This is a genomic window from Ferrovibrio sp. (assembly GCF_002796975.1).
GTDB lineage: Bacteria > Pseudomonadota > Alphaproteobacteria > Ferrovibrionales > Ferrovibrionaceae > Ferrovibrio.
On sequence record NZ_PEKV01000012.1, the window covers coordinates 238,510 to 295,679 of the forward strand.

The 57,170-nt window shown below is 63.1% G+C and carries 52 protein-coding genes and 3 pseudogenes (1 of these 55 running past the window's edge); 33 read left to right on the forward strand and 22 right to left on the reverse strand.

What is annotated here, in order from left to right; translation table 11 throughout:
* Positions 1–186 precede the first annotated feature (186 nt).
* Together CTR53_RS14530 and CTR53_RS14535 are read left to right on the forward strand one after the other, a co-directional pair.
* On the forward strand, positions 187–378 hold the full coding sequence (locus CTR53_RS14530) for a hypothetical protein (RefSeq protein ID WP_290814773.1): 192 nt from the start codon (positions 187–189) through the stop codon (positions 376–378).
* Between the two features lie 2 nt (positions 379–380).
* Positions 381–773 carry an HPF/RaiA family ribosome-associated protein gene (locus tag CTR53_RS14535; protein ID WP_290814776.1) on the forward strand — a complete coding sequence of 131 codons (393 nt, stop codon included), beginning with the start codon at positions 381–383 and terminating at the stop codon, positions 771–773.
* A gap of 12 nt (positions 774–785) precedes the next feature.
* Here CTR53_RS14535 and CTR53_RS14540 read toward each other — a convergent pair whose 3' ends face one another.
* Positions 786–2,225: an MFS transporter gene (locus CTR53_RS14540; protein ID WP_290814779.1), complete on the reverse strand. Its 1,440-nt coding sequence runs from the start codon at positions 2,223–2,225 to the stop codon at positions 786–788.
* Positions 2,226–2,338: 113 nt separating this feature from the next.
* Here CTR53_RS14540 and CTR53_RS14545 point away from each other — a divergent pair, with 113 nt between their 5' ends.
* From CTR53_RS14545 to CTR53_RS14555, 3 genes and pseudogenes are all read left to right on the forward strand, one after another.
* Complete coding sequence (locus CTR53_RS14545; RefSeq protein WP_290814780.1) at positions 2,339–3,151, forward strand: crotonase/enoyl-CoA hydratase family protein; 813 nt, start codon at positions 2,339–2,341, stop codon at positions 3,149–3,151.
* An 80-nt stretch (positions 3,152–3,231) separates the two neighbouring features.
* Positions 3,232–5,100: a feruloyl-CoA synthase gene (locus tag CTR53_RS14550; RefSeq protein WP_290814783.1), complete on the forward strand. Its 1,869-nt coding sequence runs from the start codon at positions 3,232–3,234 to the stop codon at positions 5,098–5,100.
* Positions 5,090–6,287 (forward strand): annotated as a pseudogene (locus CTR53_RS14555) (acetyl-CoA C-acyltransferase). The gene CTR53_RS14550 and the pseudogene CTR53_RS14555 overlap by 11 nt, the downstream one beginning before the upstream one ends.
* 9 nt (positions 6,288–6,296) lie before the next feature.
* Here the strand turns inward: CTR53_RS14555 and CTR53_RS14560 are convergent.
* Positions 6,297–6,788 (reverse strand): MarR family transcriptional regulator, encoded by a 492-nt coding sequence (locus CTR53_RS14560; RefSeq protein WP_290814786.1) that lies wholly within the window; start codon positions 6,786–6,788, stop codon positions 6,297–6,299.
* A gap of 162 nt (positions 6,789–6,950) precedes the next feature.
* Here CTR53_RS14560 and CTR53_RS14565 point away from each other — a divergent pair, with 162 nt between their 5' ends.
* Complete coding sequence (locus CTR53_RS14565) at positions 6,951–7,364, forward strand: thioesterase family protein (RefSeq protein WP_290814789.1); 414 nt, start codon at positions 6,951–6,953, stop codon at positions 7,362–7,364.
* Between the two features lie 3 nt (positions 7,365–7,367).
* Here the strand turns inward: CTR53_RS14565 and CTR53_RS14570 are convergent.
* A pseudogene (locus CTR53_RS14570) lies at positions 7,368–7,965 on the reverse strand (IclR family transcriptional regulator C-terminal domain-containing protein).
* A gap of 246 nt (positions 7,966–8,211) precedes the next feature.
* Here CTR53_RS14570 and pcaH point away from each other — a divergent pair.
* Genes pcaH through pcaC form a run of 5 tightly spaced genes read left to right on the forward strand, consistent with a single transcriptional unit; the run spans position 8,212 to position 12,116 of the window.
* Positions 8,212–8,922, forward strand: coding sequence for a protocatechuate 3,4-dioxygenase subunit beta (gene pcaH, locus CTR53_RS14575; RefSeq protein ID WP_290814792.1), 711 nt, complete (start codon positions 8,212–8,214; stop codon positions 8,920–8,922).
* A 21-nt stretch (positions 8,923–8,943) separates the two neighbouring features.
* Positions 8,944–9,516, forward strand: coding sequence for a protocatechuate 3,4-dioxygenase subunit alpha (gene pcaG / locus CTR53_RS14580; protein WP_290814795.1), 573 nt, complete (start codon positions 8,944–8,946; stop codon positions 9,514–9,516).
* A 28-nt stretch (positions 9,517–9,544) separates the two neighbouring features.
* Positions 9,545–10,903 (forward strand): 3-carboxy-cis,cis-muconate cycloisomerase, encoded by a 1,359-nt coding sequence (locus CTR53_RS14585; RefSeq protein ID WP_290814798.1) that lies wholly within the window; start codon positions 9,545–9,547, stop codon positions 10,901–10,903.
* 23 nt (positions 10,904–10,926) lie between these two features.
* Positions 10,927–11,709 (forward strand): 3-oxoadipate enol-lactonase, encoded by a 783-nt coding sequence (gene pcaD, locus CTR53_RS14590; protein WP_290814801.1) that lies wholly within the window; start codon positions 10,927–10,929, stop codon positions 11,707–11,709.
* 11 nt (positions 11,710–11,720) lie between these two features.
* The gene (gene pcaC / locus CTR53_RS14595; RefSeq protein WP_290814804.1) at positions 11,721–12,116 is read left to right on the forward strand and encodes a 4-carboxymuconolactone decarboxylase; all 396 of its coding nucleotides are present in this window, start codon (positions 11,721–11,723) and stop codon (positions 12,114–12,116) included.
* A 76-nt stretch (positions 12,117–12,192) separates the two neighbouring features.
* Here the strand turns inward: pcaC and CTR53_RS14600 are convergent, their stop codons facing one another.
* The 6 genes from CTR53_RS14600 to CTR53_RS14625 all read right to left on the reverse strand — a co-directional run bounded on the left by CTR53_RS14600 (position 12,193) and on the right by CTR53_RS14625 (position 18,368).
* The gene (locus CTR53_RS14600) at positions 12,193–13,635 is read right to left on the reverse strand and encodes a DEAD/DEAH box helicase (protein ID WP_290814807.1); all 1,443 of its coding nucleotides are present in this window, start codon (positions 13,633–13,635) and stop codon (positions 12,193–12,195) included.
* A gap of 263 nt (positions 13,636–13,898) precedes the next feature.
* Positions 13,899–14,750: an amidohydrolase gene (locus CTR53_RS14605; protein ID WP_290814810.1), complete on the reverse strand. Its 852-nt coding sequence runs from the start codon at positions 14,748–14,750 to the stop codon at positions 13,899–13,901.
* 12 nt (positions 14,751–14,762) lie between these two features.
* Entirely contained in the window at positions 14,763–15,848 is a 1,086-nt protein-coding gene (locus tag CTR53_RS14610; protein WP_290814812.1) for a mandelate racemase/muconate lactonizing enzyme family protein, read from the reverse strand.
* A gap of 3 nt (positions 15,849–15,851) precedes the next feature.
* Positions 15,852–16,673: an NAD(P)-dependent oxidoreductase gene (locus tag CTR53_RS14615; protein WP_290814815.1), complete on the reverse strand. Its 822-nt coding sequence runs from the start codon at positions 16,671–16,673 to the stop codon at positions 15,852–15,854.
* Positions 16,674–16,695: 22 nt separating this feature from the next.
* Complete coding sequence (kdgD, locus tag CTR53_RS14620) at positions 16,696–17,607, reverse strand: 5-dehydro-4-deoxyglucarate dehydratase (RefSeq protein WP_290814818.1); 912 nt, start codon at positions 17,605–17,607, stop codon at positions 16,696–16,698.
* A 38-nt stretch (positions 17,608–17,645) separates the two neighbouring features.
* Entirely contained in the window at positions 17,646–18,368 is a 723-nt protein-coding gene (locus CTR53_RS14625) for a FadR/GntR family transcriptional regulator (protein WP_290814821.1), read from the reverse strand.
* 286 nt (positions 18,369–18,654) lie between these two features.
* Between CTR53_RS14625 and CTR53_RS14630 the strand changes: the two genes are divergently transcribed.
* The 9 genes from CTR53_RS14630 to CTR53_RS14670 all read left to right on the forward strand — a co-directional run bounded on the left by CTR53_RS14630 (position 18,655) and on the right by CTR53_RS14670 (position 29,232).
* Entirely contained in the window at positions 18,655–19,635 is a 981-nt protein-coding gene (locus tag CTR53_RS14630) for a TRAP transporter substrate-binding protein (protein ID WP_290814823.1), read from the forward strand.
* Between the two features lie 37 nt (positions 19,636–19,672).
* Entirely contained in the window at positions 19,673–20,173 is a 501-nt protein-coding gene (locus tag CTR53_RS14635) for a TRAP transporter small permease (RefSeq protein WP_290814826.1), read from the forward strand.
* Positions 20,164–21,456 (forward strand): TRAP transporter large permease, encoded by a 1,293-nt coding sequence (locus tag CTR53_RS14640; protein WP_290814829.1) that lies wholly within the window; start codon positions 20,164–20,166, stop codon positions 21,454–21,456. The genes CTR53_RS14635 and CTR53_RS14640 overlap by 10 nt, the downstream gene beginning before the upstream one ends.
* A gap of 88 nt (positions 21,457–21,544) precedes the next feature.
* Entirely contained in the window at positions 21,545–22,633 is a 1,089-nt protein-coding gene (locus CTR53_RS14645) for a PLP-dependent cysteine synthase family protein (RefSeq protein WP_290814832.1), read from the forward strand.
* 47 nt (positions 22,634–22,680) lie between these two features.
* Positions 22,681–23,574: a pirin family protein gene (locus tag CTR53_RS14650; RefSeq protein ID WP_290814835.1), complete on the forward strand. Its 894-nt coding sequence runs from the start codon at positions 22,681–22,683 to the stop codon at positions 23,572–23,574.
* Positions 23,571–24,341 carry a polyphosphate kinase 2 gene (gene ppk2, locus CTR53_RS14655; protein ID WP_290814838.1) on the forward strand — a complete coding sequence of 257 codons (771 nt, stop codon included), beginning with the start codon at positions 23,571–23,573 and terminating at the stop codon, positions 24,339–24,341. The genes CTR53_RS14650 and ppk2 overlap by 4 nt, the downstream gene beginning before the upstream one ends.
* A gap of 78 nt (positions 24,342–24,419) precedes the next feature.
* A complete protein-coding gene (locus CTR53_RS14660; RefSeq protein WP_290814841.1) occupies positions 24,420–25,877 on the forward strand; it encodes an NAD-dependent succinate-semialdehyde dehydrogenase in 1,458 nt (485 codons plus the stop codon).
* A 123-nt stretch (positions 25,878–26,000) separates the two neighbouring features.
* Positions 26,001–27,134, forward strand: a complete 1,134-nt coding sequence (locus CTR53_RS14665) for an FAD-binding oxidoreductase (RefSeq protein ID WP_290814843.1) — start codon at positions 26,001–26,003, stop codon at positions 27,132–27,134.
* A 1-nt stretch (position 27,135) separates the two neighbouring features.
* On the forward strand, positions 27,136–29,232 hold the full coding sequence (locus tag CTR53_RS14670) for a molybdopterin oxidoreductase family protein (RefSeq protein ID WP_290814846.1): 2,097 nt from the start codon (positions 27,136–27,138) through the stop codon (positions 29,230–29,232).
* 232 nt (positions 29,233–29,464) lie between these two features.
* On the opposite strand, the gene CTR53_RS14675 is transcribed toward CTR53_RS14670, so the two are convergent.
* From CTR53_RS14675 to CTR53_RS14705, 7 genes are all read right to left on the reverse strand, one after another.
* Positions 29,465–30,247, reverse strand: coding sequence for a 3'(2'),5'-bisphosphate nucleotidase CysQ (locus tag CTR53_RS14675; RefSeq protein WP_290814849.1), 783 nt, complete (start codon positions 30,245–30,247; stop codon positions 29,465–29,467).
* A gap of 13 nt (positions 30,248–30,260) precedes the next feature.
* A complete protein-coding gene (locus CTR53_RS14680) occupies positions 30,261–31,616 on the reverse strand; it encodes a TldD/PmbA family protein (protein WP_290814852.1) in 1,356 nt (451 codons plus the stop codon).
* Between the two features lie 31 nt (positions 31,617–31,647).
* Entirely contained in the window at positions 31,648–31,950 is a 303-nt protein-coding gene (locus CTR53_RS14685) for a hypothetical protein (protein ID WP_290814854.1), read from the reverse strand.
* A gap of 88 nt (positions 31,951–32,038) precedes the next feature.
* A complete protein-coding gene (locus CTR53_RS14690) occupies positions 32,039–32,422 on the reverse strand; it encodes a VOC family protein (RefSeq protein ID WP_290814857.1) in 384 nt (127 codons plus the stop codon).
* An 88-nt stretch (positions 32,423–32,510) separates the two neighbouring features.
* Positions 32,511–33,959 carry an adenylate/guanylate cyclase domain-containing protein gene (locus tag CTR53_RS14695; RefSeq protein ID WP_290814860.1) on the reverse strand — a complete coding sequence of 483 codons (1,449 nt, stop codon included), beginning with the start codon at positions 33,957–33,959 and terminating at the stop codon, positions 32,511–32,513.
* A 105-nt stretch (positions 33,960–34,064) separates the two neighbouring features.
* A complete protein-coding gene (locus CTR53_RS14700; RefSeq protein WP_290814863.1) occupies positions 34,065–35,582 on the reverse strand; it encodes a UbiD family decarboxylase in 1,518 nt (505 codons plus the stop codon).
* Positions 35,582–36,496, reverse strand: coding sequence for a DMT family transporter (locus CTR53_RS14705; protein ID WP_290814866.1), 915 nt, complete (start codon positions 36,494–36,496; stop codon positions 35,582–35,584). Before CTR53_RS14705 ends, CTR53_RS14700 begins: the two co-directional genes overlap by 1 nt.
* A gap of 76 nt (positions 36,497–36,572) precedes the next feature.
* Between CTR53_RS14705 and CTR53_RS14710 the strand changes: the two genes are divergently transcribed.
* A complete protein-coding gene (locus tag CTR53_RS14710; RefSeq protein ID WP_290814869.1) occupies positions 36,573–37,319 on the forward strand; it encodes a hypothetical protein in 747 nt (248 codons plus the stop codon).
* Here the strand turns inward: CTR53_RS14710 and CTR53_RS14715 are convergent.
* Both CTR53_RS14715 and ubiA read right to left on the reverse strand, forming a co-directional pair.
* Positions 37,304–38,056, reverse strand: a complete 753-nt coding sequence (locus CTR53_RS14715; RefSeq protein ID WP_290814872.1) for a hypothetical protein — start codon at positions 38,054–38,056, stop codon at positions 37,304–37,306. The two genes, CTR53_RS14710 and CTR53_RS14715, sit on opposite strands and share 16 nt — an antisense overlap.
* Before the next feature lie 44 nt (positions 38,057–38,100).
* A complete protein-coding gene (gene ubiA, locus CTR53_RS14720; protein WP_290814875.1) occupies positions 38,101–39,027 on the reverse strand; it encodes a 4-hydroxybenzoate octaprenyltransferase in 927 nt (308 codons plus the stop codon).
* A 41-nt stretch (positions 39,028–39,068) separates the two neighbouring features.
* Here ubiA and CTR53_RS14725 point away from each other — a divergent pair, with 41 nt between their 5' ends.
* A complete protein-coding gene (locus tag CTR53_RS14725; RefSeq protein WP_290814878.1) occupies positions 39,069–39,794 on the forward strand; it encodes a 16S rRNA (uracil(1498)-N(3))-methyltransferase in 726 nt (241 codons plus the stop codon).
* 124 nt (positions 39,795–39,918) lie between these two features.
* Positions 39,919–41,283 carry a glutamate--cysteine ligase gene (locus CTR53_RS14730; RefSeq protein WP_290814881.1) on the forward strand — a complete coding sequence of 455 codons (1,365 nt, stop codon included), beginning with the start codon at positions 39,919–39,921 and terminating at the stop codon, positions 41,281–41,283.
* Here CTR53_RS14730 and CTR53_RS14735 read toward each other — a convergent pair.
* The 4 genes from CTR53_RS14735 to CTR53_RS14750 form a co-directional block, all read right to left on the reverse strand.
* Positions 41,264–42,202 carry a hypothetical protein gene (locus CTR53_RS14735; RefSeq protein WP_290814884.1) on the reverse strand — a complete coding sequence of 313 codons (939 nt, stop codon included), beginning with the start codon at positions 42,200–42,202 and terminating at the stop codon, positions 41,264–41,266. The two genes, CTR53_RS14730 and CTR53_RS14735, sit on opposite strands and share 20 nt — an antisense overlap.
* A gap of 11 nt (positions 42,203–42,213) precedes the next feature.
* On the reverse strand, positions 42,214–43,047 hold the full coding sequence (gene cysE / locus CTR53_RS14740; protein ID WP_290814887.1) for a serine O-acetyltransferase: 834 nt from the start codon (positions 43,045–43,047) through the stop codon (positions 42,214–42,216).
* 36 nt (positions 43,048–43,083) lie between these two features.
* Entirely contained in the window at positions 43,084–44,523 is a 1,440-nt protein-coding gene (tldD, locus tag CTR53_RS14745) for a metalloprotease TldD (RefSeq protein WP_290814890.1), read from the reverse strand.
* 115 nt (positions 44,524–44,638) lie between these two features.
* Positions 44,639–47,962 (reverse strand): EAL domain-containing protein, encoded by a 3,324-nt coding sequence (locus CTR53_RS14750; protein ID WP_290814893.1) that lies wholly within the window; start codon positions 47,960–47,962, stop codon positions 44,639–44,641.
* A gap of 415 nt (positions 47,963–48,377) precedes the next feature.
* Here CTR53_RS14750 and coxB point away from each other — a divergent pair.
* From coxB to thrC, 10 genes and pseudogenes are all read left to right on the forward strand, one after another.
* Positions 48,378–49,021: pseudogene (gene coxB, locus CTR53_RS14755) on the forward strand (cytochrome c oxidase subunit II).
* Positions 49,022–49,047: 26 nt separating this feature from the next.
* Positions 49,048–50,679: a cytochrome c oxidase subunit I gene (ctaD, locus tag CTR53_RS14760; RefSeq protein ID WP_290814896.1), complete on the forward strand. Its 1,632-nt coding sequence runs from the start codon at positions 49,048–49,050 to the stop codon at positions 50,677–50,679.
* Positions 50,680–50,783: 104 nt separating this feature from the next.
* Entirely contained in the window at positions 50,784–51,665 is an 882-nt protein-coding gene (locus CTR53_RS14765; protein WP_290815216.1) for a heme o synthase, read from the forward strand.
* The gene (locus tag CTR53_RS14770) at positions 51,662–51,796 is read left to right on the forward strand and encodes a hypothetical protein (protein WP_290814899.1); all 135 of its coding nucleotides are present in this window, start codon (positions 51,662–51,664) and stop codon (positions 51,794–51,796) included. Before CTR53_RS14765 ends, CTR53_RS14770 begins: the two co-directional genes overlap by 4 nt.
* The gene (locus tag CTR53_RS14775) at positions 51,793–52,392 is read left to right on the forward strand and encodes a cytochrome c oxidase assembly protein (RefSeq protein WP_290814902.1); all 600 of its coding nucleotides are present in this window, start codon (positions 51,793–51,795) and stop codon (positions 52,390–52,392) included. Before CTR53_RS14770 ends, CTR53_RS14775 begins: the two co-directional genes overlap by 4 nt.
* A gap of 40 nt (positions 52,393–52,432) precedes the next feature.
* Positions 52,433–53,248 (forward strand): cytochrome c oxidase subunit 3, encoded by an 816-nt coding sequence (locus CTR53_RS14780; protein WP_367158982.1) that lies wholly within the window; start codon positions 52,433–52,435, stop codon positions 53,246–53,248.
* A gap of 10 nt (positions 53,249–53,258) precedes the next feature.
* Positions 53,259–53,639, forward strand: a complete 381-nt coding sequence (locus tag CTR53_RS14785; RefSeq protein WP_290814908.1) for a DUF983 domain-containing protein — start codon at positions 53,259–53,261, stop codon at positions 53,637–53,639.
* A 5-nt stretch (positions 53,640–53,644) separates the two neighbouring features.
* Positions 53,645–54,391, forward strand: coding sequence for an SURF1 family protein (locus CTR53_RS14790; RefSeq protein ID WP_290814910.1), 747 nt, complete (start codon positions 53,645–53,647; stop codon positions 54,389–54,391).
* Between the two features lie 15 nt (positions 54,392–54,406).
* Positions 54,407–55,897: a carboxypeptidase M32 gene (locus CTR53_RS14795; protein ID WP_290814913.1), complete on the forward strand. Its 1,491-nt coding sequence runs from the start codon at positions 54,407–54,409 to the stop codon at positions 55,895–55,897.
* A gap of 8 nt (positions 55,898–55,905) precedes the next feature.
* A protein-coding gene (thrC, locus tag CTR53_RS14800; RefSeq protein WP_290814916.1) for a threonine synthase crosses the window boundary here: on the forward strand, positions 55,906–57,170 show its 5' portion. It continues 148 nt past the right edge of the window; the window shows 1,265 of its 1,413 coding nt (coding positions 1–1,265); its start codon is at positions 55,906–55,908; its stop codon lies off the right edge, out of view.

Here is a 57,170-nt window from a genome sequence, read left to right on the forward strand (position 1 = left end):
GCCTCTTTCACATTGCCTTTGACCTGTTTGGCAGTGCCTTCGATCCGATCTTTGTCCATCCTGCTCTCCTTACGTTGTACCCGGACTCAACACTGCGGAGGCGTGATCGTTCCTCCTGACACGGAGGGAACAAAGCGTTGTCACAAGGTGTTCTGTAACAGCCAAGCGTAAGCAGAGGAGGCAGTTGTGACCGATCGCAAAACCGAACCGGAAAAATACGGAAAATCGCCGCGCCCACAGGATGCGCATCCGGATGAACGCCGCGACGACCAATTGCGGCGCGCCACGGCCGAGCAGGCACAGAGCAGCCGCAATGCCGGCCAGACCGGCAATATCCGGCAGAATACGCATAATCAGGGCTATCAGCAGGATCGGTAAGCATGCAGCGACCCTTGCAACTGGTTTTCCGCGACATGAAAACATCGCTCGCGCTGGAAACTTTCATTCGTGACCGCGTCGAGCGGCTGGAACAGCATCATCCGCGCATTATCGGCTGCCGGGTGGTGGCTGCCATGCCGCATCGCAGTTCCGCCGGCGCGCGCTCGTCGCCGAAGGCGGCACTGGAGTTAGCGGTGGAGGTCGAGATCGCCGGACGACCGCTGGTCGTGGTGAAAGATGCCGAAGCGCGACGCGAAGCCAAGGACGATCAGTTGGCCGTCGTCACCCATGTCTTCGAGGTGGTGGAGCGTCAACTGCGCGAGGCCTGGGGCGACCGCAACAAGGGCGGTACCGCGCGGCAGATCGCCGAGGACGGTACCGTACCGGTCAGCTAGCGCTTTCGGGCACTAATCTCCACTGGCGCTGAGCGGTCTGGCCACATCTTCCAGTGATCGCCGCTCAGCCGCCACGCCCCATCTCGCCTGCACTAGTCCAGCAAATACCATCAACGCGGCGCCGAACAGATAGCCCGCGAAGACACTGCTGCGCGAACCGGTTTCGATCAGGGCCCCGAAGAAGAACGGTGCCGCTACGCCGCCGATGCCGGTGCCGATGGCGTAGAAGGCGGCGATGGCGAGCGCACGGATTTCCAGCGGGAAGGTTTCGCTGACCGTCAGATAGGCGGAACTGGCTGCCGCCGAGGCGAAGAAGAAAATCACCGTCCAGGCCATGGTCTGGGTCCGGCTGGTCAGCAGGCCTTCGCGGAACAGCCAGCCGCTGATCGCCAGCAGCAGGCCGGAAATGATGAAGGTGCCGGCGATCATCGGCCGGCGTCCCACCGTATCGAACAGGCGACCGAGCAGCAGCGGACCGAGCACATTTCCTAAAGCAAACGGCAGGATATACCAGCCGACACTGGCCGCTGGCACGGCGTAGAAATCGGTCAGCACCAAGGCGTAGGTGAAAAAGATCGCGTTGTAGAAAAAGGCCTGCGCCGCCATCAGCGTCAGCCCCACCAGGGAGCGTCGCCGGTGCAGATGAAACAGGGTATGCGTCACGTCGCGCAGATTGACATGCGCGCGGCGACGGATACACAGCGAGGTCGAGGGCATGTCGGGATCGATCCGGCCACGCCGTTCGATATCCTGCACCACGGCTTCGGCCTCTGCGACGCGGCCATGCGTGATCAGCCAGCGCGGACTTTCCGGGATCCAGATCCGCATCGCCAGGATCGGCAATGCCAGCACCGCGCCGATCAGGAAGCAGATGCGCCAGCCCCAGTCTGCCCCGAAGGTTGCGGCATCCAGCAGCACCAGCGAGCCGGCCGCGCCCATCGCGGCCCCCACCCAGAAGGTGCCGTTGATGGCAAGGTCGCTCCAGCCGCGATAGCGCGCCGGGATCAGTTCCTGGATCGTCGAGTTGATCGCGGTGTATTCGCCGCCGATGCCGGCGCCGGTCAGGAAGCGGAACAGTGCAAAGCTCCAGATATCCCAACTCAATGCCGTGCCGGCAGTGGCCAGCGCATAGACTGCCAGGGTGACGAAGAACAGCAGCCGGCGACCGAGCCGGTCGGTCAGCCAGCCGAACAGCAGCGCCCCCAGCACGGCGCCGGCGAGGTAAGCGCTGCTGGCCAGGCCGATCTCCAGATTGCTGAATTGCAGGCTGGGACTTTCCTTCAGCGCACCGGCCACGGCCCCGGCGAGCGTCACTTCCAGCCCGTCCAGAATCCAGGTGATGCCGAGCGCGACCACGACCAGGCTGTGGAACCGGCTCCAGCGCTGGCGATCGAGCCGGCAGGGGATGTCGGTACGGATTTCGGCGCCGAGTCCGGCGGCCTGGCTGGTCATGCCCGCCTCGGGAAAGCGCGGATTCGCCAGCAGGATTCTGTCATCTTGCCACGGCGGCAGAAATCGTTATGCTTCATAACAATTGTAGCCCAGGCAAAAACAAAGATACCCATATGCGTCTCGATCCTGCCAACCGTCTCGCTGCCGCCAATCTTGGTCTTCCTGCCACGCTCTCGGTCAGCTTGGAAGGCGATATCGCCGTGCTGAAGCTGCAGCGCGCAGCCAAACGTAACGCCCTAGACAATACGACGGTTCTCGGCCTGCAGGCGTTTTTCCTCAACCCGCCGGATGGCGTGAAAGTCGTGGTGCTGGACGGCGAGGGCGAGCATTTCTCGGCGGGCCTGGACTTGAGCGACACCAAGGAGCTGTCGTCCACCGACGGCGTGTTCCATTCGCGCATGTGGCATGAGAGTTTCCGCCATATCCAGTTCGGCAAAGTCCCGGTGATCTCGGTGCTGCATGGCGCGGTGATCGGCGGCGGGCTTGAACTGGCCGCCTCCACGCATGTGCGCGTGGCCGAGGCCTCCACCTTCTATGCGCTGCCCGAAGGCCAGCGCGGCATCTTCGTCGGCGGCGGCGGTTCGGTGCGCATCCCGAAGCTGATCGGCACGGCGCGCATGATGGACATGATGCTGACCGGCCGCGTCTACAATGCGGAAGAAGGTCATGCCATCGGCCTGTCGCAGTATCTGGTCGGTCCGGGCGAAGGCATGGCGCGGGCGATGGAACTGGCGAAAAAGATCGCCAGCAATGCGCCGATGACCAATTTCGCCGTCATGCATGCCCTGCCGCGCATCGCCGACAGTTCGCCGGAAGCCGGCTACATGATGGAAGCGATGATCTCGTCGATCACCCAGGCCGATGCGGAAGCGAAAACCCGCATCCGCGACTTCCTTGAGAAGCGCGCAGGCAAGGTCGGCAAGTAGAATTGTAAGGGCAGCCAGATCGCGACAACGCGGCGGCTGAGGTCTGAAAAAGACCGCGACTTGGGAGGAGTTTGACGCGTATGAACAGCCATCCGCATCGTCAGGTCAATTACGGCCGCGCCGAGACTGAGCTTACCTGGCTGCAGGACGGCACGATCCTGATGCGCTCGCCCGAAGCGCTGGAGGCTTATCCTGACAGGCTGACGGAAAAGATCGATCACTGGGCCAAGGCGGCGCCGGAACGCACCTTCATGGCGCAGCGTGCGCCGAATGGCAGCTGGCGCCGGCTGAGCTATGCCGACCTGCAGCGCCATGTGCGTGCCATCGGCCAGGCTCTGCTGGACCGCAAACTCTCCGCCGAACGCCCGGTCGCGATCCTGTCGGATAACGATCTGGAGCATGTGCTGCTGGCGCAGGCGGCACAGTATGTCGGCGTGCCGTCCGCGGCGATCTCGCCGGCGTATTCTCTTGTTTCCTCCGATCATGCCAAGCTGAAGCATGTGCTCGGCCTGTTGAAGCCCGGCCTGGTTTTCGCTGCTGATGGCGCGCGCTACGCCGCCGCGATCAATGCGGCAGTGGCGGCCGATGTCGAAGTGGTGGTGACGGCCAATCCGCCATCCGGCCGTGCAGTGACCGCATTCGATGCCCTGCTGAAAGTGGCGCCGACCGAAGTGGTGGATCGCGCGCATAACGCCGTGACACCCGATACGGTGGCGAAATTCCTGTTCACCTCCGGCTCCACCGGCATGCCCAAGGGTGTGATCAACACCCAGCGCATGCTGTGCAGCAACCAGCAGATGATCCTGCAGTCGCTGCCGGTGTTTGGCGAGGAGCCGCCGGTCTTCATCGACTGGCTGCCGTGGAACCACACCTTCGGCGGCAACCACAATATAGGCATTACGCTGTATAACGGCGGCTCGCTCTATATCGACGACGGCAAGCCTGTCCCGGCCTTGGTCGAGCGCACAGTGCGGAACCTGCGCGAGATTGCGCCGACCGTGTATTTCAACGTGCCCAAGGGCTTTGAGATGCTGGTGCCCTACTTGCGCGAGGATAAGGCCTTGCGCGAGACCTTCTTCAGCCGGCTGAAGATGATCTTCTTCTCCGGCGCCGCCCTGCCGCAGCATGTCTGGACCGCGCTGGAAGAACTGGCGGTCGGAACCATCGGCGTGCGCATCCCGATCATCAGCGGACTCGGCGCCACCGAAACCGCGCCTTTTGCGCTTTGCGCCAACTGGCCGGTCGATCGTTCCGGCATCATCGGCCTGCCGGTGCCCGGTCAGGACCTCAAACTGGTGCCGAATGGCGGCAAGCTGGAAGTGCGCGTGCGCGGGCCGAATATCACGCCGGGCTACTGGCGCATGCCCGATATCAGCGCCACGTCGTTTGACGACGAGGGCTACTACAAGATGGGCGATGCCGCCCGCTTCATCGACCCCGACAAGCCCGAGAAAGGCCTGATGTTCGATGGCCGCATCTCTGAGGATTTCAAGCTGACCAGCGGCACCTGGGTCAGCGTCGGGCCGCTGCGCGCCAAGTTCATTGCCCATTTCGCGCCCTATGTGCGCGATGTGGTGATCGCCGGCCATGACCGTTCGGATCTCGCGGGGCTCATCATTGTAGATCTCGACAACTGCCGCGCGCTCTGCCCCGATCTGCCGGGCGATGCCGGTGTCGCACAGATTGTGCATGACAGCCGCGTGCGGCAGCGCTTTGCCGAACTGGTCGCAAGCTATGCCCAGCAGGCGACCGGCAGTTCAACCCGCATAGACCGCATCGTGCTGCTGGACGAACTGCCCTCGCTGGATGTCGGCGAGGTGACCGACAAGGGTTCGATCAACCAGCGCGCCGTCCTGGATCATCGCGTAGCCCTGGTCGAAGACCTCTATGCCGCCGCGCCGTCTCCCCGTGTCATCACTGCCAAGGAAAGCATCGCCCATGTCGCGTAATGGCCTCGCCCAGGACTACAAGGATATCTGGCTGCTCGATGGCGTGCGCACGCCGTTTGCCGACTATAACGGCGCGCTGGCCGATATCTCGCCGATCGATCTCGGCATCAAGGTGGCGAAAGACGTGCTGAAGAAAGCCGAGATGCCGGCCGAGGACGTCGGCACCGTCGTCGCCGGCAACATGGCGCAGGCCTCTTACGACGCTTACATGCTGCCGCGCCATGTCGGACTCTATGCCGGCGTGCCGCTGGAAGTGCCGGCGCATCTGGTGCAGCGCGTCTGCGGCACCGGCATCGAAGCGATCATGCAGGCCGCCGGTCAGATCCAGATGGGCCAGACCGATGCCGGACTTGTCGTCGGCGCAGAATCGATGAGCCGCAATCCGGTCGCCGCCTACACGCATCGCAACGGCTTCCGCATGGGCCAGGTCGAGTTCAAGGATTTCCTCTGGGAAGCCCTGATCGACACTGCGCCCGGCATCATGATGGGCGATACAGCCGAGAATCTGGCCCGTGAATACCAGATCACCCGCGACGAGGTGGACACCTATGCCGCTGAAAGTTTCGACCGTGCCGTGAAAGCCAAGGCGGAAGGTTTCTTCACCGGCGAGCTGACCAAGGTGACATCTGAAGAATTCGCGCTGCCCGGTTATAACAGCCGCGGCATCAAGATGAGCCGCAAAGCGCCGGAACTGACGGAAGACACGCATGTGCGGCCCTCGCCGATCGAGACGCTGGCCAAGATCAGGCCGGCCTTCGGTGGCGTGCAGACCGGCGGCAATTCGTCCGGCGTGGTGGATGGTGCGGCGGCGGCCATCGTGGTGTCGGGCGATTATCTGCGGGCCAAAGGGCGCACCGCGCTGGGCCGCGTGGTGGCTGGCGCCAGCGTCGGTGTGAAGCCGGAAGTCATGGGTATCGGCCCGGTGCCGGCGATCCAGGCGCTCTGCGCCAAGGCGGGCATCAGCGTCGACCAGATCGACCGTTTCGAGATCAACGAGGCTTTCGGCGCCCAGGTGATGGCCTGNNGCCATCGGTCATCCGCTTGGCGCTACAGGTGTACGTCTGTCAGTCACAGTCGCGCGTGAGCTGAAGCGGTCAGGCCTGCGCTATGGGATGGCCTCGGCCTGCATCGGCGGCGGTCAGGGCATCGCGCTGCTGATCGAGAATCCGGACTACAAGAAGAATTAAGCCAGAAAGCTAAGCCAGTGTCGTCAGCTTCTCGAGCAGGCTGAGGAGCTGCTGCTTGTCGGCGCTGCCCAGCACGGTCTCGACGCGCTTTTCATGCTGCACCAGCAGATGGCGATAGGCGTCCTTCAGGAAGCTTTCGCCCTTTGCGGTCAGGAATAAAGCGTTGGAGCGGCGGTCGCCCGGCGCCGGCGCGCGGCGGGCCAGCTTGCGCTGTTCGAGTTCATCCAGCAGTGCGACGAAATTGGCGCGGTTGATGCCGAGCGCCTCGCTGACGCGCGACTGCTTCAGGCCCGGATTGGCATCGATGATCGCCAGCACCGAGAACTGCGCCGGGCGCAGATCGAAAGCCTTCATTACAAGCAGGAAATCCTGGAACACCGAGAGCTGGGCACGGCGCAGCCGGTAACCGAGCAGGTTGTCGAGCAGGCCGAGGCTGACCGGCTGGCGGTCGTCGGCGGTTGCGGTGTCGGTGGGTCCGGCTTTGCGGCGGGGTGCGGGCATGAATCCGGTTTAGACGGTCTGTGCCGGCCTGACAATCGACATGGCGAAATTCCGATAATCGTGATGCAGTATTGTTGTTTTTCATAACAAAATGGCCCACTGGGCTTGACCGGCACGGTCCGGCAGGCACAATCGGGATAATTAGTTGGGAGGCCAACCATTATGAAAACCCACGTCCACCGCGTGCCTGTCGAATGGGGCGACGCCGATCCTGCGCGCATCGTGTTCTATCCGCGCTATTTCGCCTGGTTCGACGCCGGCACCCGGCATCTGTGGGAATGCGTCGGCATCGATATGCGCACGGTGTTCGACCGGCACGGCGTGGTCGGCATCCCGATTGCCGAGGCGAATGCGAAATTCCTCAGCCCGTCGAAATTCGGCGACGTGATTGAAGTACACAGCAGCATCCCGGAATGGGGCGAGAAGCATTTCCTCGTCACTCACAAGGTGTTCAATGCCGGGGTGCAGGCGGTGGAAGGCTATGAGCGCCGCGTCTGGGCGGCCGAGCGCGCCGACAAGCCGGGCCGGCTGAAGGCGCTGCCGGTGCCCGACGAGATCCGCAAGCTGTTCGAGTAGAGTTTAGGCGAGCGCCATCCGGATGCCTTCGGCGGCATAGAGCAGTGGCGACAGATAGCGCTGCTGCATTTCTTCTGCAGAGATGCGGCTGGCATGGCCGCTGACATTCATCGCCGCCAGCACGCGGCCAGCCTGGTTGCGGATCGGCACGGCAATCGANNGGATCGATGAGGGTATGCGAGGTCAGTGGCCTGAAACCGCCATCGGTAAAGAACTGGTCGAGTTCGCCGGGGCGTAGGTCAGCCAGCAGCACACGGCCCATCGAGGTGCAGAAGGCGGGCAGGCGGGTGCCGATGCCGAGCGCCACCGACATGATGCGTTTGGTCGGCACGCGGGCGACATAGACGATGTCGCTGCCTTCCAGCACCGAGATCGAGCAGGATTCGTTCACCTGCTCGGTGAGGCGCTCCATGAAGGGCTGTGCCCGTTCCCAGATATGCATCGAGGTCAGGAAGGCGAAGCCGAGTTCGAGCACGCGCGGGGTGAGGCGGAAATACTTGCCGTCGCCGGTGACGTAACCGAGTTCGCACAAGGTCAGCAGATAGCGGCGGGCGGCGGCGCGCGTCATATCGGCGCGGCGCGCCACTTCGCTCAGCGTCATCTCGTCGTTGTCGCGGTCGAAGGCGGTGATGACGCGCAGGCCGCGGGCGAGCGAGGTGGAAAAATCCCGGGCGTTGATGGTGGTGGTTGACAAGGGTTGCCACCCTCCCTGTAATGTTTGTTTATAGAACTATTGTGCGTTATACGCACAATAAGTCAAGGAAATGTCGGATTTCTTGACGCAGATCAGCGCCAGCCGGCCCGTGTCTGGTTATAGTGGCGGTACGAATACGGAGGAAAACCAGCAATGTCAGAAGCGATCGGCTACAAGCGGCCGGCAGCCGGCACCCAGCCGAATTACCTGCACGCCCCCTATCAGTCCTCAATCAAGCGCGCGCCGAACAAGCCGCTGATCAGGATGCCGCAGACGCTGACCGAACTGACCGGGCCGGTCTATGGCCATGACCGCGTCGGCCCGCTCGACAACGACCTGACCAAGCAGCATGCCGGCGAGCCGCTGGGCGAACGCATGATCCTGTCGGGTCGGCTGCTGGATGAGAACGGCCGGCCGGTGCCGCATTCGCTGATCGAAATCTGGCAGGCCAATGCCTGCGGTCGTTATCCGCATCCGGGCGACCAGCATGACGCGCCGCTGGATCCGAATTTCACCGGCTATGGCCGCACGGTCACCGACTCAGAAGGCCGCTATCGCTTCGTCACCATCAAGCCGGGCGCCTATCCGTGGCGCAATCACCACAATGCCTGGCGTCCGCAGCATATCCATTTCTCGCTGTTCGGACCCAGCTTCATGACCCGCCTGGTGACGCAGATGTATTTCCCCGGCGATCCGCTGCTGCCCTATGACCCGATCTTCAACTGCGTGACCGACCAGCGCGCCCGCGACAGCATGATTTCGAAATTCGATTTCGAGACCACGATCCCGGAATTCGCGCTGGGCTATCACTGGGACATCGTTTTGCGCGGCCGCGATGCCACGCCGATGGAAAACAAGAAGTAAAGACGGCCGGAGACACTTGAAATGACGCTTATGCCCACTGCTTCCTCCACCGTCGGTCCCTACCTGCATATCGGCCTCACGCCGCTGCAGGTGCATGACATCGCCAAGGACGCCTCGAAGGGCGAAAAGATCGTGATCAGCGGTCGCGTCTTCGATGGCGAAGGCCAGCCGGTGCCAGATGCACTGCTCGAATTCTGGCAGGCCAATGCCGATGGAAAATACGCCACGCCGGAAGACAGCCAGGACAAGCCGCTGGACGGCAAGTTCACCGGCTTCGGCCGCATCCCGACCGACAAGGAAGGCCGCTACAGCTTCAGCACCGTCAAGCCGGGCGCCGTGCCGGGTCCGGGCAATACGCTGCAGGCGCCGCATATCCTGGTCTGCGTGTTCATGCGCGGCATGCTCAGGCACCTCTATACCCGCATCTACTTCTCCGACGAGACTGCGGCCAATGCCAATGATCCGGTGCTGGGTTTGGTGGAGGATGCCGGCCGCAAGCCGACCCTGATCGGCGAGCGCACGGCAGGCAAGGCGGAGTATCGCTGGGACATTCGTATGCAGGGCGAAGGCGAAACCGTCTTTTTCGATTGCTGAGCGACCCTCCGCCCAGCAACATGCCTGTATGACGACTCAAGGAAATGACACGGGCCTATTCGGCCCGCTGTTCCACGGTCCGGCCATCGGCGCGGTCTTTACCGACCGCGCCCATCTGCAGGGCATGCTCGATTTCGAAGCCGCGCTGGCGCGAGCCGAGGCAAAGACGGGCGTGATCCCGGCGGATGCCGCCGGGCCTATCGCCGCGCAATGCGATGCCGCGCTCTACGATCTGGCGGCGATTGCCGAGGGCGCCACACGCGGCGGTAACACTGCCATTCCGCTGATCAAGGCACTGACCGCCAGAGTCGCTGCTAAAGACAAGAGCGCCGCCGGCTTCGTGCATTGGGGCGCCACCAGCCAGGATGCAATGGATACCGGCCTGGTGCTGCAGCTGCACGCCGCCGTGGCGCTGATCGAGGCCGATCTCGCGAAACTCTCTGCGAACCTTGCCGCGCTGGCGCAAAAGCATCGCCAGACGCCGATGGTCGGCCGCACCTGGCTGCAGCATGCCTTGCCGATCACCTTCGGGCTCAAAGTTGCCGGCTGGCTCGATGCGGTCGAACGCCATCGCGCGCGGATCGTTGAACTGAAACCACGTCTCTTGGTCCTACAATTCGGCGGCGCAGCCGGCACGCTGGCAGCATTAGGCGACAAGGGGCTTGTCGTGGCCGAGGCGCTGGCGGCAGACCTGAAACTCGGTCTGCCGGCGACGCCCTGGCATGGTGCGCGAGATCGCGTGGTGGAATTCGGCACGGCACTGGCGCTGCTGACCGGCACTTTGGGCAAGATGGCGCGCGATATCGCATTGCTGATGCAGACCGATGTGGCGGAAGCTTTCGAGCCGGCCGGCGAAGGCAAGGGCGGCTCGTCCACCATGCCGCATAAGCGCAATCCGGTGGTTGCGGCGGCTGTGCTGGCGGCAGCGACCCGCGTGCCGCATCTGGCTGGCAGTCTGCTGTCCGGGATGGTGCAGGAACATGAGCGCGGCCTCGGTGGCTGGCATGCCGAATGGCAGGCGCTGCCTGAACTGGCGCAGCTCAGTGCCGGCGCACTGGCGCAGATGGTCGAGGTGATCACCGGCCTGGAGGTGAAACCTGAACAGATGCGCGCCAATCTGGATGCCACTCATGGCCTGATCATGGCCGAGGCCGTGGCGATGGCGCTGGGGGCAAAACTCGGCAAGCAGGAGGCACATCATCTGGTTGAGGCGGCCTCGAAACGTGCCGTAGCCGAGAAGCGCCATCTGCGCGATGTGCTGGCCCAGGAGAGAGCCGTGCTGCAGCATCTCGATAATGCCGTACTGGAAAAACTGTTCGACCCACTCGGCTATACCGGCGTTGCCACTGCCCTGATCGACCGGGTGCTGGCGGCACGCCGGCCATAACCACCAGGCAAACCGGAGGAAATATGCCGCATCTCGCCACCGACGATGGCGTCTCTCTGCATTACCGGCTCGAAGGTCCGGAAGATGCACCGGTTCTGGTCATGTCGAACTCGCTTGGCACCGATCACACCATGTGGGATCCGCAGATGCCGGCGCTGCTGCAGCGTTTCCGCGTGCTGCGCTACGACACCCGCGGCCACGGCAAGTCTTCCGTGCCCAAGGCGCCGTATCAGGTGGATCGCCTGGGCAAGGACGTGCTGGCGCTGATGGACGATCTCGGCATTCCGCAGGCGATGTTTTGCGGTCTCTCGATGGGCGGCATGACCGGCATGTGGCTGAGCGTGAATGCGCCGGGTCGCTTCACCAAGCTGGTATTGTGCAATACGGCTGCCAGGATCGGCACCGAGCAGGTCTGGAATGACCGTATCGCCACCGTGCGCAAGAGCGGCATGGCGGCAATCACGCCGGGCGGCATCCAGCGCTGGCTGACGGAAGGTTTCATCAAGGCCAATCCCGAGACGGTCGAGAAGGTCTCGGCCCTGCTGCTGTCCACCGATCCGGAAGGCTATTGCCTCGCCTGCGGTGCGGTGCGTGATATGGATCAGCGCGAGAGCGTCGCCGCCATCCGCGCGCCCACGCTGGTGATTGCGGGCACCCACGACCTGCCGACGCCGGCCGCCGACGGTAAGGTGCTGGCCGAGACGATCCCGAATGCCCGTTACGTCGAACTGCCGGCCGCACATCTGTCGAATGTGGAAGTGGTGGCCGATTTCACCAGGGAACTGACCGGCTTCCTGGCCGGCTGAGGAGAATGAAGATGGACGACAAGGATCGTTACGACGCCGGCATGAAGGTGCGGCGTGGCGTGCTGGGCGATGCGCATGTCGACCGTTCGCTGACCAGGGTCAATGACTTCAACGGCGACTTCCAGAATTTCATCACCCGCTATGCCTGGGGCGAGGTCTGGACCGACGACACGCTGGACCGCAAGACGCGCAGCTGCATGGTGCTGTCGATGATGATCGCGCTGAACCGCATCGATGAGTTCAAGCTGCATGTGAAGGCCGCCTTCAACAACGGCCTGACCAAGAACGATCTTCGCGCGGTGATCAAGCAGGCTGCCATCTATTGCGGCGTGCCGGCGGGCAACAGCGCTACGCACTGGGCCGAGGAGGTCTTTGCCCAGATGGAAAAGGACGGCCACAAGTTCTGACCGTACGCCTTTCTCTGGCAGATACGAAAACGGCGCCTTGCGGCGCCGTTTTTTTATTCAGGCTGATCGGCGGCGATCAGTGAACGCTGCCGCGTTGGCTGCTACGATTCTGGCCACCGCCATTATTGGAGCGCTGGCCCTGCGGCTTGCCGAAACGGCGACCGCCGCCCGGCTTCTGGCCCGGCTTCGCGCCCTGCGGCTGGCCGCCGCGGCCTTCGGTGCGCTGACCGCCGTCGCTGCGATGGCTGCCATTGCTGTCACCACGGCGATTCTCGTTACGCTGGCCCCCGTCACGATGATTGCCGCGATGCTGGCCATGACCATGCGGGCGCTGCTGCTGCGGGCGGTTCTCGCCACGCGGCTCGGCCGCGGTGGCAGCTGCCAGCTTCTCATCGCCGCGACGGTCGGTCGAGGGGATGCGCTGGCGCGTCACCTTCTCGATGTCACGCAAGTAAGCGCGTTCATCCTGCGCGCAGAGCGAAATCGCCATACCATCCTTGCCGGCGCGCGCGGTGCGGCCGATGCGGTGGACATAGCTCTCCGGCACGTTCGGCAGTTCGAAATTCACCACATGGCTGACGCCGGTGACGTCGATGCCGCGCGCGGCGATGTCGGTGGCGACCAGTACGCGGATGCGGCCGGCCTTGAAGTCGGCCAGGGCGCGTTCGCGCTGGCTCTGCGACTTGTTGCCATGGATCGCGGCGGCCGGCACGTTGCCGCCACCGAGATGACGGGCAACCTTGTCGGCGCCGTGCTTGGTGCGGGTGAAGACCAGGGCACGGGTGATGGTCGGATCGGCCATGATCTCCAGCAGCAGCGCGCGCTTGCGCTCGGCTTCAATGAAGATCACCTGCTGGTCGATGCGTTCGACCGTGGTGGCGGCCGGGGTGACTTCCACGCGGACCGGATCCTTCAGGAAACCGGCAGCCAATTGCGCGATGTTCTGCGGCATGGTGGCCGAGAAGAACAGGCTCTGGCGCTGCTTGGGCAGGGCCTGCGAGATGCGCTTGATGGCATGCACGAAACCGAGATCCAGCATCTGGTCGGCTTCATCGAGTACGACGGTCTCGACAGCGTCGAGGCGCAGCGTACCCTGCTGCATATGGTCCATCAGGCGGCCGGGCGTGGCGACGAGCACGTCGATGCCGCGGGCCAGCGCCTGCACCTGCGGGTTCATGCCGACGCCGCCGAAGACGACGGTGACCGACAGTTTCATGTCGCGGCCATAGGCGCGGAACTTCTCGGCGATCTGCGAGGCCAGCTCGCGGGTCGGGCTGAGGATCAGCGCGCGGCAGGTCTTGGGCGCCGGTCGGCGGTCGGCGGCAGCCAGACGATGCAGGATCGGCAGGGCGAAGGCGGCGGTCTTGCCGGTGCCGGTCTGCGCGATGCCAAGCAGGTCGCGACCCTGCATGACCGGCGGAATCGCCTGGGCCTGAATCGGAGTGGGCTGGGTGTATTTGCCGGCGGTGACGGCGGTGAGCAGGGCCGGATTGAGGCCGAGATCGTTAAAGCTGGTCAAAAGATAATCCTTAGAAACGGCGTACGACGGCGCAGGGCGAGACTCGCCTGCAGCGCAATGGTCGGACGCGGGGACCGATGAAACGCCCCGCGTGACCTGGGTCGTAATGGAAAGAAGCTGAAGGCGCTGGGCAGGACGAAAGAGCGGTTGGAGTGCTCCTCGTTCACGCGGCCCGGCGCGAAAGGCCATCGCAACAGATGTGCAACGACAGGCGCTATATGGAGTCTGCAGTGCCTGCCGTCAAGCGAAATAGCCGGTAATGTTCAGAAACCGTACAATTCTGCCGGGTTATCGACGAAAATCTTCTTCCGGTCGGCCTCGTTCGGGGCCCAGTCGAGCAGCAGGTCGAGCAGTTTCGATTCGTCCGGATAGCCGAACTTGTCGGCCTGGGCATGCGGGAAGTTGGTCGCCCAGATCATGCGTTCGGGCGCGTGTTTCACCAGCGCCCTGGCCAGTGCGCCGACGTCTTCGTAGTTTGGCTTGCCGTCCAGCGAGGTCTCATACCAGCCGGCCAGCTTGACCCAGACATTGCCGGTGTCGATCAGGCGCAGCAGGCACCGGAAGGACGGATGGTCGACCGACACCGGATCGATGAACTTGCCGACATGGTCGATAATGATCTTCACCGGCAGGCGCTTGATCATCGCCTCATGCTCGGGCAGTTCGCGGCCGTTCAACTGTAAGAGCATGCTCCAGTTGAACGGCTTGATGCGGGCCGCCATTTCTTCGGCGACCGTCAGCTTCAGTGTGCCGCCGAGCAGGTTCATCACGCGGAGGCCGCGTGCGCCGCCTTTGGTCAGCCGGTCGAGTTCGGCATCAGTTACGCCGGGCTTCACGACGACGACGGCACGCGCCTTGTCGTGGCCCAGGGCTGCGGTCGAATCCATCACCAGCCGGTTGTCGTCGCCATAGGCATTGGCCTGCACGACAATCACGCGTTCGATACCGAGCCAGTCCATTACCTGTTCATACTCAGGCACGCCCACGGCAGGCGGGGTGGGCGTGTTGGGGAGCGTCTGATAGCGGTCGTCGTAGAAATGGATATGCGTGTCGCAGGCGCCTTTCGGCATCTGCAGTTTCGGCTTCGGGCCGGTGAAGACGCGGGTGTAAGCCATGAGAGTCTCCGTTCAGGCGACGCGATAGCGCCGTAAGGTCTCTTCGTCGGGTTCGAAACCGATGCCCGGCGTGTCGGGAATGGCGATACGGCCATCCTTGGGCAGCGGGATATCCCGGCCGCAATAGGCGTCTGGTTCGACATACATGTATTCGAACAGGCCAATTGCTGGCAGATGCGCGGCAAGCTGCAAGGTGGCCCAGTAGCCGGGGCCGAAATAGGGCGAATGCGGCATCACTTTGCGGTTAAGCGAGGCGGCATGTTGCGTGACCTTGATAAACTCGCTGACGCCGCCAACCTTGGTCACGCTCGGTTGCGGGAAGGTCAGCACAGCAGACAGCCGCGCGAATTCGACCGCCGTGCAGGCATTCTCCCCAGCCGAGAGGGCGACACCAAAGCGGCTGAGCGCCTTATGCGTCTCGTAATCCTCGGGCGGGAAGGTGGGTTCTTCGACCCAGTAGAGATCGAGCGCCTTCATTTTCGGCAGCATCGCTTCGGCTTCCGCCAGGCTCCAGGCGCAGTTCACATCGGTAGTCAGGCGGATGTCTGGGCCAATCGCTGCGCGCGCTGCCGCAATCGGTTCGTAGGCGATCTCGTGCAGCTTGATGTCGCGAAAGCCTTCCGCCACCGCGCGCTTTGTCATCGCCGCAATCGGCTCAGCACCGCCATAGCGGACCAGGCTGGCGTAAGCGTCGATCTGCTCGCGCGCCCGGCCGCCCAGATGCGTGGCGAGGTTTTTGCCGGCAGCTTTCGCGCTCAGATCCCACAGCGCGATATCGACGCCCGAAATGGCGAAGATGGTGATGCCGTAGCGGCCCCAGATATGCAAATCCTGCTGCAGCTTCAGCGTAAACGCCGCGACGTCGGTGACATCCTGCCCGGCCACCAGCGGCGCGACGGTGTCGCGGATCATCGCCTGCACGGCACTGGCGCAGCCATAGGCGAAGGCCTCGCCCCAGCCGACGAGGCCGCCTTCGGTCTCGATGCGGACCAGCAGGGTATCGAATTCGGTCCAGCCGCGGCGCTTGGCGCGTGGGCCGTCATAGAGATCACTGAACGGTATTTTCAGCGCGACCGTGTCGACACTCCTGATCCGCATGGCTCAGGACTGCTTTTTCAGTTTCTCGAGGTCGTTGTTGAACTCGGCGCTGCAGAAGGGTGAGCCGCCCTGGAAATAGTCGCCGACCGGATCCTTCGGCAGCTTTTTCTGTGCTTCCAGCGCTTCGGCGGCGAAGTCTTCCGACTTACCACCCGGCTTGTAGCCCAGCGTCAGCGCGTGGGCATTGTCCCACCAGGCGCGCTTGTTGTCGGACATGCCGTAGACGACCTCGTAAACCAGATCTGGCTTTTCCAGGCCGATGCGGATCAGCTGGATCAGATCGTCGGGGCGCAGCCAGATCGCCAGGCGGCGTTCGTCCAGCGGTTTGTCGCCGAAATTTCCAATACGGATCGAGAGTACACCGATATCGTGTTTGTGGGCATAGAGCGAGCCGAGGCCTTCGCCGAACAGCTTGCTGAGACCGTAGCGGGTATCGGGCATCGGCACGGCTTCGATGCCGATCTTGGTCGAGCGCGGATGAAAGCCCATGACATGGTTCGAGGAGGCGAAGACGACGCGCTTGACGCCCTTCTTGCGCGCGGCTTCGAACAGGTTGTAGCAGCCGATGATATTGGCGTTGAGGATGGTCTCCCACGGGCCTTCAACCGAGAAGCCGCCGAGATGCACGATACCATCGACGCCTTCGCAGGCTTTCTCGATAGCGGCGGCATCGGCCAGATCGGCCGGGATGAAGATTTCGTCGCTGCGTAGATCGGCCGGGGCCTTGAGATCGCTCAGGATCAGCTCGGGATAGATCGGCTTGAGCAACTGGCGCAGGCGGGTCCCGACCCCACCGCTGGACCCGGTCAGCAGAACGCGCTTCATTTGCATTTCCTCCTTGCGGGCCTTACTGCGGGCCCATCTTGTCGATCAGCGTCTTGAGCATCTTATGCTCTTCTTCGCTGCAGTCGACCAGTGGTGTGCGGACTGGGCCGGCATCGTAACCTGCAAGGCGCACGCCAGCCTTGATGATGCCGACGGCATAGCCTGGGCGGCGATTGCGGATCGCCGAATAGGGCATGAAAAACTCATCCAGAATCTTCGTCCAGGTCGCGGTGTCGTCGGCCTTGATGGCGCGGTAGAAATCCATCGCCGTCTTCGGGATGAAATTGAACACGGCCGAGGAATAGACCGGCACGCCCATCGCCTTGTAGGGCGCGGCGAAGAACTCGGCCGTCGGCAATCCGCCGAGGTAGCTGAAGCGGTCGCCCATCTTGCGGCGCACCGCCACCATCAGTTCCAGATCGCCGATCCCGTCCTTGAAGCCGATCAGATTCGGGCACTGCTCAGCCAGTCTGGCCAGATGATCCGGGCCGAGGCGACAGACGCCGCGGTTGTAAACGATCACGCCGATCTTCACGCTCTGGCAAATTGCGGCCACGTGACGGCTGATGCCCTCGGCATCGGCCTCGACCAGGTAATGCGGCAGCACCAGCAGGCCGGCGGCGCCGAGCCGCTCGGCTTCCTGGGCATATTGGATCGCCTGACGCGTGCCATAGCCGGTGCCGGCGATGATCGGCACCTTGCCCTTGCAGGTTTCGACCGCGGTCTTGACCACCTGGCTGTATTCATCCGGCGCCAGCGAGAAGAACTCGCCGGTGCCGCCGGCTGCGAACAGTGCCGTGGCGCCATAGGGCGCCAGCCATTCGAGGCGGCGACGATAGCCCTTCGGCTCGAAATTGCCGGCCGCGTCGAAATCGGTCACCGGAAAAGACAGCAGGCCGGACGAGATCGCCGCCTTGAGGGCATTGGGTTCCATCAAATCACCTCTATGGGAAGAATACGCTTGGAAGTCGGTCAGGCGCTGAGCGGCGGCTCCATGGCCTTGCGCAGCCGTTCGCGGCTGTTGCTCAGATGCAGCCGCATCGCGGAGCGCGCAGCATCGCTGTCCTGACGGGCAATGGCCTGATAGATGTCCTCATGCTCACCGTTGACACGATTAAGATAGGCCGTGCGGTCATCGGCGAAGAAGCGGAAGGTCTGTACGCGGGCGCGCGGGATCATCAGCGCGCCGAGATAGCCGAACAGATGCGTGAAATGCATGTTGCCGGTGGCTTCGGCGATGGTTTGATGGAATTCCAGATCCGGCGCGATGGCATCCTCGGAGGCTTCGATGGCTGCCGCCATGCGGTCGAGCGCGACGCGCATGGCCTCCAGATGCTCCGGCTTGCGTCGTTGCGCCGCCAGCGCCGCCGCTTCAGCCTCCAGGCCGATGCGCAGTTCCAGCACGTTGATGACTTCCTTGATCAGGTCGAGGCTGTTTTCGTCGATGCGGAAGGGCTGGTTGGCGGCCGCCGGTTGCACGAAGGCGCCGACGCCCTGCTGGGTCGCCACCAGGCCGGCGGCGCGCAGAGACGAGATCGCCTCGCGCACCACGGTGCGGCTGACACTGTACTGCTCAATCAGCTCCTGTTCGCTTGGCAGCTTGTCGCCGGGCTTCAGGGCGCCCTTCACAATCCGCTCGGTCAGCGTTTTGGTCAGCTGCGAGGTCAGGGTTTCGCGTCGGCGTAGGGCCGTCACAGGGTTCCTCCTTGGTCAGAAAGGGAGGACTATCACCCTTTCACTTGTATGACAACCTACGAGTAGGTCGTTTCAGCCTAAGTCGCCCCAACAGCTACGGAAGGTCAGGAATTCTATAAAAATGGCGTATACATAAGGAATTATCCACAGGTTTAGTAAAATCTGGTTTGGCTCCTGCGTCGCCGTTGACTCAAATTTCGAGAACTGTTGTATGATGACACGACGACTCACCTGTGTCGTGAACGGGGCCGGTGACCAAACCGTCCTGAAAGGGAGGAGACTAAAAATGAAGACTCGTAGCATGGCCCGCGCTCTGCTCGGGCTGGCCGTTGTGGCCGGTTTTGCCGGCGCGGCTTCGGCCAAGGAATTCCGTTCCTCGGACGTGCATCCGATGGACTATCCGACCGTCACCGCGGTCGTGCAGATGGGCAAGCTGATCAACGAGCGGACCAAGGGCAAGCACAGCGTCAAGGTGTTCGGCCAGAGCGCGCTCGGCTCGGAGAAGGACACGGTTGAGCAGACCAAGCTTGGCGCGCTCGACATGGTGCGCGTCAACAGCTCTGCCTTCAACAATATCGCACCCGAGACCATCGTTCCGGCGCTGCCCTTCGTGTTCAAGTCGACGGCGCATATGCGCAGTGTGCTGGATGGCCCGATCGGCGACGACATCCTGAAGGCGCTGGAGCCGCAGGGCTTCATCGGCCTGGCCTTCTATGACAGCGGCGCGCGCAGCTTCTACACCACCAAGAAGCCGATCAAGACCGTGGAAGACATGAAGGGTCTCAAGATCCGCGTGCAGCAGTCCGACATGTGGGTTGCGATCATGCAGGCGGTCGGCGCCAACGCCACGCCGTTGCCCTATGCCGAAGTCTATACCGCGCTGAAGACTGGCGTGGTCGATGCGGCCGAGAACAACTGGCCGTCCTATGACAGCTCGCGCCATTACGAAGTGGCCAAGTATTACAGCCTGACCGAGCATTCGCTGGCACCGGAAATCCTGGTCTTCTCGAAGCGGGTCTGGGACGGCCTGCCGAAGGACGAGCAGGAGATTATCCGCAAGGCGGCCAAGGAATCGGTGCCCTTCATGCGCAAGCAGTGGGATGACCGCGAAGCCGCCTCGCGCAAGACAGTGGAGGCTGCCGGTTCGCAGATTATCACCGACATCGACAAGAAGGCGTTCCAGGCTGCGATGCAGCCGGTCTATGCCAAGTTTGCCGGTGATGCGAAACTGCAGGCGCTGGTCAAGCGCATCCAGGCCAGCAACTAAGTCGTATCTGAACACTTAAACAAAGCCGGGAGTATCCATGCTGCGTTGGTTAACCCCCATCAATGCCTGGATATCCCGGCTTTGCATGTATGTGGCGGTGGCGGGCCTGCTGGGCATCGTCACCGTCGTCACCTACCAGGTGTTCGGCCGCTATGTGCTGAACGACACGCCCACCTGGGCGGAAAGCCTGGCGCTCGTCTTCGTGCTCTATGTGACGATGTTCGGTGCTGCCGTCGGCGTGCGCGATGCCGGCCATATCGGCCTGGAATCCATCCTGGTGATGGTGATGCCCGAACGGCACCGCATCTGGTTCGAAGTGCTGATCCATGTGCTGGTCTCGATCTTCGGCATGGTGATGGGCTGGAATGCCTGGGTGCTGGCCGAATCAGTCATGCCTTACAAGATTCCCAATCTTGGCCTCTCCGAGGGTCTCAACCATATCCCGCTCGCGATAGCCGGTGTGCTGATCACGCTGTTCTCGCTGGAGCACATCCTGGCCCTGCTTGCGGGCAAAGAGGTTCGCCCGTCATGGCACTAACGATTCTCGCCTTCAGTTTCTTCGGGTTCCTCGTTCTCGGCGTTCCCGTCGCTTTCGCGATCGGCCTCTCGGCCATCGCGACCATCGTTTATGAAGGCCTGCCGCTGGCCGTGGTGTTCCAGCGCATGGCCGCCGGCATGAATATCTTTTCCTTCCTGGCGATCCCGTTCTTCATCTTCGCCGGTGAACTGATGCTCTACGGCGGTGTTGCCGACCGCATCGTGAAATTCGCCAAGGACACGGTGGGTCATATCCGCGGCGGCCTTGGCATGTCGAATGTCGTGGCCTGTACGCTGTTCGGCGGTGTGTCCGGCTCGCCGGTGGCCGACGTCTCGGCCATGGGCGCGGTGATGATCCCCATGATGAAGAAGGAAGGGTATGATGCCGACTATGCGGTGAACGTCACCACCCATGCCTCTCTGGTCGGTGCGCTGATGCCCACCAGCCACAACATGATCATCTATTCGCTCGCTGCCGGCGGCAAAGTTTCCATCGCCGCGCTGATCGCGGCCGGCCTGATCCCGGCGGCCTTGCTCACGCTTTGTATGCTGGTGGCTGCCTATCTGGTGGCGATCCGGCGTGGCTATCCGGCTGGCACCTTCCCGGGCTGGCATGTCGTGCTGCGCTCGGGTGCTGCGGCCATTCCGGGCCTGTTCGTGGTGGTGATCATCATCACTGGCATTCTCACCGGTGTGTTCACCGCCACCGAATCCGCAGCCATCGCCGTCGTCTACGCCATCCTGCTGGCGACGCTGCTCTACAAGTCGCTATCCTGGCACCAGCTGATCAAGGCCGCCGCCAAGGCGGTGAAAACCACCGGCATTGTTCTCCTGCTGATCGGCGTGTCGAACACCTTCGGCTATCTGATCAGCCTCTACAGCGTGGCTGAACTGACCGGCAAGGCACTGGAAAGCGTCACCACCAATCCCTGGATGATGTTCTTCCTGGTCAACCTGATCCTGTTTGTGCTGGGCACCTTCCTCGACATGGCTGCCACGATCCTGATCTGTACGCCGATCTTCCTGCCGATCTGCATGCAGTACGGCATGGGTCCGGTGCAGTTCGGCATGCTGATGCTGATCAACTGCGCGCTCGGCCTGAACACGCCACCGGTCGGCACCACGCAGTTCGTCGGCTGCGCCATCGGCGAGGTCTCGATCGGTCATGTGATGAAGACGATCTGGCCCTTCTACGGAGCGCTGCTCGCGGCTTTGTTCCTGGTCACATATGTGCCGCAATTCTCGCTGTTCCTGCCGAATCTGCTGCTCGGCCCGACACACTGAAGTGGCGCATTAACACAAAAGTTTTGTGAAAGGCTTGGCGCGGATACTCCTTCTGGCTATGGCTTAGGCCAGCCAGAAGGAATTCCGCATGTTTGCCGCTTCGCCTGCAGCCAATGATCGTGACTGGGTCAACGATGCGCTCCGCCGCATCGATGCCGACTTCAACCGCTCGGCCGATACGCATCTCTTTCGTCTGGAACTGCCGGCCTTTCCCGGCCTGACGCTCTATTTCAAGGATGAGTCGAGCCACCCGACCGGCAGCCTGAAGCATCGGCTGGCGCGCTCGCTATTCCTCTATGGCTTGTGCAACGGCTGGATCGGGCCCAAGACCACCATCGTCGAAGCTTCCTCGGGGTCTACCGCCGTGTCGGAAGCCTATTTCGCCCGCCTGCTCGGCCTGCCGTTCGTGGCGGTGATGCCCAAGACCACTTCGGCCGAGAAGATCGCCCAGATCGAATTCTATGGCGGGCGCTGCCATCTGGTCGAACAGGCCAGCCACGTCTATGCCGAAGCCGAGCGGCTGGCGCGCGATTGCGGCGGCCATTACATGGACCAGTTCACCTATTCCGAACGCGCCACCGACTGGCGCGGCAACAACAACATCGCCGAAGCGATCTTCGAGCAGATGGGACGCGAGGAATTCCCCGAACCCGCCTGGGTTGTGGTTGGCGCCGGCACCGGCGGTACCTCGGCGACTATTGGCCGCTATCTACGCTATCACCGCATGAAGACCCAGCTCTGTGTGGTCGATGTGGAGCATTCGGTGTTCCACGATTTCTGGCACGGCCGGGACCCGTCGCTGGTGCATCCAAAATCCTCGCGCATCGAAGGCATTGGCCGACCGCGTGTCGAAGCCTCTTTCATGCCCGATGTGGTGGACCGCATGATGCGCATACCGGATGCGGCCTCGCTGGCGGCGATGCGGCTCTTGTCGACGCTGCTCGGCCGTCGCGTCGGTGGCTCGACCGGCACCAATTTTGTCGGCGTCCTGACCCTGCTCTGCGAATTGAAGCAGGCTGGGCAGCAGGGCAGCGTGGTGACGCTGCTCTGCGACAGCGGCGACCGCTATGCCTGCAGCTATTACGACGATGCCTGGCTGGCCGGACAGGACATTGACATCGCGCCGGATCTGACGCGACTGGAACGGATCGTCACCGACGGCTGTTGGCAGGGCTGAACGGATCGCGCTAGTCTCGAGGCGTCCCCCGAGTAGAGGTGTGCCCGATGTCCGAAGCCCAATTCCCCGACTCCGTCGACATGCTGATCACGCCGCGCATGCGCGATCTGGGCGAAGGCTTCACCGTGCGGCGCGTGCTGCCTTACGCCAAGCGGCGCCATGTCGGGCCTTTCGTGTTCTTCGATCATATGGGGCCGGTGCAATTCGCGCCGGGCCAGGGCCTGGATGTGAGGCCGCATCCGCATATAGGTCTGGCCACGGTGACCTATCTGTTCGAGGGCGAAATCATGCATCGCGACAGCCTGGGTGTGGTGCAGCCGATCCGCCCCGGCGACGTCAACTGGATGGTGGCGGGCAGAGGCATTGCCCATTCCGAACGCACGCGGGCTGAGCTGCGCCAGAGTGGCGCGCCGCTGCATGGCATCCAGTCATGGTTCGCGCTGCCCAAAGCGTATGAGGAAACCGAGCCGACCTTCCACCATCATCCCGCCACCAGCCTGCCCGAGATCGAGAAACCCGGCGTGCGCCTGCGCCTGATTGCGGGCAGTGCTTTTGGAGCGACGTCGCCGGCGCAGACTTTTGCGCCGATGTTCTATCTCGATGCACAGATGAGCAATGGCGCCACGCTGCCGCTGCCAGACGGCTACGAGGAACAGGCGGTCTATGTCGCTATTGGCGAGGTTCAACTGGATGGTCAGGTCTATGGCGAGGGGACCATGCTGGTACTCAAGCCGGAGGCACGGCCTGCAATCACGGCGCGCGGTGCGGCGCGGTTGATGCTGCTGGGCGGTGCGCCGCTCGATGGCGAGCGGAATCTGTGGTGGAACTTCGTATCGTCGTCCAAAGAGCGGATTGAGCAGGCCAAGGCCGACTGGCGTTCGGAGAACTGGCCCAAAGTGCCTGGCGAGACCGAGTTCATACCGTTGCCGGAGGGGATGTGAGCGAAAAGCGCGAAGACGGCTATCGCGACAAGCTGCGCAACCTGCAGATCGAACTGGTGCGGTTGCAACGGCACCTGATCGAATCCGGCGAGAAGTTGTTGATCGTGCTGGAAGGGCGCGACGGCGCCGGCAAGGATGGCTCGATCAAGGCGATTCTGGAACATATGAGCCCGCGCGAATCCCGCACCGTAGCGCTGGGCAAGCCGTCGGACCGCGAGCAGGGCCAGTGGTATTTCCAGCGCTATGTGGCACATCTGCCGGCGGCCGGGGAATTCGTGCTGTTCAACAGAAGCTGGTACAATCGTGCCGGTGTCGAGCGGGTGATGGGCTTCTGCAGCAGGGACGAATGCGAGCGTTTCCTGGACGATGTGCCGGTCTTCGAGGAAATGCTGATCAACTCCGGCGTTCGGCTGTTCAAATATTATCTCGACATCGACAAGGCTGAGCAGAAGCGGCGGCTGGATGCACGCCGCAACGATCCGCTGAAGCAGTGGAAAATCAGCCCGATCGACGAGGCGGCGCTGCGGCACTGGAGCGACTATAGCAAGGCGCGCGACGTGATGCTGAGCCGTACCAGCACAAAACTCGCGCCATGGACTGTAGTTTCGGCCAACGACAAGAAGGCCGCGCGACTGAACCTGATCCATGATCTGCTGAGCCGGATGAACTACAGGCAGAAGGGCAGGGCGGTGCGGCCGGCCCCGGATCGCAAGGTCGTGTTTCCCTTCACGGCCAAGGCCCTGAAGAACGGACAGCTGGCGAAATAATATCAGTTACCCGCACTGGAAGCGGGAAGGTCCGGGCGCTACCTTTCGTGCAACGAAAAGAGATGAGGAGCGCCCGCCATGACCCAGATCAAACACGCCGACCTGCTGCGCCGCCAGGCCTATATCGATGGCGCCTGGGTGGGCGCGGATAGCGGCAAGAGCTTCAAGGTTACCAATCCCGCCGATGGCAGCCTGATCGCCGAAGTGCCCGATATGGGCAAGGCGGAAACACGGCGCGCCATTGAGGCTGCCAATGCTGCCTGGCCGGCCTGGGCGGCGCTGACGGCCAAGCAGCGCGCAGCCATTCTGCGCAAGTGGTACGAGCTGATCCTGCAGAACCAGGACGACCTCGGCGCGCTGATGACGTTGGAGCAAGGCAAGCCGCTGACCGAGGCCAAGGGTGAGGTAGTCTACGGCGCCAGTTTCGTGGAGTGGTTTGCCGAGGAAGGCCGCCGCATCTATGGCGACACCATCCCCGGGCATGCGCCGGATAAGCGCATCGTCGTGGTCAAGCAGCCGATCGGCGTGGTGGCGGCGATCACGCCATGGAATTTCCCCATCGCCATGATTACTCGCAAGGTGGCGCCAGCACTGGCCGCCGGCTGCCCCGTCGTGGTCAAGCCTGCCGAAGACACGCCGCTCTGCGCACTGGCGCTGGCCTGGCTCGCGGAACAGGCCGGCATCCCGAAGGGCGTGTTCAACGTCGTCACTTCGTCGCATGGCTCAGAGGTCGGCACGGAACTCACCACCAACCCGATCGTGCGCAAGGTGTCCTTCACCGGCTCGACCGAGGTCGGAAAGATTCTGATGCGCCAGAGCTCGGATACGCTGAAGAAACTGTCGCTCGAACTGGGCGGCAACGCGCCCTTCATCGTCTTTGACGACGCCGATATCGATGCTGCCGTGACTGGCGCGATCATTTCCAAGTATCGCAATACCGGCCAGACCTGCGTCTGCACCAATCGTTTCTTCGTGCAGGAAAAGGTTTATGACGCCTTTGCTGCCAAGCTGACCGAAGCGGTGAAAAAGCTGAAGACCGGCCCGGGCTTCACGGACGGCGTCAACCAGGGACCGCTGATCAACCAGGATGCGCTGGACAAGGTCGAGCGCCTGGTCGCCGATGCCAAGGCCAAGGGCGCCAAGGTGCTGCTCGGTGGCGAGCGCCACGAACTGGGCGGGACTTTCTATCAGCCCAGCGTGATCGGCGACGCCACCACGCAGATGGACTCCGCGCAGGAAGAGATCTTCGGTCCGGTCGCGCTGCTTTATCGCTTCAAGGATGAGGCCGAGGCGATCAGGCTGGCGAATGACACGCCTTATGGCCTGGCGGCGTATTTCTACAGTCGGGATATCGGCCGGGTTTGGCGTGTGGCTGAGAAGCTGGAATACGGCATGGTCGGCATCAACGAAGGTCTGATCTCCACCGCCGAGGCCCCGTTTGGTGGTGTGAAGGAGTCCGGCCATGGCCGCGAAGGTTCGAAATACGGCATCGACAGCTTCATCGAACTCAAATACCTCTGCTTCGGCGGGGTGTGAGGCAATACGGCGCATCATTGCGCCATACCGTGAAGGTATTGGTCGCCCGGCGCGGCGCTCTCTATAGTCAGGTGGTCGACGGCCCGCAGAGGTCGCGCCTGCCCAGACTGAGATGAGGATCGCATGACGGATCGTTTCGATGTAGTGATTATCGGCGGCGGCATCGCCGGTGCCGGTGCCGGTTATGAGTTGGCACGGGCTGGCAAGAAGGTCGTGCTGCTCGAGCGCGAAAGCCAGCCGGGCTATCACACCACTGGGCGTTCGGCGGCGCTGTTCGCCGAAACCTATGGCAATGCGCCGATCCGCGCGCTGACCGTGGCGAGCCGCGACTTCCTGATGAATCCGCCGGCCGGTTTCGCTTCCGTGCCGATCCTGACGCCGCGCGGCGCACTGCATATCGGTAGCACGGCGCAGTCGGCCGAACTCGATGCCAAATTCGAAGACATGCGCAAGCTGGTCCCGAGCGTGAGGCGGCTGGGTGCGGCTGAAACCCAGGCGCTGATGCCAATCCTGAAGCCGGAAGCGGTCAGCGGCGGAGCACTGGCCGAGCCGGATGCGATGGATATCGAAGTGCATGCACTGCATAACGGCCTGCTGCGTGGCATGACCGCGGCCGGCGGACGCATGGTAGTGGATGCTGAAGTCACCGGTATCACTCAGATAGGCGCGGACTGGCAGGTCGAAAGCAGCAAGGGCGTGTTCATTACCCCGGTGGTGATCAATGCCGCCGGCGCCTGGAGCGATGTGATCGCCGGCATGGCCGGTGTTAAGCTGATCGGCCTGAAGCCGAAGCGTCGCACGGCCGTCACCTTCGATCCACCGGCCGGCATGGATATTCACGCCTGGCCGATGATCGTCGATGCCGATGAGGAATGGTATTTCAAGCCCGATGCCGGCCGCATCCTGCTCTCGCCCTGCGACGAGACCGATAGCGAACCCTGCGATGCCCAGCCCGATGAGATGGATATCGCCATCGCTGTCGACCGCCTGGAAAGCGTGTCGACCCTGCAGGTCCGCCGCCTGGCGTCGAAATGGGCCGGGCTGCGCAGCTTCGTCGACGACCGCACCATTGTTTGCGGTTTTGACCAGGAAAAACCCGGTTTCTTCTGGCTTTCGGCCCAGGGCGGCTATGGCATCCAGACCTCGGCCGCCATGGCCCGGGTTGCCGGGGCGCTGGCGCAGGGCCGCGGTTTGCCGCAGGATGTGGCCGATCTCGGTGTGACCGAGATAGACCTCAGTCCAGCACGTCTTCGGTGAGATGAACGCCCCTTTCGCCCCCAGCAAAGCCGATTCTGGCAAGCTGAAGCCGCAGATCGGCCACAGCGCCTGCCCGCATGACTGCCCGTCGACCTGCGCGCTGGAAATCGAACTGACGCCCGATGGCCGTATCGGCCGGGTGCGTGGCGCCGAGGAGAACAACTACACGGCTGGCGTGATCTGCGCCAAGGTGGCGCGCTATGCAGAACGCGCCAATCACAAGGAGCGCGTGCTGCAGCCGCTGCTGCGCACCGGTCCGAAAGGCAGCACACAGTTCAAGCCGATCTCGTGGGAAGAAGCACTCGACCGTACGGCAGAGGCCTTCATCGCCGCCGAGAAGAAGCATGGCAGCGAGGCTGTCTGGCCCTACTACTATGCCGGCACGATGGGGCTGGTGCAGCGCGACGGCATCAACCGGCTGCGCCATGTGAAGAAATATTCTGGCCAGCATTCCACCATCTGTGTCACGCTGGCGCGCGCTGGCTATATCGCCGCCACCGGCAGCCTGCATGGCCCCGATCCGCGCGAGATGGCGAAAAGCGACCTCATCGTGATCTGGGGCACCAACGCGGTGCATACTCAGGTCAATGTGATGACCCATGCGATCCGCGCCCGCAAGGAACGTGGCGCGAAAATCGTGGTGGTGGACGCCTATCGCAATGCCACTGCCGAACAGGCCGATGTCGCGCTGGTGCTGCGCCCGGGCACCGATGGCGCGCTGGCCTGTGGTGTCATGCATGTGCTGTTCCGCGACGGCTATGCCGACCGCGACTATCTGGCGCGCCATACCGATGCGCCGGCCGAACTGGAAGCGCATCTGCAGGACAAGACGCCGGAATGGGCTTCGGCCATCACCGGTCTCACGGTTGAGCAGATCACCGGTTTCGCCCATATGCTGGGCCGGACCAAGAAGCACTACATCCGCTTGGGCTATGGCTTCGCGCGCAGCCGCAACGGCGCGGTCAACATGCACGCCGCCACCTGCATCGCCTCGGTCACCGGGTCGTGGCAGTATGAGGGCGGTGGGGCCTTCCACAATAACGGTGCGATCTTTCACTGGAACAAGACACTGATCGATGGCCTTGATTCAGTGGATCCGAGTATCCGCACGCTCGACCAGTCGCAGATCGGCCCGATCCTGACCGGCGATGCGCAAGCTCTGAAGCATGGCGGACCGGTGACGGCACTGCTGATCCAGAATACCAACCCGATGGAAGTGGCGCCGGAATCGGAACTGGTGAAACGCGGTTTCGCGCGCGACGATCTGTTTGCCTGCGTGCATGAGCAGTTCATGACGCTGACGGCGAAGATGGCCGATATCGTGCTGCCGGCCACCATGTTCACCGAACATGATGATATCTATCAGGCCGGCGGTCAGCAGCACATTCTGCTCGGTCCCAAACTGGTCGAAGCGCCGGGCGAGGCGCGCGAGAACCACTATATGATCAGCGAACTGGCAAAGCGGCTGGGCGCGAAGCATCACGGTTTCGAGATCAGCGCGATTCAAATGGTGGAAGAAACGCTCAAAGCTTCCGGCTGGCCGGATGTGGCGACACTGCGCGCCCAGCGCTGGCACGATTGCCAGCCGGATTTCGACACCGCGCATTATGCCGAAGGCTTCGCCTGGCCGGACCGGAAGTTCCGCTTCAAGCCTGATTGGGCGGGCATGGGCCCGGACCACGAGGGCATGCCGGCGCTGCCGGATCACTGGCTCAGCATCGAACCGGCGACGGGCGAACATCCCTTCCGCATGATCACCTCACCGGCGCGTAATTTCCTCAATACCAGCTTCACGGAAACGCCGACCTCGGTGAAGCGCGAGGGCCGGCCGACGCTGTTCATCCATCCCGAGGATGCCGCCGTGCTGCAGATCGCCGATGGCGAACTGGTGCGGATCGGCAACCGCCGCGGCAACATCCGCATCCATGCCAAGCTTTATACTGGCGTGGTGCGCGGCGTCACCGTGGTGGAAAGCATATGGCCGCACAGCACTTTCGTGGATGGCATGGGCATCAACGCCCTGACCGGTGCAGACGCTGCCAAGCCCAATGGTGGCGCGGCGTTCCACGACAATGCGATCTGGGTCCGCAAGGCTTAAGCGGCAGCACCAGGAATGCCCGTGACAAGCCTGGGTATGATGATTTGGGATTAGAGAGGCGTCGGATACGCTCTCAGAAAATCGCCTTGAAGATGCCGAGCCAGACGAGTAGCCCGGTGACGAAGACGATGCCGACGATCCAGCCAATGACTTTGAGCATGGGGATGACCTTCCGGTGTTCTGGCAATAAAACGCCAGGCAGTCCGGCGAGTTCCGCCGATCCGGCCAGAGATCAGGGCTTGCGGGCCTTCAGAAGATCGATCACGTCGTCGAATATATAGGCCCCGGTCGCGATCACCGAAGGATGGCGATATTTTTCGCTGCCATATTGCAGCGGCGCGCCATCGGCTGTGGTGACCCGGCCGCCGGCCTCGCGCACCAGCAGATCGGCCGCCACCACATCCCAGTCGCTTTTCTCGGTCAGGCTGATGGCGGCGTCGAATTTTCCGGCCGCTACCAGAGCCATGCGGTAGGCGATAGAATTGCGATAGGCAAAGTCGGCTTTGGCTGTGCGCGCCAGCCAGCCATGACGCTCGAAGGTACGGCGCGAGGCGAGGAAGCGGGCTTCCATCAGGCTGGCATGGCCGGATGCCTGGATTGGTTTGCCATTCAGCTTTGCGCCGCCGCCAGCGGTGGCCTCGAACATCTCTTCGCTGGCCGGATTGTAGATCGCCGAAATCACCGGGGCGCCATCCTGCACGAGCGCCACGCAGATGGTGAATTCCGGTTTCCCTTCGATGAAGGCCCGGGTACCGTCGATCGGATCGACGACCCAGCGCGTCACGGCCTGACCAGTGGCGCCGCTTTCCTCGCTCAGCCAGCCATACTCCGGCCGAGCGCCGCACAGCTTTTCCTTCAGCAGGGCATCTACCGCGAGGTCGGCTTCGGAGACAGGGTCGTTCGGCTTCTTGTGCCAGGATTTGACGCTGCCGCGGAAGAATTTCAACGCGATGGCGCCGGCTTCCCGCATCGCAGCCAGCGCAAGTTCGTGGTCCTGACGGAAGTCGCCTGCCATCAGCGGGCGCCTTTCATCGGCCGGCGACGGTCATGCCGTCGATGCGCACGGTCGGCGCATCGGTGCCGAAACGGATAGTCAGATCGTTGGCCGGTACCAGATTGGCAAACATCTGTTTCAGATTGCTGGCAATCGTGATCTCCGCAACCGGTTCGGCCAGATGGCCATCGCGGATCACGAAGCCCGCCGCGCCGCGGCTGTAATCGCCGGTCACGCCGTTGACGCCCATGCCGATCAGATGGGTGACATACAGGCCTTCCTTGATGTCGGCTATCAATTCGGCTGGCGTTTGCTTGCCGGGCTCGAGATGTACATTGGTCGGTGCCGGGGAAGGCGGCGAGGACGTGCCGCGCGAGGCATGGCCGGTGCTCTGCATGCCAAGCTGGCGCGCGGTCGCACAGTCGAGCAGCCAGGTGGTCAGTCGGCCATCCTCGATCAGCTCGCGGCGCGGCGCATAAACGCCCTCCAAGTCGAACCAGCGCGAGCGGAAGCCGCGGCGGCGCAGTGGATCGTCGACAATGCTGATGCCGGGCGCAAACACCATCTCGCCCAGCTTGTCCTTCAGAAACGAGGTGCCGCGCGCCACGCCGGCGCCGTTGATGGCGCCGAGGAAATGGCCGATCAGGCCTGAGGAGACGCGCGGATCGAACACGATAGGCATGGCGCCGCTGTCGAGCTTGCGCGGATTGAGCCGTTGCACCGCGCGTTCTCCGGCTTTTTTGCCGATGCTCTCCGACGAGGGCATGTCGCTCAGCCAAGTACGCGCCTCATAATCGTAATCGGTTTCCATGCCGGTATCCTTGCCGGCGATCGCGGAAACCGAAACGCTGTGCCAGCCGATCCAGCCGGAGCCATTAAAGCCAGCGGTATTGGCATAGGCCGACATGCTGAAAGCGCGTCCCGCGCTGCCGCCTTCGGAATTGGTCACGCCGCTCACCGCCATGGCGGCATCCTCAGCGATCTTGGCGCGTTCCAGCAACTGCGGCATTTCCAGCTCGACGCCGTCGAAGAGATCGAAATCCTGCGGCTGCTTCGCCAGTTGCGACGGATCGGGCAGACCGCAGAAGGCGTCTTCCGGCGCAACGCGCGCCATGCTGATGGCACGGCCAACCAGTTCATCCAGCGTGGACTTGGCGAAATCGGTGGTGGAGACGCAGGCCTGGCGCTTGCCCAGCAGCACGCGCAGGCCAAGTTCCCGGCTTTCCGAACTCTCGACATCCTCGGGCTGGCCCAGCCGCACACCGGCATTCAGCGAGCGCGACTCATGATACAGGGCGTCGGCATCCGAGGCGCCGGCCTTGCGGGCGGCGGCGATCAGGTCGGCAATGAGGGACTGCGCCTCGGCGGCGCGTTTGGCAGTATCGGACATGAAAATGGCTCGGTCTGAAAATCAGGAAGGGTCAGGCGTCGGTCTTATCGTCCATCCTGTAGGACATATATGCAACGACTGCGACAAAACAACCGACGATCCAGGCCAGCGGCTGCAGCGGATCGATCCAGTCTCGCCAATCGTCACCAGCGAGCTTGGCCACAATCTGGGCCGCCAGATCCAGCGAAATGGCGCCGATCCCGATGCCGAGAGCTGCCGAGAAGACGAGATTCCAAGTACTGCGCATCAGGCTGGCGGGATGCCACCAAGGCAACAGGTCGCGGTCGGCCGGCTGGGGCTTGCGGAAGAGGGCGATGGGCTGGCGGAAGCGCATGCTCCGTCATGCCATGGAGAGGCGGCAAGGTCCAGATAAACAGCCGGGCAGGGCTGCCCAGACGCGCGAAATCGATGCCGAGGGGTGATCAGTGCATGGTGGCCGGCGCGACCACGACTTCGATCCGGTGGCCGTCCAGGTCATCGATGATGGCGCCGAAATAGTCGGCGCTGATATCGCGCCGCTCGCCGGCCGGACGCACCACGCTGGCGCCCAGCGCTACGGCGGCGGCAACGAAGGCCTCGACGGCTGCCCGGCTGGGCGCATCGAAAGCCAGATGCATGCGTGACCCGACGACCGTTTTACCGCTCTCCGCCGGATAGAGCCAGAAGGTCATGTCCTGGCCAGGGCCGTAGGCGGTTTCGCGCTCATTGCTGTGGGTGCGGCTGTAGCCCAGCGTGCCCAGCACGCTGTCGTAAAAGCGGCTGGCGCGGGCGAGGTCGGCGACACCGAAAGACAGATGGTTGAGCATGTTTTCTCCCGAATGAAATGCTGCCTGAGCATCTGGGAGCGGCGACGCGAAAGTCACGCACAGAATTGCACTGGTTCAATGAATCAGGTCAGTGAATGGTCGGGGTCGGTTCGGGTGCGTCGGCCTCGGCGGTGAGCGCGGGCCGGGCGAGGATCCACAGCACCATGCGGTCGCGTAAGCCCCGGATTGGCTGCGGTTTCAGCGCCACCATGTCGCGTACCGCCCCGGCATCGCCGCGGGTCTCATCGGTCAGCTTGTCGACAAAGGCCTGACTGAGGCAGAGCTGGGCATTCAGTCCGCGCGTCATCTGCTCCAGCCGATGCGCCACATTTACGGTCTCGCCGATCAGGGCGTATTCGACGCGGGTTTCGTCGCCAATATTGCCCAGAGTCAGCGGGCCATAATGAATACCGACGGCCAGCTGCAGTGGCACCTGCCGCAGCAACCTGCGCTGCCGATTGAGAAGATCCATCTCGCGCAGCATGGCGCGCGCAGCGAGCAATGCGGCCGAGGCATCGCGCGGGCCGGCCCTGGGCGTGCCGAAAGAGGCCATGATGCCGTCGCCGAGGTATTTGTCCAACGTGCCGGCATTGTCAGCCACGGCGCGCGACAGGCGCTGATGCACCTCGCGCAGGATGCCGATGGTCTGTTCCGGCGTATGATCGTCGGCAATCTGGGTGAAGCCGACCAGATCGGCGAACAGCACGGCGGCATCGATCTGCTTCACTTGGCCGAGCGCGTCGTCCATGCGCGACAGTTCCTCGGCGATATGCGGCGAGAAGTGGCGTGACAGGTTGCGTCGGGCACGTTCGCTTTCCACCTGGCGTGCCAGCAGCGTGCGCGAGCGTGCCACGGCAACCGCCAGCAGCAGGCCGATCAGACCGATCAGGATCAGGCGGGGTAGGAATTCGCCGAGTCGTACATTCCAGGGATTGAGGATATAGGCAATGCGATCGGCAACCGGCATGTGCAGGATGTTGTCGGTCCGGCTGCCAAAGGTGACATCGGGCTGCATGACGATATACATCGTGCCGAGCGTCCAGCAGATGATGGCAGCCAGCGTGGTGCAAAGCACCGTACGTGCCGACTGGCCGAGCGCCGACAGCACGACGAAGAGCGCCACGTAGAGGATGGTGTCAAAGCCGAGCCGCATCGGCGGCGGCATGCCCTGATGATCGAAGGGGTTGGGCAGCACGATGGCGGCCGTCAGCAGCGCCATGTCGATGAAAGGGAACAGCCAGTGCATCCAGGGCCGGTCGAGGTCCGGCTTGCGCAGCAGCATCTGGATATAGGCGGAAAAGGCGAAGGCGCCGAGATAGCCGTAGTAATTCAACGCCAGCGGCCAGCCCATCTCGATGCTGAGGATGGTGGCCACGATGATACAGACGGCATAGCGCAGGCCGATGGTCAGGCGCAGCGCCTCGTATTCTTCATGCCGGAAGGCCTCGGACAGCCGCTCATTGACGGCGGCAGCCTTGCTGCCTCCGCAAACCTGGTCACACAGGCTTTGCCATAACCCATTTCGCCAAAGCCCCATGGGCCTGGTGCCTCGTTCTGTCCCTGTTGGCCGATTGTCGCCAGTCCGGCCCGCCGCCGTCAATCGGCGGTCATGTGACATTGGTCATAGTTGGAAGAATAGAAGTTACTTCCAGATCGGCTTTCCACTGCCCGGCAGGCCCAGCCGGGGCCATTTATCGGTTACGGTGCGGATCACGTCCTCATCCATGCGAATCTTCTCGCCCCACTCTCTTTTCGTTTCCGGCGGCCATTTGTTGGTGGCATCCAGTCCGATCTTGGAGCCGAGGCCGGATTCGGGGCTGGCGAAGTCCAGATAATCGATCGGCGTGTGTTCGACGAAGGTGATGTCGCGGGCCGGATCCATACGGGTCGACATCGCCCAGACCACATCCTTCCAGTCGCGTGCGTTGATGTCGTCGTCCACCACGATGATCCACTTGGTGTACATGAACTGGCGCAGATACGACCACACGCCCATCATCACGCGCTTGGCATGGCCGGGATAGGCCTTCTTCATGCTGACCACGGCCACGCGATACGAGCAGCCTTCTGGCGGCAGCCAGAAATCGACGATCTCGGGGAACTGCTGGCGGATCAGCGGTACGAACACATCGTTCAGGGCCTCGCCCAGCACGCTCGGCTCATCCGGCGGTCGGCCGGTGAAGGTGCTGAGATAGATCGGATTGCGCCGCATCGTTATGGCGGTCACCGTGAAAACGGGAAACTGCTCGACCGAATTGTAATAGCCGGTGTGGTCGCCATAGGGGCCTTCGTCGCGATAATCCTCCAGCGAGACATGGCCTTCCAGCACGATCTCGGCCTCGGCCGGCACTTTGAGCGGTACGGTCTTGCAGTCGACCAGCTCGACCTTCTTCCCGCGTAGGAGTCCGGCGAACTGGTATTCCGACAGCGTCTCCGGCACCGGCGTCACGGCGGCAAGAATGGTGCCGGGATCGGCGCCGATCACGACTGCTGCGGGGAAGGGCTCGCGCTTGCCGGCCTGCTTCCAGCGCTGATGTTGCTGGGCGCCGCCGCGATGCTTGAGCCAGCGCATCAGTGTCTGGTTTTTATTCAGCACCTGCATGCGGTAGATTCCGAGATTGTAACGATCCGTTTTATCGTTTTTATTGGGGCCTTGTGTGACGACCAGCGGCCAGGTAATCAGCGGCGCGGGTTCGCCTGGCCAGCAGATCTGGATCGGCAGTTTGCCGAGGTCGATCTCTTCGCCCTGCAGCACCACGTCATGCACTGGTGCACCACCGCTCACCGTCTTCGGTGTCATCGACATCACGGTCTTGACCAGCGGCAGCAGGCCGAGTGCTTCCCGGAAACCGCCGGGCGGTTCGGGCTGGCGCAGGAAGGCCAGCGTCTCGCCGACATCCTTCAGTTCTTCCGGCTTGCGGTCCATGCCGAGTGCGACACGGTCGACCGTGCCGAACAGGTTGACCAACACCGGGATGTCGCTCGGGCTGCCATCGGCGCGCACCGGCTTCTCGAACAGCACCGCCGGGCCGCCTTCGGCCAGCAGCCGGGTCTGGATCTCGGTCATTTCCAGTACGGTGGAGACCGGCTCCTTCACGCGTACCAGCCGGCCGCTCTGCTCCAGCAGGGACATGAAATCGCGCAGCGAGGCGTAGGGCATCAGGCGGGATCCGGTTTATGCGTGGCGAAGTAGAGGCCCGGCAGCACCAGTGCCGCGCCGAGCCAATGGTAGAATGCAAATGCCTCGCCGAGAAGCAGCCAGGCCATCAGTGCGGTATAAACCGGCGCCAGATACAGCATGAGGCCGGTGCGGTTCGGCCCCAGATGCTTGGTCATGTAGCCAAAGGTGGCATAGGCACCAACACCGGGCACCAGGATCAGGGTGGCGACGGCGGCAACGGTGCGCAGATCGAAAGTCGGAGGGCCGATGACGGCCAGTTCGTAAGCCTGAACCGGCAGCATGACCGCGACTCCGGCAAAAGCAATGGCCGACAGGCGTGCCGTGACGCTCAAGGTACTGCGCCAGTGCTTCAGCAGCACGCTGTACAAGGCCCAGGCGATGGCGGCGCCGAGAATGATCAGGTCGCCCGGCGTGAAGGTCAGGTGCAGGATGGTGCTGAGGTCGCCGCGCAGGATAATGGCCAGCACGCCGGCCAGTGCCAAGGCTGTGCCGATGCCCTGGCGTAAGGAGAACCGTTCCGCGAACAACATGCGGCTAAGCAGGATGATCATCACCGGCGAGGTGGCGTAAATGAGCCCGATATTGGTCGCGGTGGTGGTGAAAGCGCCGTAATAGACTGCCGCGCCGCAGACGCCCATGCCGAGGAAGCCAAGCACCACCAGATGCCACCATTCGCGCCGCAGGGCGATGCGGCTGCGCCAGAGTTCGCGGCCGCAGAATGGCAGCAGCACCAACACCACGCCGATCCAGCGCAGTTCGGCCAGTGCCACCGGCGGAATCAGGCCGGCCGTGGCGCGCGCCATCACCATATTGGTGGTGAACATGGCGGGGGTGACGAACAGCAGTATCTGGGCGATGCGCAGGTCGCGGGCGGACGAGGTGGCGGGTTCCATCGCGCGGCAGATTAGGCGTCGGGTGGAATGCTGACCAGTGCTTGACCTGGCGCATACCGCAGCCTAATCCCATCGGATGCGACGTTTTCCCGCCGAATTTGCCGATCTGCTGACGCCCCGGGGCGAAACCCTGCTGGCGGGCCGGCATGCCGAGTCAGGGGCCTTGACCAATCCGCGCACGCGCTTTCTTGCGTTGGGCGGTCTGATCGATCCGAAACAGGCACGGGCAGTTGCCCTGCTGCTGGAAAAGAGCCTGCTGGCGCACCTGCGCGAGATGGCGCAGCCGATCCCGCCTGAGACGATCTGGGAGGAGACACGCAACTATGCCGAACAACTGCCCAAGACCATGCGCCAGCGCACCACGCATCTCGACAATCCGCGCTCGGCCGCTTTTCGGGTGGCGCAAGACATCGGCCTTATCGCCTGCCTGCGTTCAGACAGCTACCGCGCCTTTGCCGCCGCACTCGCCGGTCGGGCGTTGAAGAAGAAATATGGCCTGCAGGCGATTGCTTACGCTACCGGCGATTATGCCGGGCCGCATACCGATCATCATCCGGAAGAGTCCGATGCCGCGCGCGGCTATTTCGACATGCATCTCAGCTTCGCGACAGCTGCCGTGCGCGACCAGTATCTGGTCTACGCCAGGACCGGACATTTCACCGAGATGGTGGAAGTGACGCAGACGCCGGGGCTGGTGACGGCGTATCGCCTGCCGTTCTGGCATTACACCACGCCGCTGCGGGCCAAGCCGAAACAGGACGCGAAAGCCCGCCGCTGGGTGCTGCTGGGGACTTTCCTGTTTGCGGATCAGGGCGCCAGATAGCCGCCCTTGGGCACCGGACCCAGCGTGCCGCCGGCCGCTTTCACGGCCTTGATATAGGCGGCTTCCGACTTGTAGGGGCCGAACTTTTTGAAATCGTCAGGCGTGCAGACGGTCAGCTTGCCGCCATCGTTCGGCTTGATCTTGAAATAGCCGCCGTCGCGATGGATCACCGGGATGATCTTCTTCTGGCGGCTGAATACGCGGCGCATATTGGCTGAGTGATCCTTCATCGTCTCGTATTCATCCGGGTCGAGCTTGAAAATGCGCTCAAACGCCGCGACCATTTCCTCGACGAATTTGCGCTCGACGACCTGCATGTTGGAAATGATCCAGCAGCGGTCCTCAAAATCCCAGTAATAAGTCAGGCCGACGAACTTCCCGGCCTTGTCGAGATAGGGATAGAAGGGGAAGGAGCGGCAGGCGATCGTCCGGTTGTCGCGTTCGCAGAAAGCCGCGCCCTTGCACTCGACCGCGCAGGCATTGCTGGTCAGTTCCTTGACGATCTTGCGCGAGGCCGCGTCGTTCGGCTTGTATTTGAACCACAGGTCGCTGCGGCTCTTCAGCAGTTCGAACTCTGCCTTGTCGACGACCGGAATGGCATTCTCGGTGGTGCAGCAGATCGGCTGGCCGTTGTTCAGCGGTGCGCATTTGCGACCGCAATCCACAAAAGCCAGATTGGCATTGTACTGCTTATACAGGCTGGCGAAGTCTTGGGCGCTGATTCGGGGCTTTTTCATGCGCGCGAAGATACGCGGCGCACCGTTATTCGCCAAGCGATAACCTAGCCCAATAAGAAGGCAGCGAAGATGATCAGACCGGTATCGCGGTTTGCCCGGAATTTCGACAGGCAGTCGGCGCTGTCATCAAGCCGCAGCGTCAGCGCCTGCCAGAGGAAATGCAGCGCGGCGAGACCGAGGCCAACCCAGTAGGGCCAGCCAAGCCCGGCCATCCAGCCCACCAGGACGAGTCCGATCAGGGTGAGGTCGTAGAAGCCGGCGATCCATAACCGTGCATGGCTGCCGAACAGCCGGGCGGTGGATTTCACCCCGATCAGGGCGTCGTCTTCCTTATCCTGCAGGGCATAGATCGTGTCGTAGCCCAGTGTCCAGACGATGCCCGAGGCATAGAGGACCAGGGTGATCCAGTCGAGCCGGCCGCTGACGGCGGCATAGCCCAGTACAGCCCCCCAGTTGAAGGCCAGCCCCAAAAAGAATTGTGGCCACCAGGTGTAGCGCTTCATGAAGGGATAGATGGCGACCAGCCCCAGCGAAGCCACACCCAACCAGATCGCCAGCATGTTCATCTGGATCAGAATGGCGAAACCGACTAGTGCCTGCGCCATCAGCCAGACCCAGGCATTGACGACACTGACCTGGCCCGATGGGATCGGGCGCAGCCGGGTGCGCTCGACCCGGCCGTCGAAATCGCGGTCGACAATGTCGTTGAAGGTGCAGCCGGCGCCACGCATCACCAGCGCGCCGATACCGAACAGCAGGATCAGCCAGACGTCCAGTTCCGCTTCGGGCGGGCGGGCCATGGCGATGGCCCACCAGCCGGGCAGCAGCAGCAGCCAGGTGCCGATCGGGCGGTCCAGTCGGGACAGCCGGGCATAGGGCCGCCAGCCGGCCGGCAGCCACCGCTCGACCCAGTGGCCGGCCACTGCGTCGGCGGGGGGCTGATCCGTGACATCATCGCCGGGCTTTGTCATAACGCTTCGTGTAGTGGTTCCTGTTATGCAGCACAACCTGAATGATTGACGCAATCAAGGCCCGCCTGTATGTGACCGATGCGCTGGGCGCGGGCGGTTCCGTCATGTTGGCCGACGATCAAGCGCATTACCTGCGCCATGTGCTACGTCTGGAAGCGGGGCAGGCCGTGGCGCTGTTCAATGGCCGCGACGGCGAGTGGCGCGCGGTCATCGCCGAGACTGGCAAGAAGGGCGTGCGGCTCGATCTTGCGGCGCAGTTGCGACCCCAACCGGCCGCCGCTGCCGATATCTGGCTCTGCTTTGCGCCGATCAAGCAGGGCCGGATCGAGATGATCGTGGAAAAAGCCACCGAACTGGGTACCGCCCGCCTGTTGCTGGTGATCACCCGTCGCACGCAGATGCAGAAGGTGAATGTCGAGCGATTGGCAGCCCATGCCCGCGAAGCGGCGGAACAATGCGAGCGGCTGGATGTGCCCGAGGTCGCACAGGCAGTCACGCTGGAGAAACTGCTGCAGGACTGGCCTCAGGATCGCCGGCTGTTTGTCTGTGCCGAACGCAGCGACGCGCCATCATTACTGGCGGCGGCAAGGGGCGATGGTCCATGTGCCTTGCTGGTGGGGCCTGAAGGTGGCTTCGCACCCGAAGAATTGCAGCAGATCGCGATCCTGCCACAGGTGGTGACGGTTTCGCTTGGGCCGCGTATCCTGCGGGCTGAGACGGCCGCGATTGCGGCCTTGGCCATTTTACAATCGGTGCGGCTGAATTAGCGTCAGTGAACCGAAGGCCAGCGGGGCTGGACAACGGATAGTATCTGCCCCATATGCCGGGAGCAGCCGTTCGGCCCGCACCAGCAGTCCTGCGTAAACGATAATAATAAGCACCGAGGTTTTCATGTCCGGTCCGGCCCAGGCCCCAGAGACGCCGATCACGTCCAAGGCGCAACTCGTCGAATATCTGGCGCAGGGCAGCAAGCCGGAATCCGACTGGCGCATCGGCACCGAACACGAAAAATTCGCCTACAACACTGCCGACTTCCGTGCGCTACCCTATGAGGGCGCGGCCAGCATCAAGGGACTGCTGACCGGCCTGCAGCGTTTCGGCTGGGAACCGGTGATGGAGGGCGACAACGTCATCGCACTCACCCTGAACGGCCAGTCGATCACGCTGGAGCCGGGTGGGCAGTTCGAACTGTCAGGCGCGCCGCTCGAAACCATTCACGAGACCTGTATCGAGGTCTCGACGCATCTGAAGCAGGTGCGCGAAGTGGGTGCCGAAGCCGGTATTGCCATGATGGGCTTGGGCTTCAATCCTAAATGGCGCCGTGACGACATCCCTGTGATGCCCAAGGGCCGCTACAACATCATGCGCGCCTATATGCCCAAGAAGGGCAATCTCGGCCTCGACATGATGCTGCGTACCTGCACCGTGCAGGTGAATCTGGATTACGGCTCCGAAGCCGATATGGTGAAGAAATTCCGCACCAGCCTGGCGCTGCAGCCGCTGGCGGTGGCGATGTTCGCCAACTCGCCCTTCACCGAGGGCAAGCCGAACGGTTTCCTCAGTTACCGCAGCCAGATCTGGACCGATACCGATCCGGACCGTACCGGCATGCTGGGCTTTGTGTTCGACGACGGCATGAGTTTCGAGCGCTATGTCGATCACGCGCTCGATGTGCCAATGTATTTCAGCTATCGCGACGGCAAGTATATCGACGCGTCGGGCCAGAGCTTCCGCGATTTCATGGCCGGCAAGCTGCCGGCTCTGCCGGGCGCCTTGCCCACCATGCGCGACTGGGCCGACCACATCACCACGCTGTTCCCCGAAGTGCGCATGAAGCGCTTCCTCGAGATGCGCGGAGCCGATGCCGGCCCGTGGTCGCGGCTTTGCGCGCTACCGGCGCTATGGGTTGGCCTGCTTTATGACAAGACCGCGCTGGATGCCGCTTGGGATCTGTGCCGCGACTGGACGCTGGCGGAACGCGAGCAGCTTCGTCTCGACGCGCCGAAATACGGCCTGCACACGCCACTGCGTGGCCGGCCGCTGAAATACTATGCCGAGCAGATGGTTCAGATCGCCATGGGCGGCCTGAAAAACCGTAGTCGCCTGTCGCCGGCCGGCGAGGACGAGACGCATTTCCTCGAACCCCTGGTGCGTATTGTCGAAAGCGGTGAGACGCCGGCGGAAGCGCTGCTGAAGCTCTATAACGGTCGCTGGAACAAGTCGGTCGATCCGGCCTTCACCGAACTCGCTTACTGAGCCACGTTTTCAAACGCTCCGGTTCGTACAGGCTGCGCGGCAGGTCGGCCACCAGTACGGCCGACGGCGTTGTAGTTGCCCGCCGCAGCTCTGCCAGCGCCGCACGTGCCTGCACCCAGTCTCCACGCTCGGCCTGTGTGGCGATTCGCGCCAGCTGCCGCGACCATTCTTCCAGCAATCCTCGGCTGCCGCGCATGTCGTCTTCCGCGAAACGCTCATGGATGAAGCCGATCTGGCCGCGGATCATCACCGTCATGCGTTCAGCCAGCGCCGGTTCTTCCTCGGCCAGCGGTATGCGCAGCGCATCCAGATAACGCGTCAGATCGGCGAGATCCTGTCGCAATGAGACTGGTTCGTAAACAGCAACAGCCGGCTGCAGCTTTTCCTGATAGGCGACCAGGGCATCGAGCAGCAGGGCGTCCGGCTCGGCGCCGGCGAATTCGGTCACGATCACGCGGCGGGTGAATTCGCGCAGAGAGGCCGTGCGACGGTCGTGGCCGAAGCGGTCCTTGGTCTTCACGCCGCGTAAAGAAGGGATTTCAAGCGGATTGTCGACGTCATCCTCGCCGCGCAGATTCCAGAAGGCATGGCTGACGTCGATGCGGCCGGGTTTGACCGACAGGCCAGGGATGAAGAAGGCCGTGGTCGCAAAACCGTTGGTGTGGCAGGCCTGACAGGACAGTCCAGCCTTGCGGGCGGTGCCGCCCAGCACAGCTGGACTGCGAAAGGTGAGGCGGCCCAGTTCGACGTAGAAGCTCTGCTTCTCTCCCCCTTCCAGCTGCTCCTGCGGATGCCGGGTCAGGCTTTCGACCGACAGACTGCCGGGTGGCAGCCACTCCAAGGCACCGGTCAGCGACTGCGATTGCGCGGCCATGGAGGGCAGCGCAGCCAACAGCACACCGAGCAGAAGCCGGCGCATCCCAGGAAGGATCAGTCGTCGCGGTGGTAGGGCAGGCCGTGATTCATCTCGCGCGACGGCTGCTCGCATTCGCAGTCGCCGACGATCTTGGCCGGTACGCCGGCCGCCGTGCAATGTGCCGGCACCGGGATCAGCACCACGCTTCCGGCGCCGATCTTGGCGCCTTCGCCGATCTCGATATTGCCGAGAATCTTCGAGCCGGCGCCGATCAGCACACCGCGGCGGATTTTCGGATGACGGTCGCCGGTTTCCTTGCCGGTACCGCCCAGCGTCACGTTCTGCAGCATCGAAACGTCGTCGTCGATCACGGCAGTTTCGCCGATCACCACGCCGGTGCCATGGTCGATCAGGATGCCGCGGCCGAATTTTGCCGCCGGGTTGATGTCGACGGCGAAGACCTCAGAACTGCGGCTCTGCAGCAGGAAGGCCATGGTCTCGCGCCGCTCGCGCCATAGCCAGTTGGCAACGCGATGCGCCTGGATCGACTGGAAGCCTTTGAAGAACAGCATGGGCTTCAGGAAACTGCGGCAGGCCGGATCGCGCTCGTTCACCGCGACCAGGTCGGCACGCACGGCATGACCGATATCGGGATCAGCGGCGAAGGCATCCTCGATTACTTCGCGCAGGCCGAGCGCCGGCAGTTCGGTGCTGCCCAGTTTCTGCGCCAGGATGTAGCTCAGCGCGTCTTCCAGCCGTTCGTGATGCAGCACGGCCGAATGCGCCATGCTGCCGAGCAGCGGCTCCTGCTGGGCGGCATGGGCGGCTTCCTCGCGGATGCGCTGCCAGACCGGATCATGCTTGAGCAGATCGACGCTGCTGTATTTCTTGCCTGCGGTGGCGGACATGGGACTTCCCCCTCGTAAAGCGGTCAGGCGGCCAGGCTACGCAGCCTTGGCGGTGCCGCCGACCGTCAAACCTTCAATCAGCAACGTCGGCTGGCCGACGCCAACCGGAACGCCCTGGCCGGACTTGCCGCAGGTGCCGATACCGGTATCGAGTTGCAGGTCGTTGCCGACGGCCTTCACCTGCTTCAGCACTTCGGCGCCGGCGCCGATCAGCGTGGCGCCCTTGATCGGCGTGCCGACCTTGCCGTTCTCGACCATGTAGGCCTCGGTGCAGGAGAACACGAACTTGCCCGAGGTGATGTCGACCTGGCCGCCGCCGAAGTTCACAGCATAGATGCCCTTTTTGACACTACCGAGAATTTCGGCCGGGTCGCGGTCGCCGGCCAGCATGTAGGTGTTGGTCATGCGCGGCATCGGGTTATGGGCAAAGGACTGCCGCCGGCCATTGCCAGTCGACTTCACGCCCATCAATCGGGCATTCATGCGATCCTGCATCAGACCCTTCAGGATGCCGTCCTCGATCAGCATGGTGTTTTCGGTCGGCGTGCCTTCGTCGTCGATGGTGAGCGAGCCGCGGCGATTGTCGATGGTGCCGTTGTCGACGATGGTGACGCCGGGTGCCGCCACGCGCTCACCCATCAGGCCGGAGAAGACCGAGGTTTTCTTGCGGTTGAAGTCGCCTTCCAGGCCATGGCCGATCGCTTCATGCAGCAGAATGCCAGGCCAGCCCGGACCGAGCACCACCGGCATCTCGCCGGCCGGCGCAGGCACGGAGTCGAGATTGACCAGCGCCTGGCGTAGCGCGTCGTCCACCTCGGCCTGCCAGTGCGCGGGATCGAAGAACTGCTTGTAGCCGACACGGCCACCGGCGCCTCGGCTGCCGCTTTCCATGCGGTCGCCCTGTCCGGCGACGACAGAAACGTTCAGGCGGACCAGCGGGCGCACATCCTGCACCAGCTTGCCGTCGGCGCGCAGGATGGCGACCGCCTGCCAGCTGCCGGCCAGTGACACCGAGACCTGCTTGACGCGCGGGTCCTTGGCGCGGGCATAGGCATTGATGGCCTGCAACAGCTCGACCTTCTGCTCGAAGGGAATCTCGTTCAGTGGATTGTCGTCGCCATAGAGGTGGCGGTTGGTGGCGACAGGGCCAAGGCTCATCTCGCCGCCATGGCCAGCACGCACGGCACGCACAGTGGTGGCAGCGCGCTTGATCGCCGCTTCGCTCAGTTCGGAGGCATGGGCATAGCCGGTCTGTTCGCCCGAGACGGCGCGCAGGCCGAAACCCTGTGTGGTGTCGTAGGCTGCAGCCTTCAGGCGGCCATCATCGAAGGTCAGGCCTTCGGACTGGGCGTATTCCAGAAACAGCTCGCCGTCATCGGCGCCATGCAGCGCATCGCCGACAATGCTGTCCAGCCGGGCACGGTCGAGGCCGGCGCGGGTGAAGAACAGCTCCTGGGCGGTGGATGCACCGGTCATGGTAAACCTCAAAGAAAGCCTGAAGAATCAGGAAAAACGCAACTGCAACCTGCGATACAGGACTATATGGCGCCGGGGTTAAGAAAAAAACAGCCCCTTGGGACGCGTCGAGATGTCAATTCCGGCGACGGCGATCACTCTGTCGGAGCAGTTCGCCCATATCCTCGGGCGGTACCGGCCGGCTGATCAGATAGCCCTGCAACTCGCTGCAACCGACGCCGCGCAGGAAGTCGCGCTGCGCGGCGGTTTCCACGCCTTCGGCCACCACCGGCAGATCAAGACCGTTTGCCATACCGATCATGGCGCGGACCAGTGCAATGTCGCGGTCGTTGCCGGGCAGGTCGGCGATGAAGGCGCGGTCGAGCTTGATCTTGCGGATCGGCAGCCGCTGGATATAGCTGAGCGACGAATAGCCGGTGCCGAAGTCGTCGAGCGCAGCGTCGATGCCGATCTCTGCCAGTTCTTTGATGGCCTGCACGGTCGCTTCCATATTCTGGATCGCGGCCTGTTCGGTGATCTCAATGCCGATGAAGGGCATCATATCGGCCTCTTCCTCGGCCAGCTTGCGGAAATAGGCTGGCAGGTCGTCGCGGATGAACTGCTGACCCGACACGTTGACGAAGACACGGCGCGGCTCGATGCCGGTCCGGCGCCAGGTGCGAATCTGCTCGGCCACATTGGCAAAGACCCAGCGCGTGATCTGCACGATGCTGCCGGTTTCCTCGGCCAGCGGAATGAACTCGGCCGGAGAGATCGGTCCCAGGTCCGGGTGTTTCCAGCGCAGCAGCGCCTCGATGGCGCAGATCGCGCCACTCGAAGTCTCGACCACCGGCTGATAGACGATGTGGAATTCATCGTTTTCGATAGCGGCATCCAGATTCATCGTCAGGCGCAGGCGGCGTTCGGCAGCGCGGGTCATTTCCGGGCTGTAGAAGCGGGTCGAATCACCGCCGGCCGAGCGAACCAGTTTCATCGCCAGTTCCGCCTTGGCCAGGGCGTCACCGATTTTTTCGCTTGGATCGTCGACGATGGCGGCGCCCATGCTGACCTTGAGCGGCACCAGGCGGCCCTCGGCGGAGACGGGCTTGGTCAAATGCTGATGCACGGTCTGTGCAAGATTAAGCGCGTTGTTCAGATCGTTGACGCCGGCCAGCGCGGAGAACTGGTCGGCCGCGATACGCCCGATCAGCGCCTCGCGCGGCAGCACCTCGCCCAGCCGTTCGGCGATGCCTCGCAGCACCGTGTCGCCGATGTGATAGCCGAAGCCCTCGTTGATATCGCGGAAGCCATCCATGTCGAGATTGAACAGCACCCACAGGCCGCCATCCAGACGGTGCTGCGCACCCAGCATGCGCTCGGTCTCAGCAATGAAGCTGGCGCGATTGAGGATGCCGGTCAGCGGGTCGTTGCGGCTGGCAAACTCGGCGCGCAGTTCGACATCGCGGCGGTCGGAAATGTCGCGGATCAGGCCGATGAAGGCCGGTCCGTCTTCGCCAGCGTATTCGCCGACGCTGATATGAATGGGGAAAATCTCGCCAGATTTCTTGCGGCCCAGCGTATCGCGGCCCAGGCCCAGGATCTTGGCACGCTTGGTGGTGAGGTAGTTGCGGACATAAGAATCGTGCCCGGAGCGGAAAGGCTCCGGCATCAGCAATTTGACATTCTGGCCGTTCAGTTCGCCGGGAGCGTAGCCGAAAATCGTAGCGCAGGTGTCGCTGGCATTGGCGATCGCGCCCTGGCCGTCGATTGTCAGCATGCCTTCATTCATCGTGGCGAGCAGGGTGCGCAGCGTTTCTGCCAGTTCGTTGCCGGCTTGTCGCGATGCGGGCGTCTCCGCCTTGCGCTGCGGCGCGACTGGGGCGGGCGTGCTGGGAGGCGCGGACTCAGGTGGCGCGACCGGCGGTGTCCATTCCTGATCCGCATCCGACAGCAGACGCCAGTTCGGGAAAGTCATCTGCGCCTGCGTGCCGCTGCCGATGGCGCTGCTGAGTGACAGCGAGCCGCCATGCAGTTCCATCAGGCGCTTGCTGATCGACAGACCGAGGCCGGTGCCGCCGTGCTGGCGCGCGACTTCCGCCTTGGCGAGCTGGAAGGGCTCGAAAATATGTTCCAGCCGGTCGGGCGGAATGCCGATGCCGGTGTCGATGACGGTCAGGGACGGCGTACCGTCCGGCAGCTGGCGGAACACCACGTCGATGGTGCCGCTGCTGGGCGTGAATTTCACGGCGTTGCCCAGCAGGTTGATCAGCACCTGCTTGATCACGCGCTCGTCGGCGCGCAATTGCGGCAGCGTATCGGGCGACAGGTTGCGCAGGGTGATGCCGCCGCGTTCGGCCTGCGGGCGCACCATGGTCAGTGCCGACTGGATCACAGCCGAGAGATCGACGGCCTTTTCATCCAGCGCGTAATAGCCGGCCTCGATGCGGGACATGTCCAGGATGTCGCCGATCAGCGCCAGCAGATGCGTGCCTGAGCCGTTGATGTCGCGGGCGTAATCGACATAACGCGGCACACCCACCGAGCCGAACATCTGGTCGCGGATGATTTCCGAGAAACCGATGATGGCGTTCAGCGGCGTGCGCAGCTCATGGCTCATATTGGCCAGGAACTGGCTTTTCGCGCGGCTGGCTTCCTCGGCCTGGCGCAGGGCCGATTCGATGCGGCGCTGCTGGCGATATTGCTCAGTGATGTCGCGGCCCGAGCCACGATAGCCCATGAAGCGGCCATTGGCGTCGGACACCGGCTTGCCGTTGATTTCGATCCACAGCTCGTTCTCGCCCATGATCGAGCAGTAGCGGAAACCGCGGAACGGCTCGTGGCGGTCGAGTTGACGGCGGTGATCTTCCCAGAACAGGGTGTCTGATTCGTTGTCGCCCTGGATGGCGACTTCCCAGCGGCAGCGACCGAGGAACAGGTTGCGCAAAGCTGTGGTCTGCCCGCTCGAAGATTCGGAAATCCAGGTGAAGCGGTGATCCCCGTCGGTTTCCCAGAACCAGTCAGACGCCAGTTCGGCGAAATCGCGCAGCTTGTATTCGGCGACCTGCAGCGCGACCTGGTGCATCCGCTCCGGGGTGCTGGCCTCGGCAATCACCATCAGCCCATTCACCCGGCCGTTATTGTCGTTCAGCGGGGCAACTGTCAGACCCTGGCAGAGCCAGCCATTGGCCCAGCGGATCAGCGTATTGCCGATCTGGCGCCGACCCTCGCGGCGTGTCTGGTCCAGCAGGTCGCGAACCTTGGTCGCTTCGCCCAGGGCAAAGCCGGCGGAGAGACCCTGGCCGGCCAGGGCCTCGGCGTTCATTTCCGTTAAAGCGGCATAGGCCGTGTTGCAGGACACGTATCGGTAATCATCGCCCGGGCCATACTCAACCGTAAAGGCAGGCCGATCGAGCCAGTCGAGTATGTCCTGCGTCAGTTTCCGCTGGTTCGGATCGAGCATGCCTGGAGCCCCCGGGAGAGGGCAGCTTAGGGGGGCGGCCCGGGCGGCGCAAGCGCAAGCCAAATCAATGCTTAAGGGGCCAGGTGAGGGGGGTGCGCAGGCGGAGCGACAAATCGTCGCAGAAAGGTGTTGGACGACGGCCGGCAGGCTGGGCGCGCGACATGCACCGGTGTATGGTCCGGCCTCGAAAGTGTTTAGACTCCCAAGTCATTAACGAGGGTATTGAACGATGGGGTGGACTTCGTTTGCGGCCGTCCGCTGGGCCGCTCGCCGTGTTACGGCTTTGACTGCGGCTGTGGCCGTTTCGGGGCTGGCGTTCGCCGCCTTGGTTTCCGGCGCCGCCGCGGCTGCCGATGGCCAGCCGGGGCATTGGCTGATCGGCCTGCAGCCGGCCGCGAGTCCGGTTGCCACTGAGATGCACAATTTCCATGATCTGCTGATGTGGATCATCACCCTGATCACGCTTTTCGTGCTGGTCCTGCTGATCTACGTGATGTGGCGCTTCCGCTCCTCGGCCAATCCGGTGCCGTCGAAGACCTCGCATAACACCCTGATCGAAGTGCTGTGGACCGTGGTACCGATCCTGATCCTGATCGTGATCGCAGTGCCGTCCTTTAAGCTGCTGTATTTCGCCGACAAGACCGCCAAGGCCGAACTGACCATCAAGGCGATCGGCAAGCAGTGGTACTGGTCTTACGAGTATCCCGATAATGGCAACTTCACCTTCGACGCCAGCATCGTGCCTGACGCCGACCTGAAGCCCGGTCAGCCCCGCCTGCTGGANNNGACGTGCTCCATGCCTGGGCCGTTCCGGCGTTTTCCGTGAAGAAGGATGGCGTGCCGGGTCGTATCAACGAGACTTGGTTCCGCGCCGAGCGCGAAGGCATCTTCTACGGCCAGTGCTCGGAACTCTGCGGCACCAACCACGGCTTCATGCCGATCAAGGTGGTTGTCGTTTCCAAGGAGGCCTATGCCAAGTGGGCCGAGGAAGCGAAGCAGAAATTTGCTTCTGTCGATGGCCCGTCGCCGCGTCTCGCCGACGCGCGCGTCGCCCAGTAACCGTACGCTCCAGGAGTAGGGAAGCCATGACGCAGGCTCACGCCCCCGCGGCCCACGATCATCACGATCACGCCCACGACGACCATCATCTGCCGACCGGCTGGCGCCGGTGGGTCTACTCGACCAACCATAAGGACATCGGCACGATGTACCTTATCTTCGCCGTGGTCTCGGGCCTGATCGGCGGCGGCTTCTCGGTGCTGATGCGTATCGAGCTGATGAACCCGGGTGACGGCGTCCTTGCCGGCAACCACCACCTGTTCAATGTGCTGGTCACCGGCCACGCCCTGCTCATGATCTTCTTCATGGTCATGCCGGCGATGATCGGCGGCTTCGGCAACTGGTTCGTGCCGCTGATGATCGGCGCGCCAGACATGGCCTTCCCGCGCATGAACAACATCTCGTTCTGGCTGCTGATCCCCTCGCTCGGCCTGCTGCTACTCTCCACCGTGGTGGAAGGCCCGGCCGGCGGCCAGGGTGCCGGCACCGGCTGGACGCTGTATCCGCCGCTGAGTTCCGACGTCGGCCATCCCGGCCCGGCCGTCGGCCTGGCGATCTTCAGCCTGCATATCGCCGGTGCGTCGTCGATCCTCGGCGCTATCAACTTCATCACCACCATCTTCAACATGCGCGCGCCGGGCATGACCCTGCACAAGATGCCGCTGTTCGTGTGGTCGGTGCTGATCACCGCCTTCCTGCTGCTGCTGTCGCTGCCGGTTCTGGCCGGTGGCATCACCATGCTGTTGACCGACCGCTATTTCGGCACCTCCTTCTTCAAGCCCGATGGCGGCGGTGACCCGATCCTGTTCCAGCATCTGTTCTGGTTCTTCGGCCATCCCGAAGTGTACATCCTGATCCTGCCCGGCTTCGGCATCATCAGCCAGATCATCTCGACCTTCTCCAAGAAGCCGGTGTTCGGCTATCTCGGCATGGCCTATGCCATGGTCGCCATCGGCGTGGTCGGTTTCATCGTCTGGGCACACCACATGTACACCACCGGTATCGCCGTCGACACGCGCGCCTATTTCACGGCCGCCACGATGGTGATCGCGGTGCCGACCGGCGTGAAGATCTTTTCATGGATCGCCACGATGTGGGGTGGCTCGATCCGCTTCACCGTGCCGATGTTGTTCGCGATCGGCTTCATCTTCCTGTTCACTGTCGGCGGCGTCACCGGCGTCGTGCTGGCGAATGCCGGTGTCGACACCTACATGCAGGACACCTACTACGTGGTGGCGCACTTCCATTACGTGCTCAGCCTCGGTGCGGTGTTCGCGATCTTTGCCGGCTTCTATTACTGGTTCGGCAAGATGTCGGGCTGCGAACTGAGCGAGACGGCGGGCCAGATTCACTTCTGGACCACTTTCATCGGTGTGAACATCCTGTTCTTCCCGATGCACTTCCTCGGCCTGCAGGGCATGCCGCGCCGCATTCCGGATTACCCGGATGCCTTCGCCGGCTGGAACTACGTGTCGTCGATCGGCGCGTATATCTCCTTTGCCTCGACGTTGTTCTTCGTTGGCTCGGTGCTCTACGCCCTGATCCGCAAGAAGAAGGTGGCTGACAATCCGTGGGGCGAAGGCGCTACCACGCTGGAATGGACCCTCACGTCGCCGCCGCCGTTCCACCAGTACGAGAAGCTTCCGGTCATCAAGTAAGACCGGGGTTCCAGTCCCAGGAGGACAGGTTGTCCGACGCCAGTTTCATCTCGCAGCGTAACGAGGCCGGCAATGCCGGCCTCGATGCCGCTTACGGCCAAGGTCTGACCGGGGCGGGTGAGGCCCGTCCGGCCGATTATCTCGCGCTGCTCAAGCCGCGCGTGATGTCGCTGGTCGTTTTCACCGGTCTGGTCGGCATGGTGCTGGCGCCGGGTCATCTGCATCCGACGCTCGCGCTCACCGCGCTGCTGTGCATCGCCATCGGTGCGGGCGCCTCGGGCGCGATCAATATGTGGTACGACGCCGATATCGACGCGCTGATGAGCCGCACGCAGGGCCGGCCGATTCCCCAGGGCAAGATCACCAAGGACGAAGCGCTCGGTTTCGGTTGCGTGCTCTCGGTCGGTTCGGTGCTGGTGATGGGGCTGGGCGTCAATTGGGTGGCAGCGGCCATCCTGGCGCTGACCATCGGCTTCTACGTCTTCATCTATACGATGTGGCTCAAGCGTCGCACGCCGCAGAACATCGTGATCGGCGGTGCCGCTGGCGCGTTCCCGCCGATGATCGGCTGGGCTGCCGTCACCGGTGATCTCAGCCTGCTGCCGGTGTTGCTGTTCGCCATCATCTTCATGTGGACGCCGCCGCATTTCTGGGCGCTGGCACTGTATCGCTCCGATGACTATGCCCGCGCCGGCGTGCCGATGCTGCCCGTGGTGGCCGGTGACCGCGAAACGCGCCGCCAGATCCTGATCTACAGCCTGCTGCTGGTGCCGGTCACGCTCAGCCCTTGGGCACTCGGTCTGGTCGGTCCGCTTTATGGCGGCGCGACTGCCGCCCTGGGCGCGATTTTCCTGGCGCTTGCGGTGCGTATCTGGCGCAGCACCGGCGATCGCGCCGCCAAGCATATGTTCGGTTTCTCCATCCTTTATCTGTTCCTGCTGTTCGCTCTTCTGCTGGCTGAACACGGCCTGGGCTGGAGGGCATGAACGCAATGTCCGAGCATGATGAAAACAAGCGCCGCCGCGCGCGCAACATCGCCCTGGCTGCCGTGCTGTTCGGCCTTGTGGCGCTGTTCTATGCCATCACCATCGCCCGCATGGGCGGAGGTGGGTCGTGAGCCCCGACCGCAAGCTGCTGCAGCGGAAGAACCGCCGCATCGCGCTGACCTGCCTGGGCGCGGTCGCGCTGATGACCGGAGCGGCTTTCGTCTCTGCGCCGCTCTATGACCTGTTCTGCCGCACCACTGGCTTCGCCGGCACGCCGATGCGCGCCCAGTCGGCGCCCGGTGTCGCCGACGCCAGCGAGCGCACGATCACAGTGCGTTTCAACTCCGATGTCGCGCCAGACATGCCCTGGAAGTTCCAGCCCGTGCAGCGCACGGTGGTGGTGAAGCCGGGCGAGGAGACGCTGATCTTCTATCGTGCCAGCAACCCGACCGATAGGACGGTTTCAGGTCAGGCCGCCTTCAACGTGACACCCGAGAAGGCCGGGCAGTATTTCAACAAGATCGCCTGCTTCTGTTTCACTGAGCAGCAGCTTGCACCGGGACAGAGCGTGGACATGCCGGTATCGTTCTTCGTCGACCCACAGATCTTGAAGGATCCGCAGGCGCGCGACGTCACCACGATCACGCTGAGCTATACGTTCTTCCGTCTCCCGACCGAGGAAAAGAAGGTTTCCGACCGTGGCGGCGACGCCCGGCGGGTGAATTGAGAACCATGCAATTGTTTTGCGTAAAACAGGGGGTATGACCATGGCTGGCAGCAGCGCCCGTAACCACGATTATCATCTTGTAGACCCCAGCCCGTGGCCGTTCATCGGTGCGATGGGTGCCTTCGCGCTCGCGATCGGTGCGGTCTATGCCTTCCACGGCCACAGCTATTTGTGGACGGTTCCGGGTTTCGTGGTCGTGCTTTACACCATGGCCGCCTGGTGGCGCGATATCATCCGCGAAGCCGAGCATGACGGCCACCATACGCCGGTGGTGCAGTTGCATATGCGCTACGGCATGGTGATGTTCATCGCTTCTGAAGTGATGTTCTTCGTCGCCTGGTTCTGGGCCTATTTCGGCGCTGCCCTGTATCCGACCGAAGCGATCAACCACCAGTGGCCGCCTGCCACGATCGAGACCTTCAATCCATGGGAACTGCCCTTCGTCAACACCCTGATCCTGCTGCTGTCGGGCACCACTGTGACCTGGGCGCACCACGCGCTCCTGCATAATGATCGCAAAGGTCTGGTGCAGGGCCTGACCCTGACGGTGATCCTCGGCGTGTTGTTCACGGCTTGCCAGGCATTCGAATACAGCCACGCCGCCTTCGGCTTCACCGATGGCATCTATGCTTCGACCTTCTACATGGCGACCGGCTTCCACGGCTTCCATGTCATCATCGGCACCATCTTCCTGATTGTCTGCCTGCTGCGCGCCATGAAGGGCCACTTCAAGCCGGATCATCATTTCGGCTTCGAGGCGGCTGCCTGGTACTGGCATTTCGTCGACGTGGTCTGGCTGTTCCTGTTCACCGCCATCTACTGGTGGGGTTCGGGTGCATCCCACGCCGCCCATTAAGGCTTAAGCGATGGCGGCCGCTTTCTATCCGCCGCTGTCGCCAGTTTCGACGGGGCTTCGCTGCAGGTGTCCACGCTGCGGCGAAGCCCCGTTGTTTGACGGGCTGTTGACGATCAAACCGCGCTGCCCGTCCTGCGATCTGGATTATTCCAGGATCGATGCTGGCGACGGGCCGGCGGTTTTCGTCATCCTCATCCTTGGTTTCGTCGTGGTCGGCCTGGCACTGTGGGTCGAACTGCGTTTCGGCCCGCCGCTATGGTTGCATCTGGTGCTTTGGACCCCACTTATCCTGGGTGGCGCCATCGGTATGCTGCGTCCGTTCAAGGGCGTGCTAATTGCCCTGCAGTACCGCCACAAGGCGTCGTCCGATATCGAATTACTGCGCGAGTAATCCCTTTGAAAACTCTCGGCTTCCGGCCGGCTCTCGGGCCGACCCTGTTCACCATCCCCGCCCTGATCGTGCTGTTGTCGCTTGGCACCTGGCAGATGCAGCGGCTGTTCTGGAAGCTCGACCTGATCGCCACCGTGGAAGCCGGCATCACGGCGCCGCCGGTCGACCTGCCGGCCGTGATCCAGGATCCGCAGGAATGGCATTACCGCACGGTCACGGTCCGCGGCACCTTCGATCATGCGCATGAATTCTATGTGCTGGCCCAGTCCAGGCGCGGCAATTACGGCTACCAGGTTCTGGTGCCGCTGAAGCGCAGCGATGCGCCGGGCTATGTGTTCGTCGACCGTGGCTGGGTGCCGCCGGACAAGAAAGATCCCGCGGCGCGTCCCGAAGCTCAGATGACGGGTGAGCAGACCATCCACGGCATTGCCCGTATCGCGCCGGTGGCTGGCTGGCTGACCCCCCAGAACGATCCGGTCCAAAACCTGTGGTTCTTCCCCGACCTGACTGCGATGGCGCGGCTGGCCGGCACCGGCGCAGTGCCCAACCTGATCGTCGATGCCGACGACACGCCGGTGCCGGGCGGCGCGCCGAAGGGCGGCCAGACCAAGCTCGAATTCCCCAACAATCACCTGGCCTATGCCGTGACCTGGTATGGCGGTGCCGTAGTACTGGCGGTGATTTATGTGGTATGGCATCGGCGGCGGGCGCGTGATGCCCAGAGTTCGGGCCGGGCCCGGGACAAGACATGAAAACCTGCGGTTTGAATGAAGCACTATAAGGCGCTGGAGAAGCAGTTCCGCCGCATCAGCGCCATCAACGGTGCGCTGGCGGTGCTGGGCTGGGACCAGGCGACCATGATGCCCGAGGGCGGCGCCAGGGCGCGCGCCGAACAGGTCGCGACCCTCAGCGTGCTCCGGCATGAATGGATCACGGATCCAAAGCTGGGCGACCAGCTCGATCAGGCAGCCGCTGACACGAAAGCGCTGGACGACTGGCAGCGCGCGAATTTACGCGAGATGCAGCGGCAGTGGCGCCATGCCACGGCCCTGAATCCGAAGCTGGTCGAAGCGCGCGCCAAGGCGTCGATGGCCTGCGAACTGGTCTGGCGCAAGGCGCGGCGCGACAACGACTTCAAATCCTTTGCCAGGGCCTTCCAGCCGGTGCTGGAACTGACCCGCGAAGTAGCGGCGGCGAAATCTGCTGCTTTCGGCCTCGGTACTTACGATGCGCTGCTGGATGAATACGAGCCCGGCGGACGTTCGGCCAGTATCGACAGGCTGTTTGCCGATCTGGCCGGATTCCTGCCCGATTTCATCGACCGCGCGCTGGCAAAGCAGGCGAAACGCCCTGAACCTCTGCCGCTGCAGGGGCCGTTCCCGACCGCGACGCAGCGCGAGGTCGGGCTGAAGTTCATGAAGGTGCTGGGCTTCGATTTCAATCGCGGCCGGCTCGATGTCAGTGCGCATCCCTTCAGCGGCGGCGTGCCTGACGATGTGCGCATCACCACGCGCTATGCCGAGGACGATTTCACCAAGGCACTGATGGGCATCCTGCACGAAACCGGTCATGCGCTCTATGAGCTTGGCCTGCCCAAGGCATGGCGCGACCAGCCTGTGGGCGAGGCGCGAGGCATGGTGCTGCATGAAAGCCAGAGCCTGCTGATCGAGATGCAGGTCTGCCGCGGCGCGGAATTCCTGCAATTTGCCACGCCGTTGCTGCGCAAGGCTTTCAAGGGCGGCGGTGAGGCCTGGTCCGAAACCAACATGCAGCGCATCTATGCCCGCGTGAAGCCGGACCTGATCCGCGTCGACGCCGATGAAGTGACCTATCCGGCGCATGTCATGCTGCGCTACCGGCTGGAGCAGGCGATGCTGAGCGACGATCTGCCGGTCGACGATCTGCCGCATGCCTGGAATGACGGCATGCAGACCCTGCTGGGGGTCGATGTCCCCGACGATCGCAATGGTTGCATGCAGGACATCCACTGGCCGTCCGGTGCTATAGGGTATTTTCCAACTTACACATTGGGCGCCATGTCGGCCGCGCAGTTGTTTGCCGCCGCCAGGGCGCAGGATACGTCCATTCTGCCCGGCATTGCCAAGGGCGACTTCAAGCCGCTGCTGAAATGGTTGCGTACCAATGTGCATGGCCGCGGCTCCCTGCTGACCACCGACGAGCTGCTGCGCGAGGTCACTGGGAAACCGCTCGGCACCGCAGCTTTCAAGGCCCACCTCAAGGCACGCTACCTGAACTGAGATCACGCATGCGATACGTCTCCACCCGTGGCCAGGCTCCCGCTCTCGACTTCGAAGGCGTGCTGCTGGCCGGCCTGGCAACCGATGGCGGGCTGTATGTGCCGGAAAGCTGGCCGCAGTTTTCAGCAAGCGACTGGCGGGCCATGCGCGGGCTTCCGTATGCCGAAGTCGCCTTCCGGGTGATCAGGCTCTTCGTCGGCGGCAGCATTCCGGATGCCGATCTCAAGCGCATGATCGCTGAAGCCTACGGCACCTTCGGTCACCAGGCGGTCGTGCCGCTGCGTCAGAGTGGCGACAATGACTGGGTGCTGGAGCTGTTCCATGGCCCGACGCTGGCCTTCAAGGATGTGGCGCTGCAGCTGCTCGGCCGGTTGTTCGACTGGGCGCTGGCGCGGTCTGGCAAGCGCGCCACCATCGTCGGCGCCACCTCGGGCGATACCGGTTCGGCCGCCATCGAAGGCTGCCGCGGCCGTCCCAATCTCGACATCTTCATCCTGTTCCCGCAGGGCCGCGTTTCGGATGTCCAGCGCCGGCAGATGACCACGGTGCCGGATGCCAATGTGCATGCCATCGCGCTGGAAGGCACCTTCGACGACGCGCAGTCGATGGTGAAGGCGCTGTTTGCCGATGCGCCATTCCGCGATTCCGTCGGTCTGACCGCGGTGAATTCGATCAACTGGGCGCGCGTGATGGCGCAGATCGTCTATTACGTGACGGCCGCGCTCAGTCTCGGCGGGCCGGACCGCGCGCCGGCCTTCTGTGTGCCGAGCGGCAATTTCGGTGATATCTTTGCAGGCTACTGTGCCGTGAAGATGGGGCTGCCGGTCGCAAAGCTAATCGTGGCGACCAACCGTAACGACATCCTGGCGCGCTTCTTTGCCAACGGCGACTATCGCAAGGGCGGCGTCGAGCCGACCATCAGCCCGAGCATGGATATCCAGGTGGCGAGCAATTTCGAGCGCCTGCTGTTCGACATGCATGGCCGCGACGGCGCACAGATCCGCAAGCTGATGGGCGAACTGGACCAGGGCGGAGGTTTCACCGTCTCGCCCAACGCGCTGGCTGAGACGAAGCAGCTGTTCGCCGCCGGCAAGGCTGACGAGGCCGCGACCAAGGCGATGCTGAAGACCGCCTTCGAGGCGGGCAACGGCCTGCTGGTCGATCCGCATACGGCTGTCGGTCTGGCGGTGGCGGCCGAACAACGCGCGGCCCGCGCCATTCCGGCCGAAACCGCGCTGATCACGCTTGCCACGGCCGATCCGGCGAAGTTCCC

Coding starts and splice junctions, on each gene's coding strand:
- CTR53_RS14630 (WP_290814823.1), top strand. CDS start 18,655: ATGAAGACTCGTAGCATGGCCCGCGCTCTGCTCGGGCTGGCCGTTGTG.
- CTR53_RS14635 (WP_290814826.1), top strand. CDS start 19,673: ATGCTGCGTTGGTTAACCCCCATCAATGCCTGGATATCCCGGCTTTGC.
- CTR53_RS14640 (WP_290814829.1), top strand. CDS start 20,164: ATGGCACTAACGATTCTCGCCTTCAGTTTCTTCGGGTTCCTCGTTCTC.
- CTR53_RS14615 (WP_290814815.1), bottom strand. CDS start 16,673: ATGAAGCGCGTTCTGCTGACCGGGTCCAGCGGTGGGGTCGGGACCCGC.
- CTR53_RS14550 (WP_290814783.1), top strand. CDS start 3,232: ATGAACAGCCATCCGCATCGTCAGGTCAATTACGGCCGCGCCGAGACT.
- CTR53_RS14660 (WP_290814841.1), top strand. CDS start 24,420: ATGACCCAGATCAAACACGCCGACCTGCTGCGCCGCCAGGCCTATATC.
- CTR53_RS14685 (WP_290814854.1), bottom strand. CDS start 31,950: ATGCGCTTCCGCCAGCCCATCGCCCTCTTCCGCAAGCCCCAGCCGGCC.
- CTR53_RS14670 (WP_290814846.1), top strand. CDS start 27,136: ATGAACGCCCCTTTCGCCCCCAGCAAAGCCGATTCTGGCAAGCTGAAG.
- CTR53_RS14700 (WP_290814863.1), bottom strand. CDS start 35,582: ATGCCCTACGCCTCGCTGCGCGATTTCATGTCCCTGCTGGAGCAGAGC.
- pcaG (WP_290814795.1), top strand. CDS start 8,944: ATGACGCTTATGCCCACTGCTTCCTCCACCGTCGGTCCCTACCTGCAT.
- CTR53_RS14680 (WP_290814852.1), bottom strand. CDS start 31,616: ATGTCCGATACTGCCAAACGCGCCGCCGAGGCGCAGTCCCTCATTGCC.
- CTR53_RS14545 (WP_290814780.1), top strand. CDS start 2,339: ATGCGTCTCGATCCTGCCAACCGTCTCGCTGCCGCCAATCTTGGTCTT.
- CTR53_RS14735 (WP_290814884.1), bottom strand. CDS start 42,202: ATGCGCCGGCTTCTGCTCGGTGTGCTGTTGGCTGCGCTGCCCTCCATG.
- ctaD (WP_290814896.1), top strand. CDS start 49,048: ATGACGCAGGCTCACGCCCCCGCGGCCCACGATCATCACGATCACGCC.
- CTR53_RS14535 (WP_290814776.1), top strand. CDS start 381: ATGCAGCGACCCTTGCAACTGGTTTTCCGCGACATGAAAACATCGCTC.
- CTR53_RS14585 (WP_290814798.1), top strand. CDS start 9,545: ATGACGACTCAAGGAAATGACACGGGCCTATTCGGCCCGCTGTTCCAC.
- CTR53_RS14770 (WP_290814899.1), top strand. CDS start 51,662: ATGAACGCAATGTCCGAGCATGATGAAAACAAGCGCCGCCGCGCGCGC.
- CTR53_RS14565 (WP_290814789.1), top strand. CDS start 6,951: ATGAAAACCCACGTCCACCGCGTGCCTGTCGAATGGGGCGACGCCGAT.
- CTR53_RS14725 (WP_290814878.1), top strand. CDS start 39,069: ATGATTGACGCAATCAAGGCCCGCCTGTATGTGACCGATGCGCTGGGC.
- CTR53_RS14750 (WP_290814893.1), bottom strand. CDS start 47,962: ATGCTCGATCCGAACCAGCGGAAACTGACGCAGGACATACTCGACTGG.
- CTR53_RS14560 (WP_290814786.1), bottom strand. CDS start 6,788: ATGCCCGCACCCCGCCGCAAAGCCGGACCCACCGACACCGCAACCGCC.
- CTR53_RS14675 (WP_290814849.1), bottom strand. CDS start 30,247: ATGGCAGGCGACTTCCGTCAGGACCACGAACTTGCGCTGGCTGCGATG.
- CTR53_RS14695 (WP_290814860.1), bottom strand. CDS start 33,959: ATGGGGCTTTGGCGAAATGGGTTATGGCAAAGCCTGTGTGACCAGGTT.
- CTR53_RS14665 (WP_290814843.1), top strand. CDS start 26,001: ATGACGGATCGTTTCGATGTAGTGATTATCGGCGGCGGCATCGCCGGT.
- CTR53_RS14690 (WP_290814857.1), bottom strand. CDS start 32,422: ATGCTCAACCATCTGTCTTTCGGTGTCGCCGACCTCGCCCGCGCCAGC.
- kdgD (WP_290814818.1), bottom strand. CDS start 17,607: ATGGAACCCAATGCCCTCAAGGCGGCGATCTCGTCCGGCCTGCTGTCT.
- pcaC (WP_290814804.1), top strand. CDS start 11,721: ATGGACGACAAGGATCGTTACGACGCCGGCATGAAGGTGCGGCGTGGC.
- CTR53_RS14710 (WP_290814869.1), top strand. CDS start 36,573: ATGCGACGTTTTCCCGCCGAATTTGCCGATCTGCTGACGCCCCGGGGC.
- pcaH (WP_290814792.1), top strand. CDS start 8,212: ATGTCAGAAGCGATCGGCTACAAGCGGCCGGCAGCCGGCACCCAGCCG.
- cysE (WP_290814887.1), bottom strand. CDS start 43,047: ATGTCCGCCACCGCAGGCAAGAAATACAGCAGCGTCGATCTGCTCAAG.
- CTR53_RS14785 (WP_290814908.1), top strand. CDS start 53,259: ATGGCGGCCGCTTTCTATCCGCCGCTGTCGCCAGTTTCGACGGGGCTT.
- CTR53_RS14730 (WP_290814881.1), top strand. CDS start 39,919: ATGTCCGGTCCGGCCCAGGCCCCAGAGACGCCGATCACGTCCAAGGCG.
- CTR53_RS14795 (WP_290814913.1), top strand. CDS start 54,407: ATGAAGCACTATAAGGCGCTGGAGAAGCAGTTCCGCCGCATCAGCGCC.
- CTR53_RS14705 (WP_290814866.1), bottom strand. CDS start 36,496: ATGGAACCCGCCACCTCGTCCGCCCGCGACCTGCGCATCGCCCAGATA.
- pcaD (WP_290814801.1), top strand. CDS start 10,927: ATGCCGCATCTCGCCACCGACGATGGCGTCTCTCTGCATTACCGGCTC.
- CTR53_RS14605 (WP_290814810.1), bottom strand. CDS start 14,750: ATGGCTTACACCCGCGTCTTCACCGGCCCGAAGCCGAAACTGCAGATG.
- CTR53_RS14650 (WP_290814835.1), top strand. CDS start 22,681: ATGTCCGAAGCCCAATTCCCCGACTCCGTCGACATGCTGATCACGCCG.
- tldD (WP_290814890.1), bottom strand. CDS start 44,523: ATGACCGGTGCATCCACCGCCCAGGAGCTGTTCTTCACCCGCGCCGGC.
- CTR53_RS14540 (WP_290814779.1), bottom strand. CDS start 2,225: ATGACCAGCCAGGCCGCCGGACTCGGCGCCGAAATCCGTACCGACATC.
- ubiA (WP_290814875.1), bottom strand. CDS start 39,027: ATGACAAAGCCCGGCGATGATGTCACGGATCAGCCCCCCGCCGACGCA.
- CTR53_RS14645 (WP_290814832.1), top strand. CDS start 21,545: ATGTTTGCCGCTTCGCCTGCAGCCAATGATCGTGACTGGGTCAACGAT.
- CTR53_RS14715 (WP_290814872.1), bottom strand. CDS start 38,056: ATGAAAAAGCCCCGAATCAGCGCCCAAGACTTCGCCAGCCTGTATAAG.
- CTR53_RS14780 (WP_367158982.1), top strand. CDS start 52,433: ATGGCTGGCAGCAGCGCCCGTAACCACGATTATCATCTTGTAGACCCC.
- CTR53_RS14610 (WP_290814812.1), bottom strand. CDS start 15,848: ATGCGGATCAGGAGTGTCGACACGGTCGCGCTGAAAATACCGTTCAGT.